Annotated in this window: 58 protein-coding genes and 2 pseudogenes (2 of these 60 running past the window's edge); 39 read left to right on the forward strand and 21 right to left on the reverse strand. The window is 71.8% G+C overall.

Going from position 1 to position 54829, the window contains the following annotated elements; genetic code table 11:
- Positions 1-351: the start of a L,D-transpeptidase family protein gene (locus QQZ14_RS15830; protein WP_284535318.1), read on the reverse strand. 366 nt of this gene lie to the left of the window's left edge; only the first 351 of its 717 coding nucleotides appear in the window; it begins with the start codon at positions 349-351; its stop codon lies beyond the left edge, outside the window.
- Between the two features lie 123 nt (positions 352-474).
- On the opposite strand from QQZ14_RS15830, the gene QQZ14_RS15835 reads away from it, so the two are divergent.
- The 3 genes and pseudogenes from QQZ14_RS15835 to QQZ14_RS25430 form a co-directional block, all read left to right on the forward strand.
- Positions 475-879 carry a hypothetical protein gene (locus tag QQZ14_RS15835; protein ID WP_284535319.1) on the forward strand — a complete coding sequence of 135 codons (405 nt, stop codon included), beginning with the start codon at positions 475-477 and terminating at the stop codon, positions 877-879.
- 215 nt (positions 880-1094) lie between these two features.
- Positions 1095-1352: pseudogene (locus QQZ14_RS25425) on the forward strand (histidine kinase dimerization/phospho-acceptor domain-containing protein); the annotation flags it as partial.
- Positions 1353-1626: 274 nt separating this feature from the next.
- Positions 1627-1755: pseudogene (locus QQZ14_RS25430) on the forward strand (hypothetical protein); the annotation flags it as partial.
- A 122-nt stretch (positions 1756-1877) separates the two neighbouring features.
- Here QQZ14_RS25430 and QQZ14_RS15840 read toward each other — a convergent pair.
- Positions 1878-3944 (reverse strand): 3-hydroxyacyl-CoA dehydrogenase NAD-binding domain-containing protein, encoded by a 2067-nt coding sequence (locus QQZ14_RS15840; protein ID WP_284535320.1) that lies wholly within the window; start codon positions 3942-3944, stop codon positions 1878-1880.
- Entirely contained in the window at positions 3944-5155 is a 1212-nt protein-coding gene (locus QQZ14_RS15845; RefSeq protein WP_284535321.1) for a thiolase family protein, read from the reverse strand. Before QQZ14_RS15845 ends, QQZ14_RS15840 begins: the two co-directional genes overlap by 1 nt.
- Positions 5156-5263: 108 nt before the next feature.
- Here QQZ14_RS15845 and QQZ14_RS15850 point away from each other — a divergent pair, with 108 nt between their 5' ends.
- The 3 genes from QQZ14_RS15850 to QQZ14_RS15860 are packed head-to-tail and all read left to right on the forward strand — an operon-like array spanning position 5264 to position 7958.
- On the forward strand, positions 5264-6202 hold the full coding sequence (locus QQZ14_RS15850; protein ID WP_284535323.1) for a proteasome assembly chaperone family protein: 939 nt from the start codon (positions 5264-5266) through the stop codon (positions 6200-6202).
- Between the two features lie 5 nt (positions 6203-6207).
- Complete coding sequence (locus QQZ14_RS15855; RefSeq protein WP_284535324.1) at positions 6208-7074, forward strand: acyl-CoA thioesterase; 867 nt, start codon at positions 6208-6210, stop codon at positions 7072-7074.
- On the forward strand, positions 7071-7958 hold the full coding sequence (locus tag QQZ14_RS15860) for an acyl-CoA thioesterase (RefSeq protein WP_284535325.1): 888 nt from the start codon (positions 7071-7073) through the stop codon (positions 7956-7958). The genes QQZ14_RS15855 and QQZ14_RS15860 overlap by 4 nt, the downstream gene beginning before the upstream one ends.
- 34 nt (positions 7959-7992) lie before the next feature.
- Here QQZ14_RS15860 and QQZ14_RS15865 read toward each other — a convergent pair whose 3' ends face one another.
- From QQZ14_RS15865 to QQZ14_RS15880, 4 genes are all read right to left on the reverse strand, one after another.
- Entirely contained in the window at positions 7993-9174 is a 1182-nt protein-coding gene (locus QQZ14_RS15865; RefSeq protein ID WP_284535326.1) for a serine hydrolase domain-containing protein, read from the reverse strand.
- A 124-nt stretch (positions 9175-9298) separates the two neighbouring features.
- Positions 9299-9655 carry a hypothetical protein gene (locus QQZ14_RS15870; RefSeq protein WP_284535327.1) on the reverse strand — a complete coding sequence of 119 codons (357 nt, stop codon included), beginning with the start codon at positions 9653-9655 and terminating at the stop codon, positions 9299-9301.
- 38 nt (positions 9656-9693) lie between these two features.
- On the reverse strand, positions 9694-10569 hold the full coding sequence (locus QQZ14_RS15875; protein WP_284535328.1) for a MaoC family dehydratase: 876 nt from the start codon (positions 10567-10569) through the stop codon (positions 9694-9696).
- A complete protein-coding gene (locus tag QQZ14_RS15880) occupies positions 10562-11926 on the reverse strand; it encodes a 3-oxoacyl-ACP reductase (RefSeq protein WP_284535329.1) in 1365 nt (454 codons plus the stop codon). Before QQZ14_RS15880 ends, QQZ14_RS15875 begins: the two co-directional genes overlap by 8 nt.
- Before the next feature lie 98 nt (positions 11927-12024).
- Here QQZ14_RS15880 and QQZ14_RS15885 point away from each other — a divergent pair, with 98 nt between their 5' ends.
- Positions 12025-13332, forward strand: coding sequence for an acetyl-CoA C-acetyltransferase (locus QQZ14_RS15885; RefSeq protein ID WP_284535330.1), 1308 nt, complete (start codon positions 12025-12027; stop codon positions 13330-13332).
- 25 nt (positions 13333-13357) lie between these two features.
- On the opposite strand, the gene QQZ14_RS15890 is transcribed toward QQZ14_RS15885, so the two are convergent.
- Positions 13358-14041 carry a TetR/AcrR family transcriptional regulator gene (locus QQZ14_RS15890; RefSeq protein ID WP_284535331.1) on the reverse strand — a complete coding sequence of 228 codons (684 nt, stop codon included), beginning with the start codon at positions 14039-14041 and terminating at the stop codon, positions 13358-13360.
- A gap of 55 nt (positions 14042-14096) precedes the next feature.
- Positions 14097-15608 (reverse strand): ATP-dependent DNA ligase, encoded by a 1512-nt coding sequence (locus QQZ14_RS15895; protein ID WP_284535332.1) that lies wholly within the window; start codon positions 15606-15608, stop codon positions 14097-14099.
- Between the two features lie 106 nt (positions 15609-15714).
- Between QQZ14_RS15895 and QQZ14_RS15900 the strand changes: the two genes are divergently transcribed.
- The 3 genes from QQZ14_RS15900 (at position 15715) to QQZ14_RS15910 (ending at position 18096) form a co-directional block, all read left to right on the forward strand.
- Complete coding sequence (locus tag QQZ14_RS15900; RefSeq protein ID WP_284535333.1) at positions 15715-16023, forward strand: hypothetical protein; 309 nt, start codon at positions 15715-15717, stop codon at positions 16021-16023.
- Positions 16024-16090: 67 nt separating this feature from the next.
- The gene (locus QQZ14_RS15905) at positions 16091-17098 is read left to right on the forward strand and encodes an App1 family protein (RefSeq protein ID WP_284535778.1); all 1008 of its coding nucleotides are present in this window, start codon (positions 16091-16093) and stop codon (positions 17096-17098) included.
- Positions 17095-18096 carry a 5'-3' exonuclease gene (locus QQZ14_RS15910; RefSeq protein WP_284535334.1) on the forward strand — a complete coding sequence of 334 codons (1002 nt, stop codon included), beginning with the start codon at positions 17095-17097 and terminating at the stop codon, positions 18094-18096. Before QQZ14_RS15905 ends, QQZ14_RS15910 begins: the two co-directional genes overlap by 4 nt.
- On the opposite strand, the gene QQZ14_RS15915 is transcribed toward QQZ14_RS15910, so the two are convergent.
- Entirely contained in the window at positions 18059-19027 is a 969-nt protein-coding gene (locus QQZ14_RS15915; protein WP_284535335.1) for a helix-turn-helix transcriptional regulator, read from the reverse strand. The genes QQZ14_RS15910 and QQZ14_RS15915 overlap by 38 nt on opposite strands.
- A gap of 53 nt (positions 19028-19080) precedes the next feature.
- Here QQZ14_RS15915 and QQZ14_RS15920 point away from each other — a divergent pair, with 53 nt between their 5' ends.
- Complete coding sequence (locus QQZ14_RS15920; RefSeq protein ID WP_284535336.1) at positions 19081-19632, forward strand: cysteine hydrolase family protein; 552 nt, start codon at positions 19081-19083, stop codon at positions 19630-19632.
- A 3-nt stretch (positions 19633-19635) separates the two neighbouring features.
- On the opposite strand, the gene QQZ14_RS15925 is transcribed toward QQZ14_RS15920, so the two are convergent.
- Positions 19636-20649 carry a saccharopine dehydrogenase NADP-binding domain-containing protein gene (locus QQZ14_RS15925; RefSeq protein WP_284535337.1) on the reverse strand — a complete coding sequence of 338 codons (1014 nt, stop codon included), beginning with the start codon at positions 20647-20649 and terminating at the stop codon, positions 19636-19638.
- A 70-nt stretch (positions 20650-20719) separates the two neighbouring features.
- Here QQZ14_RS15925 and QQZ14_RS15930 point away from each other — a divergent pair, with 70 nt between their 5' ends.
- A complete protein-coding gene (locus QQZ14_RS15930) occupies positions 20720-21676 on the forward strand; it encodes a GlxA family transcriptional regulator (protein ID WP_284535338.1) in 957 nt (318 codons plus the stop codon).
- A gap of 18 nt (positions 21677-21694) precedes the next feature.
- Here the strand turns inward: QQZ14_RS15930 and QQZ14_RS15935 are convergent, their stop codons facing one another.
- The gene (locus QQZ14_RS15935; protein WP_284535339.1) at positions 21695-22483 is read right to left on the reverse strand and encodes an enoyl-CoA hydratase/isomerase family protein; all 789 of its coding nucleotides are present in this window, start codon (positions 22481-22483) and stop codon (positions 21695-21697) included.
- A gap of 54 nt (positions 22484-22537) precedes the next feature.
- Here QQZ14_RS15935 and QQZ14_RS15940 point away from each other — a divergent pair, with 54 nt between their 5' ends.
- Together QQZ14_RS15940 and QQZ14_RS15945 are read left to right on the forward strand one after the other, a co-directional pair.
- Positions 22538-23470, forward strand: a complete 933-nt coding sequence (locus QQZ14_RS15940; RefSeq protein ID WP_284535340.1) for a DNA-3-methyladenine glycosylase family protein — start codon at positions 22538-22540, stop codon at positions 23468-23470.
- On the forward strand, positions 23470-24405 hold the full coding sequence (locus QQZ14_RS15945) for an SCP2 sterol-binding domain-containing protein (protein ID WP_284535341.1): 936 nt from the start codon (positions 23470-23472) through the stop codon (positions 24403-24405). The genes QQZ14_RS15940 and QQZ14_RS15945 overlap by 1 nt, the downstream gene beginning before the upstream one ends.
- Before the next feature lie 13 nt (positions 24406-24418).
- Here the strand turns inward: QQZ14_RS15945 and QQZ14_RS15950 are convergent, their stop codons facing one another.
- A complete protein-coding gene (locus QQZ14_RS15950; protein WP_284535779.1) occupies positions 24419-25666 on the reverse strand; it encodes a phospholipase D-like domain-containing protein in 1248 nt (415 codons plus the stop codon).
- 80 nt (positions 25667-25746) lie between these two features.
- On the opposite strand from QQZ14_RS15950, the gene uvrB reads away from it, so the two are divergent.
- The 3 genes from uvrB (at position 25747) to QQZ14_RS15965 (ending at position 29742) form a co-directional block, all read left to right on the forward strand.
- Complete coding sequence (uvrB, locus tag QQZ14_RS15955) at positions 25747-27867, forward strand: excinuclease ABC subunit UvrB (protein WP_284535342.1); 2121 nt, start codon at positions 25747-25749, stop codon at positions 27865-27867.
- Entirely contained in the window at positions 27864-28301 is a 438-nt protein-coding gene (locus QQZ14_RS15960; RefSeq protein WP_284535343.1) for a VOC family protein, read from the forward strand. Before uvrB ends, QQZ14_RS15960 begins: the two co-directional genes overlap by 4 nt.
- Before the next feature lie 154 nt (positions 28302-28455).
- The gene (locus QQZ14_RS15965; protein ID WP_284535344.1) at positions 28456-29742 is read left to right on the forward strand and encodes an MFS transporter; all 1287 of its coding nucleotides are present in this window, start codon (positions 28456-28458) and stop codon (positions 29740-29742) included.
- A 26-nt stretch (positions 29743-29768) separates the two neighbouring features.
- Here QQZ14_RS15965 and QQZ14_RS15970 read toward each other — a convergent pair whose 3' ends face one another.
- The 3 genes from QQZ14_RS15970 to QQZ14_RS15980 are packed head-to-tail and all read right to left on the reverse strand — an operon-like array spanning position 29769 to position 32528.
- Positions 29769-30227, reverse strand: coding sequence for an ATP-binding protein (locus tag QQZ14_RS15970; protein ID WP_284535345.1), 459 nt, complete (start codon positions 30225-30227; stop codon positions 29769-29771).
- Positions 30220-30555, reverse strand: coding sequence for an STAS domain-containing protein (locus QQZ14_RS15975; RefSeq protein WP_284535346.1), 336 nt, complete (start codon positions 30553-30555; stop codon positions 30220-30222). The genes QQZ14_RS15970 and QQZ14_RS15975 overlap by 8 nt, the downstream gene beginning before the upstream one ends.
- Positions 30552-32528 carry a glycosyltransferase family 2 protein gene (locus QQZ14_RS15980; protein ID WP_284535347.1) on the reverse strand — a complete coding sequence of 659 codons (1977 nt, stop codon included), beginning with the start codon at positions 32526-32528 and terminating at the stop codon, positions 30552-30554. The genes QQZ14_RS15975 and QQZ14_RS15980 overlap by 4 nt, the downstream gene beginning before the upstream one ends.
- An 85-nt stretch (positions 32529-32613) precedes the next feature.
- Between QQZ14_RS15980 and QQZ14_RS15985 the strand changes: the two genes are divergently transcribed.
- Together QQZ14_RS15985 and QQZ14_RS15990 are read left to right on the forward strand one after the other, a co-directional pair.
- A complete protein-coding gene (locus tag QQZ14_RS15985) occupies positions 32614-33168 on the forward strand; it encodes a hemerythrin domain-containing protein (RefSeq protein WP_284535349.1) in 555 nt (184 codons plus the stop codon).
- Positions 33155-33823, forward strand: a complete 669-nt coding sequence (locus tag QQZ14_RS15990) for a phosphatase PAP2 family protein (RefSeq protein ID WP_284535350.1) — start codon at positions 33155-33157, stop codon at positions 33821-33823. The genes QQZ14_RS15985 and QQZ14_RS15990 overlap by 14 nt, the downstream gene beginning before the upstream one ends.
- Here the strand turns inward: QQZ14_RS15990 and QQZ14_RS15995 are convergent.
- Positions 33783-34973: a PP2C family protein-serine/threonine phosphatase gene (locus QQZ14_RS15995; protein WP_284535351.1), complete on the reverse strand. Its 1191-nt coding sequence runs from the start codon at positions 34971-34973 to the stop codon at positions 33783-33785. The two genes, QQZ14_RS15990 and QQZ14_RS15995, sit on opposite strands and share 41 nt — an antisense overlap.
- Before the next feature lie 113 nt (positions 34974-35086).
- Here QQZ14_RS15995 and QQZ14_RS16000 point away from each other — a divergent pair, with 113 nt between their 5' ends.
- Entirely contained in the window at positions 35087-35791 is a 705-nt protein-coding gene (locus QQZ14_RS16000; RefSeq protein WP_284535352.1) for a response regulator transcription factor, read from the forward strand.
- A gap of 7 nt (positions 35792-35798) precedes the next feature.
- Here QQZ14_RS16000 and QQZ14_RS16005 read toward each other — a convergent pair whose 3' ends face one another.
- A complete protein-coding gene (locus tag QQZ14_RS16005) occupies positions 35799-36353 on the reverse strand; it encodes a DUF1707 SHOCT-like domain-containing protein (RefSeq protein WP_284535353.1) in 555 nt (184 codons plus the stop codon).
- 180 nt (positions 36354-36533) lie between these two features.
- Between QQZ14_RS16005 and QQZ14_RS16010 the strand changes: the two genes are divergently transcribed.
- From QQZ14_RS16010 to QQZ14_RS16080, 15 genes are all read left to right on the forward strand, one after another.
- Positions 36534-37307 carry an MlaE family ABC transporter permease gene (locus tag QQZ14_RS16010; RefSeq protein WP_284535354.1) on the forward strand — a complete coding sequence of 258 codons (774 nt, stop codon included), beginning with the start codon at positions 36534-36536 and terminating at the stop codon, positions 37305-37307.
- A 5-nt stretch (positions 37308-37312) separates the two neighbouring features.
- Positions 37313-38152 (forward strand): MlaE family ABC transporter permease, encoded by an 840-nt coding sequence (locus QQZ14_RS16015; protein WP_284535355.1) that lies wholly within the window; start codon positions 37313-37315, stop codon positions 38150-38152.
- An 8-nt stretch (positions 38153-38160) separates the two neighbouring features.
- Positions 38161-39474 (forward strand): MCE family protein, encoded by a 1314-nt coding sequence (locus QQZ14_RS16020; RefSeq protein WP_284535356.1) that lies wholly within the window; start codon positions 38161-38163, stop codon positions 39472-39474.
- Positions 39475-39523: 49 nt separating this feature from the next.
- Positions 39524-40612 carry an MCE family protein gene (locus tag QQZ14_RS16025; protein WP_284535357.1) on the forward strand — a complete coding sequence of 363 codons (1089 nt, stop codon included), beginning with the start codon at positions 39524-39526 and terminating at the stop codon, positions 40610-40612.
- Positions 40609-41604, forward strand: a complete 996-nt coding sequence (locus QQZ14_RS16030) for an MCE family protein (RefSeq protein WP_284535358.1) — start codon at positions 40609-40611, stop codon at positions 41602-41604. Before QQZ14_RS16025 ends, QQZ14_RS16030 begins: the two co-directional genes overlap by 4 nt.
- Positions 41604-42821 (forward strand): MCE family protein, encoded by a 1218-nt coding sequence (locus QQZ14_RS16035; protein ID WP_284535359.1) that lies wholly within the window; start codon positions 41604-41606, stop codon positions 42819-42821. Before QQZ14_RS16030 ends, QQZ14_RS16035 begins: the two co-directional genes overlap by 1 nt.
- Positions 42818-44131 (forward strand): MCE family protein, encoded by a 1314-nt coding sequence (locus QQZ14_RS16040; RefSeq protein WP_284535360.1) that lies wholly within the window; start codon positions 42818-42820, stop codon positions 44129-44131. Before QQZ14_RS16035 ends, QQZ14_RS16040 begins: the two co-directional genes overlap by 4 nt.
- Entirely contained in the window at positions 44131-45399 is a 1269-nt protein-coding gene (locus tag QQZ14_RS16045; RefSeq protein WP_284535361.1) for an MlaD family protein, read from the forward strand. The genes QQZ14_RS16040 and QQZ14_RS16045 overlap by 1 nt, the downstream gene beginning before the upstream one ends.
- Positions 45360-45929, forward strand: coding sequence for a hypothetical protein (locus QQZ14_RS16050; RefSeq protein ID WP_284535362.1), 570 nt, complete (start codon positions 45360-45362; stop codon positions 45927-45929). Before QQZ14_RS16045 ends, QQZ14_RS16050 begins: the two co-directional genes overlap by 40 nt.
- Entirely contained in the window at positions 45929-46621 is a 693-nt protein-coding gene (locus QQZ14_RS16055; protein WP_284535364.1) for a hypothetical protein, read from the forward strand. Before QQZ14_RS16050 ends, QQZ14_RS16055 begins: the two co-directional genes overlap by 1 nt.
- 63 nt (positions 46622-46684) lie before the next feature.
- Positions 46685-47671 carry an NAD(P)/FAD-dependent oxidoreductase gene (locus tag QQZ14_RS16060; RefSeq protein ID WP_284535366.1) on the forward strand — a complete coding sequence of 329 codons (987 nt, stop codon included), beginning with the start codon at positions 46685-46687 and terminating at the stop codon, positions 47669-47671.
- A gap of 9 nt (positions 47672-47680) precedes the next feature.
- Positions 47681-47872, forward strand: coding sequence for a ferredoxin (locus QQZ14_RS16065; RefSeq protein ID WP_284535367.1), 192 nt, complete (start codon positions 47681-47683; stop codon positions 47870-47872).
- Between the two features lie 4 nt (positions 47873-47876).
- On the forward strand, positions 47877-48776 hold the full coding sequence (locus QQZ14_RS16070; RefSeq protein ID WP_284535368.1) for a 3-oxoacyl-ACP reductase: 900 nt from the start codon (positions 47877-47879) through the stop codon (positions 48774-48776).
- 2 nt (positions 48777-48778) lie between these two features.
- On the forward strand, positions 48779-49531 hold the full coding sequence (locus tag QQZ14_RS16075) for a glucose 1-dehydrogenase (RefSeq protein WP_284535780.1): 753 nt from the start codon (positions 48779-48781) through the stop codon (positions 49529-49531).
- A 23-nt stretch (positions 49532-49554) separates the two neighbouring features.
- Positions 49555-50052 (forward strand): pyridoxamine 5'-phosphate oxidase family protein, encoded by a 498-nt coding sequence (locus QQZ14_RS16080; RefSeq protein WP_284535369.1) that lies wholly within the window; start codon positions 49555-49557, stop codon positions 50050-50052.
- A 6-nt stretch (positions 50053-50058) separates the two neighbouring features.
- Here the strand turns inward: QQZ14_RS16080 and QQZ14_RS16085 are convergent, their stop codons facing one another.
- Positions 50059-50541 (reverse strand): SRPBCC family protein, encoded by a 483-nt coding sequence (locus QQZ14_RS16085; protein WP_284535370.1) that lies wholly within the window; start codon positions 50539-50541, stop codon positions 50059-50061.
- Positions 50542-50667: 126 nt separating this feature from the next.
- On the opposite strand from QQZ14_RS16085, the gene QQZ14_RS16090 reads away from it, so the two are divergent.
- A complete protein-coding gene (locus QQZ14_RS16090) occupies positions 50668-51471 on the forward strand; it encodes a GNAT family N-acetyltransferase (protein WP_284535371.1) in 804 nt (267 codons plus the stop codon).
- Positions 51472-51651: 180 nt separating this feature from the next.
- On the opposite strand, the gene QQZ14_RS16095 is transcribed toward QQZ14_RS16090, so the two are convergent.
- Positions 51652-52701: a DUF4037 domain-containing protein gene (locus QQZ14_RS16095; RefSeq protein ID WP_284535372.1), complete on the reverse strand. Its 1050-nt coding sequence runs from the start codon at positions 52699-52701 to the stop codon at positions 51652-51654.
- Positions 52702-52835: 134 nt separating this feature from the next.
- On the opposite strand from QQZ14_RS16095, the gene QQZ14_RS16100 reads away from it, so the two are divergent.
- Positions 52836-53033 carry a hypothetical protein gene (locus QQZ14_RS16100; protein ID WP_284535373.1) on the forward strand — a complete coding sequence of 66 codons (198 nt, stop codon included), beginning with the start codon at positions 52836-52838 and terminating at the stop codon, positions 53031-53033.
- 90 nt (positions 53034-53123) lie between these two features.
- Positions 53124-53909, forward strand: a complete 786-nt coding sequence (locus tag QQZ14_RS16105; RefSeq protein WP_284535374.1) for a class I SAM-dependent methyltransferase — start codon at positions 53124-53126, stop codon at positions 53907-53909.
- A gap of 40 nt (positions 53910-53949) precedes the next feature.
- Here the strand turns inward: QQZ14_RS16105 and QQZ14_RS16110 are convergent, their stop codons facing one another.
- On the reverse strand, positions 53950-54693 hold the full coding sequence (locus QQZ14_RS16110; protein WP_284535376.1) for an SDR family oxidoreductase: 744 nt from the start codon (positions 54691-54693) through the stop codon (positions 53950-53952).
- A 68-nt stretch (positions 54694-54761) separates the two neighbouring features.
- Here QQZ14_RS16110 and QQZ14_RS16115 point away from each other — a divergent pair, with 68 nt between their 5' ends.
- Positions 54762-54829, forward strand: the 5' end (the start) of a protein-coding gene (locus tag QQZ14_RS16115) for a LysR family transcriptional regulator (RefSeq protein ID WP_284535378.1). It continues 778 nt past the right edge of the window; 68 of the gene's 846 nt are visible here — the first part of the coding sequence; the start codon lies at positions 54762-54764; its stop codon lies off the right edge, out of view.

A 54829-nucleotide genomic window follows, 5' to 3' on the forward strand; every position in this document is an offset into this window, starting at 1 on the left:
GTGCTGCGAGATCACGATCCGGCGGCCCCGCCCGGAGTGGCCGGGCACCGGACGCTGGTCGCAGCGGCCCGCCTCCCAGCGGCCCTCGGCGTACAGCTTGCGCCGGGTCCGCTCGTCCAGACGCCCGTTCTGGGCGAGACCCTGGCGCGACTGGAAGCGCAGCACCGCCGAGCGGGTGTGCGCATCCAGCCGGCCGTCCGCCGGGCCCGCCTGGCAGCCGAGGTCGTTGAGCCGCTGCTGCGCCTTCACGACCCGGTCCTGCCCGGGCGCGGCGACCGTCGGCGACGTCCCGAGCGCGAGTGCGAGGACGACGCAGACGGCACCGACGGCGGGCAGGAGCGGACGCTTCATCCGCCCATCCAACCCCGACGCCCCCCGGTGGCGAAAGGCCGGGACGGGACGGGCCTTTCTGCCCTACGCGGCACCCGGGCGCGGCGAGAACGTGGGAGACGGCCAGAAGGAAGGTGCACCACGATGCGACTTACCTGGAGGGACGGCGCGGCCGCCCTCGCCGTCGCAGCCGCAACGGCGGGGTACCTGCTGTGGTCGACCGGCACCGCGTTCCAGAGCACCTCGATCAGGGTGATCGCCCTGGGGGTGCTCGCGCTGGGCGTGGTCGGCTGCACAGCGACCGGGGACCGGATGACGGAGATGTACGGCGCGGGCGAACGCGACCACACCCCCGTCTGGTTCGTGGCCGTGACCTCCACGCTGGGCGCCAGTGCGCTCGTCGGGGGGCTGACCGCGATCATCGCGGCGAGCGAGATGATGTTGGGAGTGCTCGTCCTGTCGATGGTCGCCCTGTGGGTGCTGGCGACAGCGCGTCAGCTGGTGGCGGAACCCACGCACCACGTCCACCGTCTGCGGGCTCGTCACTGACCCGTCAGTAACGGCCACCGGGCCGACGGAGGACGTCCGGGCCGCCACGCACCCTCGGGTTCGCGGCGGCCCGGTGCCGTGCGCCCGCCGCGGTCTCGGGTTCCAGGAGCTCACGCACCCGGACGACCTGGACACCGACCTGGCGCTCTACGAGCGGGCGCTCCTGATCGGGCCGGACGAGCCTCGACGGCAAGCGGCGGATGACGCGGGAGGAGATGCCGTCGTACCGCGCCGTCCAGGGCGAGGAGTTCGACGACTACACCTACTGGGTCGGCAGCGATCCCGCGACCCGGCAGGCCTACTCCACGTTCGCGCGACAGGTGCGGGGGCCGTCGGGGGAGCCGCGGGGCGCGGCGCTCGCCTACCAGGAGATCACCGAGTTGGTCCGGGCGATCCAGGTCAAGGACGAGTTCGTGGCCGCGGTCTCGCACGAGCTGCGGACGCCGCTGACCGCGGTGCTGGGCTACCTCGAAGCTGCTGCTCGACCGCGACGACCTGGACGACGAGGCCGCGGCGCACATGCGCGTGGTGCAGCGGCACGCCCAGAGGCTGCAGGCCCTGTTGGCCGACCTGCTGCTCGTCAGCGAGGTCTCCGACGGCAGCCTGCGCCTGCAGCCCGCACCGGTGGACCTGGTCGAGGTCGTGGCGGAGGCGGTCGACGCGGCGGGGCCGTCGGCAGAGCGCAACAACATCGTGGTGCGCACGGAGATGCCAGACCGGCTGCCGGCGGTGGCGGACTGGCTGCGCATGCGGCAGGTGCTCGACAACCCGATCTCCAACGCGATCAAGTACACCGACGGCGGCGGCTCGGTCGTGGTGGCGCTGAGCCGCAGCGACGACGACCTCGGCGACGGCATCGTCATCGAGGTCGTCGACACCGGCATGGGCAAGCTCCATTCATCGAGGCCCACGGCGGGACCGTCGAGGTGGACAGCGAGCTCGGCCGGGGCACCACGTTACGCGTGGTGCTCCCCGGCCTCGCCCGCCGTCCCTGACGGTCAGTGGAAGGAGCCGAGCCCCTCGCGCTCGAGCAGCATCGTGAGCCCGCCGTTCCAGAACGAGAACCCGGCGCCGGTGATCATCGCCAGGTCGAGGTCCTCGGCGGCCACGACCACGCCCTCGTCGATCATCCGCCGGGCCTCGTCGGCCAGACCGGTCAGCACGCGGGTGCGGATCTCGGCGGGCTCGAGCACGACCGGGGAGGCCGGCTTCTCCAGCAGCGCCTCGACCTCCGGGTCGATCGCGCCGTCGGGGCCGTAGTACGACGCCTTCCGCGCCGCCACCACGCGCTCGAGGGCGGGGGAGACGTAGAAGCGGTCCGGGAACGCGCGGTGCAGCGTCTCGTTGTTGTGCAGCGCGATCGCGGGGCCAACCAGCGAGAGCAACATGAACGGCGGCATCGGGGCGACACCGGCGAACGCGCCGTCGACGACCGGCACCGGGGTGCCCTCGTCGACGATGCGGCCGACCTCGCCCATGAAGCGGCCGAGCAGCCGGTTGACGATGAACGACGGGCTGTCCTTGACCAGGATCGTGGTCTTCTTCAGCGCCTTGCCGGTCGCGAACGCGGTGGCCAGCGTGGCGTCGTCGGTGTTGTCGCCCTTGACGATCTCCAGCAGCGGCATCACCGCGACCGGGTTGAAGAAGTGGAAACCGACGACCCGCGCCGGGTGCTCGAGGTCGGCCGCCATCTCGGTGATCGACAGCGAGGAGGTGTTGGTCGCCAGCACGCACTCGGGCGAGACGACCTTCTCGACGTCGGCGAACACCGACTTCTTCACCGACATCTCCTCGAACACGGCCTCGATGACGAAGTCGGCGTCGGCGAAGTGCTCGGCCTTGTCGATGGCGCCCGTCACGAGCGCCTTGTGGCGGTTGGCCAAGTCCACGTTGATCCGGCCCTTGGCGAGCAGCTTGTCGATCTCGGCGTGCACGTAGCCCACACCCTTGTCGACGCGCTCCTGGTCGAGGTCGGTCAGCACCACCGGCACCTCGAGGCGGCGCACGAACAGCAGCGCCAGCTGGCTGGCCATCAGGCCCGCGCCGACGATGCCGACCTTGGTCACCGGCCGGGCGAGCGAACGGTCCGGGGCACCGGCGGGCCGCTTGGCCCGCTTCTGCACCAGGTCGAACGCGTACAGCGACGCGATCAGCTCGGGGGTCTTGGACATCGCCTCGAGGGCGTCGTCCTCGCGGGCGAAGCCGGCGTCGCGGTCGCCGTCGCGAGCGGCGTCGATCAGCTCGACCGCCGTACGCGCGGCGGGGCTGGCGCCCCCGGTCTTGGCCTCGACCAGCGCCCGGCCTCGGGCCACCGCCGCATCCCAGGCCTCACCGCGGTCGACGCCGCGACGCTCGACGACGGTCTCGCCGGCGAGCACGGAGTCGGCCCAGAGCAGCGACTGCTCCAGGAAGTCGGCGCCGGAGAAGACCGCGTCGGCCAGCCCGAGCTCGAAGGCGGCCTTGCCCGACAGCGTCTTGCCGTTGTTGAGCGGGTTCTCGAGGATCACGGTCACGGCCTTGTCGGCGCCGACCAGGTTGGGCACCAGGAACGCGCCGCCCCAGCCGGGCACCAGGCCGAGCATGACCTCGGGCAGGCCGAGGGCGGGGGCGCTGTCCATCACCGTGCGGTAGGTGCAGTGCAGGGCGACCTCGAGGCCGCCACCCAGCGCGAGGCCGTTGACGAAGCCGAACGACGGCTTGTGGCCGTCCTGCAGCTTGCGGAACACCGCGTGGCCGAGCTCGGCGACGACGCGCACGGCGTCCGGGCCACCCCCGGAGATCGAGGTGAGGTCGGCGCCGGCCGCGAGGATGAACGGCTTGCCGGTCACCCCGAGGGCGGCGATCTCGTCGTCGGCGAGCGCCGCGTCGATCGCCTCGTTCAGCGCGAGCAGCGAGCGCGGGCCGAACGTGTTGGGCTTGGTGTGGTCCTCGCCGTTGTCGAGCGTGATCAGCCCGAGCACGGGGCCGCCGGGCAGGCTCACCTTGCGCAGGTGGGCCTGGGTCACGCGCTCCGCGTCGGAGGAGATCTCCTGGGCGCGGGTCAGCAGGGTCGTCAGGTCGCTCATCAGGCTGCCTCTCCAGTCCAGTGCGGGTTCTCCCAGATCACGGTGCCGCCCATGCCGATGCCGATGCACATCGTGGTCAGGCCGTAGCGCACCTCGGGGCGCTCCTCGAACTGCCGGGCCAGCTGCGTCATCAGGCGCACGCCGGACGAGGCCAGCGGGTGGCCCATCGCGATCGCGCCGCCGTACGGGTTGACCCGCCCGTCGTCGTCGGCGATGCCGAAGTGCTCCAGGAAGGCGAGCACCTGGACGGCGAACGCCTCGTTGACCTCGAAGGCCTGGATGTCGTCGATGGTGAGGCCGGCCTGCTTGAGGGCCTTCTCGGTCGACGGGATCGGGCCGGCGCCCATCACCTCGGGCTCGACGCCCACGAACGAGTAGGCGACCAGCCGCATCTTCACCGGCAGGCCCAGCTCGCGGGCGGTCTCCTCGTCGGCGAGCAGCGCGGCGGTGGCGCCGTCGTTGATGCCGGCGGCGTTGCCCGCGGTGACCTTCCCGTGCGCACGGAACGGCGTCTTGAGCGTCGCGAGCGACTCCATCGTCGTGCCCGGGCGCATCGGCTCGTCGCTGGTGGCCAGGCCCCAGCCGAGGTCGGTGGACTTGGTGGCCACGGGGACCAGGTCCGGCTGGATCTTCCCGGCGTCGTACGCCGCGGCCGTCTTCTGCTGCGAGCGCACGGCGTAGGCGTCGACGCGCTCCTTGGTGATCGTCGGGTAGCGGTCGTGCAGGTTCTCGGCGGTCTTGCCCATCACGAGCGCGTCGGGGTTCACGATCCGCTCGGAGAGGATCCGCGGGTTGGGGTCGACGCCCTCGCCCATCGGGTGGCGTCCCATGTGCTCGACTCCGCCGGCGATCGCGACGTCGTAGGCGCCGAACGCGATGCCGGACGCGGTGGTCGTGACCGCGGTCATCGCGCCCGCGCACATCCGGTCGATCGCGAAGCCCGGCACGCTCTGCGGCAGCCCCGCGAGCAGAGCGGCGGTGCGGCCGATGGTCAGGCCCTGGTCACCGATCTGGGTGGTGGCCGCGACGGCCACCTCGTCGACGCGCTCCGGGGGCAACGAGGGGTTGCGCCGCAGGAGCTCGCGGATGCACTTGATCACGAGGTCGTCGGCGCGGGTCTCGGCGTACTGGCCGTTGGCCTTGCCGACGCCGAAGGGGGTGCGGACGCCGTCGACGAAGACGACCTCTCGCAGCTGTCGGGAACCGCTCATGTCCGGGGGGTCTCCTTGGGATCGGGAATGCCCCGAAGGTTACCCCGCGGTAACAACGCGGTCACCCGTGCCGCATGTGACCTCGGCCTCGCCACTACGCTGTGCCCCATGCCTGAGCGCCTGGTGCACATCGTCGACGAGGTCCCCGAGCTCGACGACGTGCAGTCATTGACGCTCGTGCTCGTGCTGGACGGCTTCCTCGACGCCGGCAACGCCGCGGGCCGGGCCGCCCAGCACCTCGTCGACCTCTCCGAGGGCCCGGTCGTCGCGACGTTCGACGTGGACGAGTTCCACGACTACCGCGCCCGCCGCCCCCCGATGTCGTTCGTCCGGGACCACTACGACGCCTACGACGCGCCGCGCCTGGTCGTGCGGCTGCTCAACGACACCGGCGGGACGCCGTACCTCCTGCTGCAGGGGCCCGAGCCCGACAACCGCTGGGAGGCGTTCTGCCGCGCGGTGCGCGAGGTCGTCGAGCGCTTCGGCGTCACCCGGGTCGTCGGGATGGGCGCGGTGCCGATGGCGGTGCCGCACACCCGTCCGATCGCGATCACGCACCACGCCAACAAGCCCGGGCTGATCACCGGCGAGAGCCCCTGGCGCGGTGAGCTGCGCATCCCCAGCAGCGCCCAGGCCCTGCTGGAGGTCCGGCTGGGGGAGTGGGGTCACGACGCGATGGGGTTCGTCGCGCACATCCCGCACTACCTCGCCCAGATGGACTACCCCCGCGCGTCCGCCGCGCTGCTCGAGCAGGTCGAGATCGCCGGCCGGCTGACCGTCGACCTCTCCGGGCTGCGCGCGGAGGCCGAGGACCGGGAGGCCGAGATCGCCCGCTACCTGGCCGCCAACGAGGAGGTCGCCGAGGTGGTCGCCGCGCTCGAGCGGCAGTACGACGCGTTCGAGCGTGCCGAGGAGAGCGGCTCCAGCCTGCTGGCCCAGGAGCAGCGGCTGCCCACCGGCGAGGAGATCGGCAAGGAGTTCGAACGGTTCCTGGCCGGGCTCGACCGGCCCGGCCCCGACACCGACGCCGACGAGACCCAGGACTGACGCGGGTGCCGAAGAACGCCGACGAGCTCGTCGAGCTGCTCGACCTCGAGCGCATCGACGACAACCTGTTCCGGGGGCGCCAGATGCCCTCGTCGCTGCCGCGCGTGTTCGGCGGCCAGGCGGCCGCGCAGGCGCTGGTGGCCGCGACCCGCACCGTGGACCCGGCGTACGTCGTGCACTCGCTGCACTCCTACTTCCTCCAGCCGGGGGACACCCAGGCGCCGACGATCTACGACGTCGAGACGCTCCGCGACGGCCGGTCGTTCGCGACCCGGCGGGTGCTGGCCCGCCAGCACGGCCGGCCGATCTATGCGCTGACCGCGAGCTTCCACCAGCCCGAGCCCGGCTACGAGCACCAGGACACGATGCCGTCGGTGGTCCCGCCCGAGGAGGCGATCGACGCGCGCGCCGCGGCCCGCGAGCTGGACCCGGGCCGCGACACCGAGGGCGACGCGGAGTGGGACGTGGTCGACTTCCGCTACGTCGGCTCCGACGGCGACGGGCTCCTCGAGCCCGACCCGGCGCACCCCGCCCGCCAGCGGTTCTGGCTGCGGGTGTCCTCGCCGCTGCCGGACGACCCGGCCCAGCATGTCGCGGCGTTCACCTATCTCTCGGACATGACGCTGATGGGTGCCGCGCTCGCGCCGCACGGGGTGCGGATCGGCGGGCCCGAGACGCAGGTGGCGTCGCTGGACCACGCGGTCTGGTTCCACCGGCCGTTCCGGGCCGACGAGTGGTGGCTCTACGACCAGGTCTCGCCGTCGGCGTCCGGCGGGCGCGGGCTGGTGCTGGCCCGGGTGTTCAGCCGCGACGGCACGCTGGTGGCCAGCGTGGCCCAGGAGGCGCTGATCCGGCCGCGGGGCGAGCGGTGACGGGGGAGGCGGTCCGGGCGGCCGAGGAGCTGGTCGCGCTGCTCGACCTCGAGCGGATCGACGCCGACCTGTTCCGCGGGAGCCAGCCGGACTCGGCGCGGGCCCGGGTGTACGGCGGCCAGGTGGCCGCGCAGGCGCTGATCGCGGGCATCCGCACCGCGGACCCGGCGTACGCCGTGCACTCGTTGCACTCCTACTTCCTGCGGGGCGGGGACTACTCGGTGCCGATCGTCTACGACGTCGAGCGCACCCGTGAGGGGCGCTCCTTCCAGACCCGGCGGGTGGTCGCCCGTCAGCACGGGCGACCGATCTACTACCAGTCGCTCGACCTGCAGCGGGCCGAGGACGGCTACGAGCACCAGGACGTGATGCCCGAGGTGCGGCCGCCCGAGGAGGGCATCGACCTCGTCGAGGTGATGCGCAGGGGCGGCAACGCCGACGCGGACGCGCTCGGCAAGGAGTGGGGCGCGCTCGACGTGCGCTGGCTCGGCAACTCGCGGCGCGGGATCGAGCCCGACCCGGCGCACCCCTCCCGGGCCCGGATGTGGGTGCGGCTCAAGGACGGTCTCGGCGACGACCCCGTCGTGCACCTGGCGGCGTTCACCTACGCCAGCGACGTGAGCCTGCTCGGCTCGACGCTCGCCGCGCACAAGGTGAACCCCTCGAGCATCCAGATGGCCTCGCTGGACCACACGATCTGGTTCCACCGGCCGTTCCGGGCCGACGAGTGGTGGCTCTACGACCAGGAGTCGCCGGTCGCGGGCGGTGCTCGGGGGCTGGCGTTCGGGCGGGTCTTCACCCAGGACGGCACGCTGGTCGCCACCGTCGCGCAGGAGGGCCTGATCCGACCCCGTAACGACGTCTCCGAGCGCCCCCCACGTTGACCCGCCCGAAAGTTTCGGGCGGGTCGACGTCGGTTCAGACCGCGCAGAGGATGCTCTCGACCGCGCCGTCCACGTCGGACACCATCTGGAGCGTCGACGGCAGGCCGGTGACGGTCACGACCGCCCAGCGCCCGTCGTCGGTCACGAGGTTGCGGGTCTCGAAGCCCTGGATGTCGCCGCCGTGGCCCCAGGCGACCGGCCCGCAGTCGAGCCGGGTGCGGGCGATGCCGAGGCCGTAGCGCCAGCCCGGGTCGGGATCGAAGTCCGGCGCGGCGACGGTGCGCGTCAGCTGCGCCTGCTGGGCGGGCTGCAGCAGCTCACCGCCGAGCAGGGCCTGCATGAACCGGCCGAGGTCGCCCGGCGTCGACACCAGCTGGCCGGCGGCCCAGCCCAGCGACGGGTCGAGGTCGGTGATGTCACGCCACCCGCCGTCCGGGCCGTCGGCGAGGTAGCCGTGCGGGTGGGTGCCCCGGATCACCTGCTCGCCGGCCTCCGGCCAGTAGGTGTCCTCCAGCCCGAGCGGCTCGATGATGTGCTGAGTGATCAGCTCGCCGATCGGACGGCCGGTGACCCGCTGGGTCAGCAGCCCGAGCAGGATGTAGTTGGTGTTGCTGTACTCCCACTCGGCGCCGGGCTTGAAGTGCCGCCGCTCGCCGAGCGCGGAGTCGACGAGCTGGCGCGGCTCGAAGTAGGTGTGCGCGATCGCGCGCAGGTCACCGCCGCCGTCGGTGACGATCGAGTCGTAGTCGGGGAGGCCGCTGGTCTGCTGCAGCAGGTTCCGCACGGTGATCTTCCGGCCGTCGTTCCCGTGCCCGCGCACGATGCCGGGCAGGTAGCGCTCGACCGGCGCGTCGAGCCGGACCCGGCTCTCGCCGACCAGCTGGAGGACCACGACCGCGGTGAACATCTTCGTGTTGCTGGCGATCCGCACCTGGGAGTCCGTCGGGACCGGAGCCCCGGTCCTCAGGTCGCCGGTGCCGGTCGTGTAGGTGCGGACCTCGCCCTGCGCGTCGCGCACCGTGGCGATCGCGCCCGGGAAGCCCGAGCTGCTGACGAGGCTGTCCAGCTGCTGCTGGACCCGGTCCGCGGCCGCGGGTGCCGGCAGCGGGCCGGGGTCGGGGGTCGATCCGGTCGCCGTGGGCGCGACGAGGCCGGCGAGCAGGGTCAGCGTGGTGGCCGCCGCGGCCGCCTGCCGGGTGCGTCGAAGGGGGAGCATGGAGAGTCCTTCCGAGAGGAGGCCGACCCGTGCGGTCGACGTCTCCGACGCTAGGAAGGTCCAGCGGCCCTCACGAGCATCCTGCGGACGAACCCCGCCGCTTGCATCCTTCGGGGGATGTCGGTCAGAACCCGGCGATGCCGACCAGCACGGTCAGCACCGCCACGAGCATCCCGACCCCGCCCACGACGACGGCCGCGCCGCCGAGGTGCCGGGCCGCGGGCTCGAGGCTGCGGAGCGCACGCCTGGCCAGGAGCAGCGCACCTCCGGCGACCGCCACCTGGACGAGCCCGGTCAGGACGACGCCGTCGCTGAACGAGCTCGAGCCGTTGCGGTTGAGCCAGCCCTGGACCGTCAGGGTCCAGGACGCGGAGGTCAGGAGACCGAGCGTGGCCAGGGTGAGGCCGGCGATCCCGGCCGCGATCGGCGTCAACCAGTCCAGGCCCTGACCGTGGCTGCCCGGAGTTCCGTGCTCGGCCATGTCTTCTCCCGATCGTCGACGTGATGGCGCTGCCGAGGCTAGCCCGCGGTGGCCGAGCCGGTGAGGTGCGGCGCGCGGGAGCGGGGGTCCGTCAACGAGAACGCGTAGCCCGGCCCACCCTCGCGCTCCGTGAGGTGCCGCGATCCGAAGGCGACCGTGCCGGGGAGCAGGATCGGCTTCTTGAACGCGACGTCCACGTGGACCTGGTCGGGCAGCCGGTTCTCCAGCGCTCCGACGCAGCGCGCCATCGACCACATGCCGTGCGCGATCTGGCGCGGGAAGCCGAACGCCCTCGCGGTCAGTCCGTAGAGGTGGATCGGGTTGTGGTCGCCGGACACCGACGCGTAGCGCCGACCGAGGTCGCCCGGCAGCCGCCAGGTGGTGCCGGTGGCCGGGGCGTCCGGGTACGAGGCGCCGCTCGGTGCGCCCTCGGTGCCGTGGCCGCGACGAAGGAACGTCGAGGTCTCCTCCCACACCAGCTCGGCGCGCGAGTGGACCCGGGTGACCATGTCGAAGACCTGGCCCTTGGCGTGCGGGCGGAGGTTGTCGGCGTAGGCCGTGACCTGGAGGTCCTCGGTGAGGGCGATCGGGCGGTGCTGGGTGATGGAGTTCTCCAGGTGCACGGTGCCGATCGCGGGGAACGGAAAGTCGCCCGCCGTCATGATCTCCATGTGCATCCCGAACGCGAGCAGGTGCGGGTAGGGGAGCGGCAGGGTGTCCTTGCGCGGGAAGCCGCAGATCTCGGCGTACCGCGCGACGTGGTCGCCGTCGAGCGGCACGTCGTGGCGGTCCAGGGTGCGCTCGGGCAGTGGCCCGCCGGTCTTGCGGACGCCGGGCACGAGGTTGAGTCCGGGGACGGCGGGGAGCGCCGCCTTCACCATGGTCGGCAGCCGGTCGGTCAGCACGTCAGGCACCCAGCATCATCTGGCCGCAGACGCGGACGACGTTGCCGTTGACGGCGGTGGAGCCGGGGCTGGCGTACCAGGCGATGGTCTCGGCGACGTCGACCGGCAGGCCGCCCTGCGCCATCGCATTGAGCCGCTGGCCGACCTCGCGGGTCGCGAACGGCACGGCCGCGGTCATCTGCGTGATGATGAACCCGGGTGCGACCGCGTTGATCGTGATGCCGCGGTCGAGCTCGTCGGCGAGCGAGTCCACGAGCCCGATCACGCCGGCCTTGGACGCGGCGTAGTTGGTCTGGCCCACGTTGCCGGCGATGCCCGCGATCGACGCGACGCCGATGACCCGGCCGTTGTCGTTGATCACGCCCTGGTCGAGGAGCTCGCGGGTGATCCGCTCCGGCGCGGTGAGGTTGACCGCGATCACCTGCTCGAAGCGGTCGCCTCCCCGAGATCCAGCAGAGTCCGAGGGCATCATGTTGGCGAGCTTGCGGTCGCGGGTGATGCCGGCGTTGTGCACGACGATGTCGACGCCGCCGTGCTTGGTCTTCAGGTGGTGCGCGAGGCGTTGCGGCGCGTCCTTAGCGGTGATGTCGAGCACGAGATGGTCGCCGTCGAGCTCCTTCATCACGCCCTGCAGCTCGCTGGCCGCCTGGGGCACGTCGACCCCGACCACCGTGGCGCCGTCGCGGTGGAGCACCCGGGCGATCTGCTCGCCGATGCCGCGGCTGGCGCCGGTCACCAGCGCGACCTTGCCCTCGAGCGGGCGCAGCCAGTCGGCCACCCGCTCGGCGTCCTTGGCGCCGTGGGCGCCGATGCGGACCACCTGGCCGGAGACGTAGGCGGACTTGGGGGAGAGCAGGAACGCCAGCGTGCTGTGCACCGCAGCCTCCGCGCCGGCCGCGACGTACACGAGCTGCACGGTGCCACCTCGGCCGATCTCCTTGCCGAGGCTGCGGGTGAAGCCCTCGAGCGCGCGCTGGGCCACCCGCTCGCCGCCGGCGACCTGTTCGGGCGGGGTGCCCAGGACGACCACCCGCGGACACGGGTCGAGGCTGCGCAGCAGCGGGGTGAAGAAGTCGCGGAGCGCGACGAGGTCCTCCGAGGACGTCAGCCCGGTCGCGTCGAAGACCAGACCCTTGTAGGTCGCACCGTCGCCCGCCGTGGGCTCGGCCGAGGCGACGCCGAGGGTCTCGAGGATGCCGGCCAGGGACTCCGCGAGCCGGCCCCGGCCGCCGATGCCGACGGTGCCGTCGACCAGCGGCGCGCCCTCGGCGTACCGCTCCAGCGTGGCGGGTGCGGGGAGGCCGAGCAGCTTGGTGAGCTGCTTGCCGATCGCGGACTGGGTGAACCCCTGGTAGAAGTCGTTCATGGCGGGTATGTAACTCCTTGTGTAACTCAGAGTCCAGATTTCGTGATCTGGCCCTCATGTCCTTCTCTCATTTCCCTCCCCGACGCAGGATGAACCCCATGGCAGCCAAGACTTCCGGCAACACCCGTCGCGTCGCCGTGCTCGGCGGCAACCGCATCCCGTTCGCCCGCTCCAACACCGTGTACGCCGAGGCGTCCAACCAGGACATGCTCACCGCCGCGATCGACGGCCTGGTGGACCGGTTCGGCCTGCACGGCGAGCGGCTCGGCGAGGTCGTCGCCGGCGCGGTGCTCAAGCACGCCCGTGACTTCAACCTGGCCCGCGAGTCGGTGCTCGGTTCCAAACTGGCGCCGGAGACGCCCGCGACCGACATCCAGCAGGCCTGCGGCACCGGCCTGCAGGCGGCGATCCAGGTCGCGAACAAGATCGCCCTCGGGCAGATCGACGCCGGCATCGCCGGCGGCACCGACACCACCTCCGACGCGCCCGTCGCGATCAGCGACCGGCTGCGCAAGAAGCTGATGAAGGTCAACGCCGCCCGCGACACCAAGGGCAAGGTGCTCGCCCTCGGTGCGATCCGGCCCGGCGACATCGGGCTCGAGATCCCGCAGAACGGGGAGCCGCGCACCCGCCTGTCGATGGGGGAGCACGCCGCGCTCACGGCGCTGGAGTGGCAGGTCGGCCGCGAGGAGCAGGACGAGCTCGCCGCCGCGTCGCACCAGCACCTGGCGGCGGCGTACGACGAGGGCTGGCTCGACGACCAGGTCACGCCGTTCCGCGGAATGGAGCGCGACAACAACCTCCGTGCCGACTCGACCGCCGAGAAGCTCGCGAAGCTCAAGCCGGTCTTCGGTCGCGGCGAGGCCGCCACGATGACCGCCGGCAACTCCACGCCGCTCACCGACGGCGCCTCGGCGGTGCTGCTCGCGAGCGAGGAGTGGGCCGAGGAGCACGGGCTGGAGCCGCTGGCCTACTTCGTGGACTCCGAGACCGCGGCCGTCGACTACGTGCACGGCGGCGAGGGCCTGCTGATGGCGCCGGCGTACGCCGTGCCGCGGATGCTCGCCCGCAACGGCCTGACGCTGCAGGACTTCGACTTCTACGAGATCCACGAGGCGTTCGCCTCGCAGGTGCTCTCGACGCTGAAGGCCTGGGAGGACCCGGTGTTCTGCAAGGAGCGCCTCGGCCTGGACGCGCCGCTCGGCTCCATCGACCGCACCAAGCTGAACGTCAAGGGCTCCTCGCTGGCCGCGGGCCACCCGTTCGCCGCCACCGGCGGCCGGATCATCAACGTCGCCGCCAAGCTCGTCGCCCAGCGGGCCGCCTCGAACGCGAAGAGCGGCCGGGCGCTGATCTCGATCTGCGCTGCCGGTGGCCAGGGGGTCGTGGCGATCCTGGAGCGCTGAGCCCGGCTGCCGCCCGGTCGCGTCGTCAGCGCGAGGCGAGCGCCAGCGCGGAGGCGACGAGGTAGTCGCGCACCTGCTCGGCGGAGATGCGGCCGACCGTCGGGACGCCGGGTGCGGCCTCCTTGACCAGGATGCCGACCCGCGCGAGCTGGAGCGCGCCGAGGCCGCTGGCGTAGAGGGTGTTGGCGAGCAGGGTCGGGTCCTCGACCCTGAACGCGCCGGCCTCGACTCCGTCCTCGAGCACCTGGCTGAGCGTGGCCAGGCACGAGGAGATGCTCCGGCCCAGGCGCAGCATCGCGCCCTCGGACATCTCGTCGAACAGCTCGGGTCCGGTACGTCGCATCAACGTCTGCGCGCAGTCGACGAACGCCGGGTGGGCCACGCCGTACTCCACGAACGCGCCCACCAGCGCGGTCAGCCGCTGGTGCGGGTCGGCCGAGGTCTCGGCCGCCGCGGCGAGGGCGTCGCGCAGCTCGTCGAGGTAGCCGACGAGCGTCAGCGCGAACAGCTCCTCCTTGCCGGTGAAGTGCCGGTAGACGATCGCGCGGTTGATGCCGACCGCCTTGGCGATGTCCTCGATCTGCGCGTCGCGGACGCCGCGCTGGTCGAAGAGCGCCCGGGTGGCGGCGATGATGTCCTTCTCGCGGGCCCGGCGTCGTGCCGCGGCCGCCGATCGGCGGCCGTCGGTGTCCGGGGTGGTGCTGGTCATGGACCCATCGTACGGCCGTGCAACTGCCAGTTGCACGGGTGTGACGAGCGCCGCGTCAGCCGAGGAAGCTCCGGACCGTCTCGATCGTGTCGATCTCGCTCACCGGCTTGTCGTCGCGGTAGCGCACCACCCGCGCGAACCGCAGTGCGACGCCGCCGGCGTAGCGCGTCGACCGCTGCACGCCGTCGAACGCGATCTCGACGACCTGCTCGGGTCGCACGTGCACGACGTACGACGACCGCGACGTCTCCAGCTCCTGGAACCGCTCGGTCTGCCAGGCGAGCATCTCGTCGGTCATGCCCTTGAACGTCTTGCCCAGCATCACGAAGCCGCCGGTCTCGGGGTCGCGGGCACCGAGGTGGATGTTGGAGAGCCAGCCCTGGCGCCGGCCGGAGCCCCACTCGACCGCGAGCACGACCAGGTCGAGCGTGTGCACCGGCTTGACCTTGACCCAGGACGCACCCCGCCGGCCCGCCTCGTAGGGCGCGGCGAGGCCCTTGACCACGACGCCCTCATGACCCGAGCGCAGCGCCTCGGCGAGGAACTCCTCGGCCACCGCCACGTCGGCGGTGACCACCCGCGGCACCCGGTGCTCGACCGGCACGAGCCGCGAGAGCGCGGCCGTCCGCTCCGCCGCGGGCGCGTCGAGCAGGTCGACACCGTCGAGGTGCAGCACGTCGAAGAAGTACGGCGTCACCGCAACGCCCTCTCCCATGGCCGTGCGGGACGCGGTCTCCTGGAACGGGCGCGGCCGGCCGCCCTCGGTGAGCGCCAGCGCCTCGCCGTCCAGCACGAACGAGGACGCGGGCAGCGCGAGCGCGACCTCGACGACCTCGGGCAGCCGGGCGGTGATGTCCTCCAGCGACCGGGTCGCGACGACCACCTCGGCGCCCGAGCGGTGCACCTGGATGCGGATGCCGTCGAGCTTGGTGTCGACGGCGACCTCGCCGCCCCCGGCCTTGACCAGCGCCGCCGCGAGGTCGGGCGCACTCGAGGCGAGCATCGGCAGCACCGGACGGCCGACGTGCAGGCCGACCGCACCCAGAGCCCCGGATCCCTCGAACGCCGCCGCCGCGACCGCCACGGTCGACCCGGCGAGCATCGCCGCCCGGCGCACCTCGGCGAGCGGCACCCCGGCTGCCGCGGCCACGCCCTCCTGCACCAGCGAGTCGAGCGCGCCCTGGCGCACCTCGCCGGTGACCACGCCGCGCAGCCACCGCTGCTCCTCGGCCGTCGCCCGCCCGAAGAGGTCGGCCACGGCGGCCGACCGGGCGGCCTGCGACCCCGCGCCGGCGAGCCCGGCGATCCGCTCGAACGCCTCGTGGACCTCGAGCACCGTCAGCGTCGACGTGTCCGCGGGCGGTGGCAGCTCGGTGAGCCCCCGCCACCCCAGGCCGGTGCGGCGCTGGCGCAGCGAGCCGGCGACGTACGCCGTCACGGTCTCGAGCTCGGCCGTGCCGGCCCGGGCGAGCAGGTCGGCGATCGCCACGACCTTGGCCTTGCGGGACCGGGTGGCGGCGACCGTGGCGGAGGTGGCGACGACGTCGGCGAGCAGCACGGAGCCCATTCAAGACGATCGCGCCGACAGCAGTCAGGACCCCCGCTAGGGGACCTTGGCCCCGTGTGCCCGCCCGTCCGGCGCACTAGCGTCGGAGGCGGAAGGAGGCTCGGCCATGACCGTGCGACCCCACGACATCACCGACCTGCTGCTCGCACCGACGCTGATCGACCTCGACGACGTCCTGGAGCAGCTCGGAGAGCTCAACCCCGGTGAGCTCGCCTTCGAGATCATCCTCGCCACCAACCAGGAGCCGCTCGATGCGGGGGAGCGCGCAGCGATGCTGCTGGAGTCGCTGCGCGTCCGGCTCGACCTGCACCGCTGGGACCTGGCGCTGACGGACCGTGGGCTCAGCGTCGAGCACGGCGGTCGCGCGGTGGTCCTCGGCCTGCCCTCGAACGTCCGGGACTACCTGGCCGGCTGACCGACACACTGACCGGCCGACCGGTCCGCCGGCGGGCGGCACCGCCTACGGTGTCCCCGTGGGACGGATGCGGCGCCTCGTGGTGGACCTCGAGCACGCCTGGGACTCCGCCCGCCTGCGCCGCACCGCGTCCGGGCCGCCGGCCGACTTCCGCATCGAGCCCTACCTCGGGCACGGCGGGTCCGAGGGCGTGGTCGTGCGCGGCCGCGTGCTCGACGACCCGCCGATCAGCGACGCCGTGGCGGGCGAGGGCGTCGGGGCCGCCGTACGCCGGAGCCTGCGGCAGTTCGTCACCGACGAGCTGCCCGGCGTGCCGCTGCGCGTCACCGTGGGCGACGTCTCCGCCGACACCCTCACCGACCGGGAGGGCTACTTCCGGGTCCGGCTCCACCCCGCCCACCCGGAGCACCCCTGGCAGGACGGCCTCGTCGAGCTGGCCGGGGACTATCGCGGACTGACCGAGCCGCACGCCACGGCGCTACGGGTCCGGGTGCCCGGCCCCGACGCGGCGTACGGCGTGATCTCCGACGTCGACGACACGATCATCGAGACCGGCGTGCAGCGGGTCGGGCTGATGCTGCGCCAGACCTTCACCGGCTCGGCGCTCACCCGGACGCCGTTCCCGGGAGCCGCCGAGCTGTACCGGGACCTGGAGGCCGGCGCAAACCCGTTCTTCTACATCTCCTCCAGCCCCTGGAACCTCCACGCGTTCCTGCTCGCGTTCCTCCGGCACCGCGACTTCCCGCTGGGCCCGCTGCTGCTGCGCGACCTGCTCGGCACCCGTGCGGGCCGCGACCGCAAGCACGAGCGGATCGAGGAGGTGCTCGCGCTCCACCCGCAGCTGGCGTTCGTGCTGATCGGCGACTCCGGCGAGCACGATCCCGAGATCTACGCCGACATCGTGCGCGCCCACCCGGGCCGGATCCGCGCGGTCTACATCCGCGAGGTGCGGCTCGATCCCGGCGACGGGCGCGTCGAGCGGGTCATCGACGGATGGGACCACGACGTGCCGTTCGTGGTCGCGGCCGACAGCGACGCCGTACGCCGGCACGCCGCCTCGATCGGGCTGCTGTGAGCGACGCGACCGAGGACCGCCTGCTGCTGGCCGTCGACGCCCCGTCGCTGCTGCACCGCAACCACCACGCCCGCCACGAGTCCGGGCTCCTCGACGCGGGCGGCCGTCCGGCGTGGGCGCTGCACGGGATGCTGCGCCAGATCCTGGAGGCGATCGACCAGTTCGCTCCCGACGCGGTGCTGTTCGGGCTCGACGACCGGCGCACGTCGGTGCGCGAGACCGCCTACCCGGCGTACAAGGCGGGCCGCGCCGAGAAGCACCCGGCGCTCGTCGACCAGCTCGAGCGCGCCGCCGCGCTGCTCGACGCCCTGGGCATGCTCACGGTGACGCCCGACGGGCTCGAGGCCGACGACGTCAACGCGTCGGCCGCCACCTGGGCCGAGCGGCACGGCTGGCGGTGCGTGCTGATCACCTCCGACCGCGACGCGTTCGCGCACATCAGCGAGCGCACCGAGGTGCTGCGCCTGATCACCGGCGGCATCGCGGGCTCGCCGCTGCTCAACCCGGCCCGGCTGTACGCGCTCTACGGCATCGCGGCCGAGCACTACCTGGAGTACGCCGCGCTCCGCGGCGACGCGAGCGACAACCTGCCGGGCGTCCCGGGCATCGGCGAGAAGACCGCCCCGGTGCTGCTGTCCCAGATGGGCTCGATGCGGGCGGTCTGGGCGGACATCGACCACTGCGCCGGCGCGACCCTGGTGGCCACGATCGACTCCTACTGCGAGGAGAACGGCCTGCGCCGCATCGGCTCGACCCTGCTCGCCCGGCTGACCGCACCGGGCGCCCGGGAGCGCTTCGAGTTCAACCTCTCGATGATGTCGGGCCGCACCGACCTCGACCTCGGCCTCACCCCCGACGTGCCCGGCAGCCCCGGGCTGCTCCCGCTCGACCCCGACCGGGTGTCGCGGGTGGTCGGGCACCTCGGCGTCCCCGAGACCACCCGGTTGGCCCTGCGGGTGCTCACCGAGCCGCCGGCGAGCGTCGGGCTGCCGCACTGAGCCGGTCGGCGAGCGCGGCGACCGCCGTCCGCACCTCCTCGCCCTCCTCGATGTGGAACGGGCCGGGCAGCATCGTCAGCTGCTCGGCGTACGACGTCGTGTTGCGGGTCGAGCCGACCAGCCGGGTCGTGGTGGCGTCCACCTCCTCCAGTCGGCCCATCGTGCGCGGGATGACCGCAGCCACCTGCGCGATCGGCGCGTCGACGAGCACGCGGACGTCGTGCTCCCAGCCCGCCCCGAGGTTGTCCTCCAGGACCGTGACCGGGTCGAGGTCCGGCGGCGGGTCGAACGTCTCGGCGAGGGTCTCCACGCCGGCCACCCGGTCGATGCGGTAGGTCCGGACCGCGTCGACGGCGACCGAGCGGCACAGCAGGTACCAGCGGCCGTAGCGCACCACCACCGCCCACGGCTCGGCCTCGAGGACCCGCTCGTTGCCGGCCTCGGTGCGGTAGTCGAGCCGCACCCGCCGGTGGGCCGCGCACGCCTCGACGAGCGCGACGGTGGCGGCGGGGTCCGGCCGGGCCGGCGAGCGTTGCGGGACCGGTGTGGCGGTACGCCGGACCGCGTCCGCCTGGGCTGCCACGGACCGCGGCAGCGCGCCGAGCAGCTTGCCCAGCGCCCGGCCGACCGGCCCCGCGGGGTCGGCGGCGTCGTGCTGCCCGTCGAGGGCGGCCATCACCAGTCCGAGCGCCTCGTCGGGGCCGAACCGCAGCGGCGGCGGCCGGACGCCCCGGCCGAGCCGGTAGCCGCCGTCCGGCCCGCGCAGCGACTCCACCGGGATGTCGGCCTCGCGGAGGATCTCGACGTACCGCCGGGCCGCGCGCGAGGTGACCCCGAGGCGCCGGCCGAGCCGCTCGGCGGTGATGCCGGGGGAGTCCTGCAGGGCCTCGAGCGCGAGCAGGGCGCGGGCGGTCGGGCTGGTCTCGGACATCGGTGCTCCTGATGAGGAAGTAGATCGTCCAGTTTGCCCCCTACGGTCGTCCCATGACCACTCTCTCGAACCGCCCGAACACCGCCCTGCTCGTCGTCGACGTCCAGAACGACGTCGTCGCCGAGGCCCACGAGCGCGACCGCGTCGTGGGCAACATCGCCACGCTCGTCGACAAGGCGCGCTCCGCCGGCACACCGGTGGTGTGGGTCCAGCACTCCAGCGAGCACCTCCCGATCGACACCGAGCCGTGGCGGCTCGTCCCCGAGCTGGTGCCCGCCGACGGCGAGCCCGTGGTCCACAAGAGGTACGGCGACTCCTTCGAGGACACCGACCTCGAGGACGTGCTCGCCCGGGTCGGGGCCGGCCGCCTCGTCGTCAGCGGTGCGCAGACCGACGCGTGCATCCGGTCCACGCTGCACGGCGCCCTGGTCCGCGGCTACGACACGGTGCTCGTGACCGACGCCCACACCACCGAGGACCTGAGCTCGTACGGCGCGCCGACGCCCGACCTGGTGATCGCCCACACCAACATGTACTGGAGCTATCAGACCGCGCCCGGCCGGGAGGCCGGCACCGTCACGACCGCGGAGGCCGATCTCGGCTGAGGGTCACCGGACCGTGATGGCACCGGCGGTCTCGAGCGCGGTGAGGACGTCGGCGGCGTCGAACGCCTCGCCGGGCGCCGCGGCTCCGGCCCCGCGGTGCCGCCCGTCCAAGAGGCGGGCGGCTCCCTCGACGACGATCGGCGCGGTGACGGCGTAGATGTCGCGCCCGGTCGCGCACCTGCGCCGGGCATCCGCACCCCGGCGTACGACGACGTCCACCACGAACCGCTGGGCGGACCTCCCGTCCTCGTCGGTCGCGGTCGGCGCCGGGGTGGTTGCGTCGTGGAGGTCGTCGAGCGGGGCGGTGTTGAGATGCGAGCGCAGCTCGCCCACCTCGAGGTGACGCGCGATCGTGACCACCTCGGAGAACGGCAGCTGCACGACCGGCTGGTTGCCCAGAGGCGGCGGGTAGTGCCAGGTGCCGGCGGGGGCGGGATCCTCCAGCGCGGCCAGCTCGCCGTCGCGGATCACCAGCCGGGTCGAGGTGTTGCGCGCCCCGGTGGCGCGGGTGCCGGCGGTCGGCCACCAGCGGTCCAGCCCGACTGCGACCTCGACCTCGTCGGCCTGCGAGCCACCCTCCAGCGCGGCGGTGACCAGCAGGTCGGCGAGCCCGCCGTAGAAGGCCATCGCGGGCACGACCGCGACGCCCGCGGTCCGCGCCAGCCCGTCGAGGTCGCGGTAGACCGCCTGCACGACCGGCTGCTCGGCGGTGACGTCGAGGTAGTGGGCGCCGGCCTCGACCGCGGCGCGGGCCAGGGGGAGCGCGGTGTCGAGGAACGGCCCGGCGCAGTTGATCACCGCCGCTGCCCCGGCGACCGCGCCCCGGAGCCGGCCGGGATCCTTGAGGCCGACGACCACCCGGTCCAGGGCCGCGTGCCGGGGCGGGACCGCGGCCAGGCGCTCGGCGCTGCGGCCGGCCAGCACCGGGACGAGGTCGCGGCGCAGCAGCTCGTCGACGACGAAGCGCCCCGTGTGACCGGTGGCGCCGTAGACGAGGACTCGATCGGTGGCGTTCACGAGACGATCGTGGAGGCCCGCGACGTGCCGGACGAGTGTCGCGAACGACATCGGTCGTACAGTTTGGGACATGCCCCGGATCGCGCTGGTCATGCCCGGCTCCGCGATGCTCTACGAGGTCGCGATCGCCGCGGAGGTCTTCGGCGTCGACCGCTCCGACCTGTCGGCGACCGGCGAGTGGTACGACGTGGTGGTCTGCACGCACGACGGCGCGCCGCACCCGTGGCTGAGCCACCTCCCGACCGCGTCGTACGCCGAGATCGCCCGGGCCGACTCGGTCCTCGTGCCCTCCTCCGACGACCTGGCGGCCGACCTGTCCGACGGCCCCGACCTCGAGCTCGTCGAGGCGCTGCGCGCGGCCGGGGCCCGCGGCACCCGCGTCGCGTCGCTGTGCACGGGCGCGTTCGTCCTGGCGGCGGCCGGCCTGCTCGACGGCCGGGTCGCGACGACCCACTGGATGCACGCCGAGGAGCTGGCCCGCCGCCACCCGCTGGTCGACGTCCGGCCCGACGTGCTCTACGTCGACGAGGGCGACGTGCTCACCTCGGCGGGCAAGACCGCGGCGCTCGACCTCTGCCTGCACCTGGTGCGTCGCGACCTCGGGGCCGCGGCCGCCAACGGGCTGGCCCGGCGGCTCGTCGTGCCGGCGCACCGCAGCGGCGGCCAGGCGCAGTTCATCGCGGCGCCCGTGGAGCCGCGCGCCGCGGACGGCCTCGCCCCGACCCTCGAGTGGGCACGGGCCAGGCTCGACCGGCCGCTGACGGTGCGCGACCTCGCCGGGCACGCCAACCTCAGCACCCGCCAGCTCGCCCGCCGGATGCGGGCCGAGCTCCGGACTGGGCCGCTCGAGTGGCTGCACCAGCAGCGGATCGCGCGTGCCCAGGAGCTCCTCGAGCGCACCGACGCCTCGATCGACCAGGTCGCGGCGGGGTGCGGCATGGGGACCGCCGCCACCCTGCGCCGGCACTTCCACCGCGCCCTCGGGGTCACCCCGTCGGCGTACCGGACCACGTTCCGCCTCGAGTGACGACCGTCGGCGCGAGGGTCAGAGGCGGGTGAAGTCGGGCTCGCGGCCCTCGGCGAACGCCGTCAGCGCCTCGAGGTTGGCCGGACCGCCCATCAGCTCGGCGAACGCGGCGTTCTCGCGTTCGCGGGCGGCGGCGATGCCGGCGCGCAGCGGCTCGGTCATCGTGCGCTTGACCGCGACCAGCGAGGAGATCGGCCGCGCGGCGAGCACCTCGGCGTGCCGGCGCGCCTCGGCCAGCAGGTCGACGGGCTCGCAGAGCCGCCAGACCAGACCCATCGCGAGGGCCTGCTGCGCGTCGACCCACTCCGCGGACAGCAGCACCCAGGCGGCCTCCTGCCGCCCGACGAGCCGGGGGAGGAGGTACGACGACGCCGCCTCCGGGGCGACCCCCAGGCTGGTGAACGGGCACTTCAGGCGGGCGGTGGTCGACATGAACGCCAGGTCGGCGAAGCCCAGGACCGTGGTGCCGATCCCGAGCCCGACACCGTTGACCGCGCAGACCAGCGGCTTCGGGAGGTCCGCGAGCGCGTCGACCAGCCCGACGAAGCCGTGCCGGCCCGGGACGAACGCCGGGTCGGTGGCCCGGGCGTGCATCTCGAGCAGGTCCGTGCCGGCGCTGAACGCGCGGCCCGCGCCGGTGAGCAGGACGACCGCGACCTCGGGGTCCTCGGCCGCGGCGCGCAGCGCGTCCGTGGTGGCGTCGTACAGCTCCTCGTTGAAGGCGTTGAGTGACTCGGGCCGGTTGAGGGTGAGCGTGCGGACCCGGTTGCGGTCCTCGATCTGCAGCGTCGTTGAGGGCAAGGTCATGGCCGAAGACTAGAACGTGTTCCACTGTCGGGTCGTCGGGGTAGCCTCGCGGGCGTGACGGGGCAGGTGCGGGAGTGGCGGCCGGCGTGGCCGTGTCCCGTGGGCTCGATCCTCGGCGTCCACCGCCGCGGCGCCGGCGACCCGACGTACCGCATCGAAGGCGACACCCACTGGCGCGGCATCCGCACGCCGGACGGGCCGGCCACGCTCGCGGTCCGGGCCCGCCCGTCCGACGGCGTCGTCCACGCGGAGGCGTGGGGACCCTGCGCCGACTGGGTCCTCGACCGGCTGCCCGCGCTGCTCGGCGCGGACGACGACGTGACCGGCTTCGACCCCACGCTCCACCCGGTCGTCGCGGAGGGCTGGCGCCGCTACTCCCACTGGCGGCTGGGTCGCACCGGCCTCGTGATGGAGTCGCTGGTGCCCGCGGTGATCGAGCAGCGGGTCACCGGGCAGGAGGCGTTCGCCGGGTTCCGGATGCTCGTGCACCGCTTCGGCGAGCGGGCCCCGGGCCCCGTCGACGAGCTGCGGCTGTGGGTGCAGCCGTCGGCCGAGACCATCCGCCAGGTCCCGTCGTGGGAGTGGCTGCGGATGCACGTCGACCCCGCACGGTCCCGGGCGCTCGTGACCGCGGCCCGGGTCGCCGGTGCGCTGGAGCGCACCGCCGGGCTGCCCGGCGAGGAGGTCGAGCGGCGGCTGACCACGCTGCCCGGCATCGGCGTCTGGACGGCGGCCGAGGTGCGTCAGCGCGCCCACGGCGACCCCGACGCGGTCTCGTTCGGCGACTACCACGTGGCCAAGGACGTCGGCTGGGCCGTGGCGGGGCGGGCGTTCGACGACGACGAGATGGCCGAGTTCCTCGAGCCGTGGCGACCGCACCGGGGGCGGGTGCCGGTGCTGCTGGCGCTCGTCGCGGGACGGCGCGAGCGGCACGGGCCCCGGATGGCGCCGCGCACCCATCTCCCTGCGACGGTGACGAGGACCTGATGCCACTCGACCTGGAAGCTCTGCACACCGCCGACGCCGACGACGCCGCGGCGTTCTTCGCCGAGGCCGACCCGGAGTCGCTGGTCGCGGCCGTCGCCGCGACCTCCGACGACGACCTGCTCGGACTGATCGGCCGCGACGAGATCCGGCCCGCCGCCATCCTCGGCATCCTCCGGCGGCTGCACGAGTACGCCGTCCCCGAGCGGCTCGGGACCCTGCACGGCACCGTGCGGATCGACCTGGAGCGACGCGGCCACCTGCTGGAACGGCACGCGCTGCGGTTCACCGGCGGCGAGATCGAGATCGTCGACGACCCCCACGGGCCGGTCGACGTGGTGCTCCGCACCAGCGTCCTGCGGTTCGTCCGGCTGGTCAGCGGCGAGCGCAACGCCGGCCTCGAGTACCTCTCCGGCAAGCTCGACATCGAGGGCGACGCCGACCTGGCGCTCGCGGTGGGCGGCATCTTCCGGGTGCCCGGCACCGACGGCGTGGCCGTCGACCCCACCGCGCTCGACCCGGTCGACGTCGCGACCGCGCTCAAGCACGCGCCCCGACAGCACCTCGAGAAGGTCATGTCCTCCGGATTCCGCCCGGTGGTGCTCGGCGAGATCTTCCGGCGGCTCCCGGAGTTCGTCGACCCCGATCGGGCCCGCGGCGTCGAGGTCGCGGTCGGGTTCCGGCTGCTCGGCAACCCCAGCGGCGAGGTCGAGCGCTACCTCGTGCGGGTGTCCGACGGGGTCGCGACGGTGACCCCCGGCGACGAGGGGGAGGACCGCGACGCGACGGTGACCTGCCACGCCCACGACTACCTCCGCCTCGCGACCGGCCACCTCAACCCGCTCGCCGGGGTGGTCAAGGGCCAGCTCAAGGTGAAGGGCGACCGGGCCAAGGCGCTCCAGCTCAGCTCGGTGATGAACATCCCGAGCCCGCGCTAGGACGGCCGGGCGCTCAGAGCAGCGGCCGCAGCGGCCCGAGCAGCGCCTCGGTGAACTTCCGGTGCAGGTCGCGGGCCTCCCACTCGGCGCGGGTGAGCTCGAGGGAGTTCGACTCGTCGGTGCGGTAGATCTCCTCCATCGTCTCAGCGAAGCCGGGGTCGATGATCTCGACGTTGATCTCGTAGTTGCCGGTGAGGCTGAGCCGGTCGATGTTCGCCGTACCGACCGTCGACCAGGTGCCGTCGATGGTGGCGGTCTTGGCGTGCACCATCGCGTCGCGGAACCGGAAGATCCGCACGCCGGACTCGATCAGCTGGGAGAAGTAGCCGCGCGAGAGCCAGTCGGCGACGATGTGGTTGGACTTGTGGGGGAGCAGCAGGCGCACGTCGACCCCGCGCTCGGCGGCGTCCTTCATCGCGTCGACGAAGTCCTGGTCGGGCAGGAAGTAGGCCTGGGTCATCCAGACGTTCGTCGAGGCCCGGTTGATCGCCTCGATGTACATCGCCCGGATCGGGAACATCCACAGCCGCGGCACGTTGCGGTGGATCCGGATCTGCGGCTCCCAGGTCGACGCGGTCTCGAGCAGCAGCGGCCGCTCGCTGGTGCCGAGCCGGCGCCGCCGGTTGAGGTTCCAGAAGTCCGCGAACGCCCGCTTGAGGTCCCACACGCCCGGGCCGGTGATCCGCACGTGCGTGTCGCGCCACTCGGTGGCGTACGCCGTACCGATGTTGTAGCCGCCGACGAACCCGACCGCGTCGTCGACGACGAGGATCTTGCGGTGGTCGCGGCCGTAGCGGCGCAGGTCGTAGAACCGCAGCCCGGCGGGGTACACGGGGTAGCGCAGCACCCGCATCGCCGCCGGGAACCGGAGGAACCGCGGGGAGACCACGAGGTTCGCGAAGCCGTCGTAGATGCAGTAGACCTCGACGCCGCGCGCGGCGGCCGCGGCCAGCGCGGCCTTGAACCGCTCGCCGACCTCGTCGCCCTTCCAGATGTAGGTCTCGAAGAGGATCTGCCGCTGCGCCCCGTCGATCGCCTCGATCATCGCGTCGAAGAGGTCCTGGCCGTAGGTGTACGTCGTGAGCGCCCCGTCGCCCACGGGCACCTCGCGCGGCGTCGTGACCGGGAACGGCTTGGGCTTCTTGCCGCGCCGGCGGTAGGAGTCGACCAGTGACATGCCGATCGCGATCGCCAGCTGGATGCCGACGACCGTCAGCAGCGTGCGCCGCAAGACCCGGAGCACCCGCTCGGCGATCGACATGCGGCTGCTCACGAGGCCAATCTAGCGGTCGCCCGTCGACGCCCGCGCCACTGTCGGCGGGCCCGTCTACGCTCGACTCCATGCGACCTGTCACCGATCTCGAACGCCGGGTGGCGCCGTTCAAGGTGGTCTCCGACTACCAGCCGTCCGGCGACCAGCCCGCGGCGATCAAGGAGATCACCCAGCGGCTCCAGGCGGGGGTCCAGGACGTCGTGCTGCTCGGTGCGACCGGCACCGGCAAGACCGCCACGGTGGCGTGGGTCGCCGAGCAGGTGCAGCGGCCGATGCTGGTGATGCAGCCCAACAAGACGCTGGCCGCGCAGTTCGCCAACGAGCTGCGCCACCTGTTCCCCGACAACGCGGTCGAGTACTTCGTCTCCTACTACGACTACTACCAGCCCGAGGCCTACGTCCCCCAGACCGACACCTATATCGAGAAGGACTCCTCGATCAACGAGGAGGTCGAGCGGCTGCGCCACTCCGCGACCAACAGCCTGCTCACCCGGCGCGACGTGATCGTGGTCAGCACGGTCTCCTGCATCTACGGCCTCGGCACGCCGCAGGAGTACGTCGACCGGATGATCCGGCTCAAGGTCGGTGAGGAGCACGACCGCGACTCGATCCTGCGCCGCCTGGTCGAGATCCAGTACACCCGCAACGACATGTCCTTCACCCGCGGCACGTTCCGGGTCCGCGGCGACACCCTCGAGGTGTTCCCGGTCTACGAGGAGCTCGCGGTCCGCATCGAGTTCTTCGGCGACGAGATCGAGCGGATGATGACCTTGCACCCGGTGACCGGCGAGGTCGTCACCGAGGACGAGGAGCTCTACATCTTCCCGGCGACCCACTACGTCGCCGGCCCGGAGCGGATGGAGCGGGCGATCCGCGGCATCGAGCTCGAGCTGGAGGACCAGCTCGCCAAGTTCGAGCGCGAGGGCAAGCTGCTGGAGGCGCAGCGGCTGCGGATGCGCACGACGTACGACGTCGAGATGATGCGCCAGGTCGGCTCCTGCTCGGGCATCGAGAACTACTCCATGCACATCGACGGCCGCACCCGCGGCTCGGCGCCCAACTGCCTGCTCGACTACTTCCCCGAGGACTTCCTGCTGGTCGTCGACGAGTCCCACGTCGCGGTGCCGCAGATCGGCGGCATGTACGAAGGCGACATGTCCCGCAAGCGCAACCTGGTCGACCACGGGTTCCGGCTGCCGAGCGCGATGGACAACCGGCCGCTGCGGTGGGAGGAGTTCCTCGACCGCATCGGGCAGACCATCTACCTCTCCGCGACGCCGGGCAACTACGAGCTCGACAAGGTCGGGGGATCATGCGTCGAGCAGATCATCCGCCCCACCGGCCTGATCGACCCCGAGGTCGTGGTCAAGCCGACCAAGGGCCAGATCGACGACCTGATCCACGAGATCAACCTGCGGGTGGAGAAGAACGAGCGGGTGCTGGTCACCACGCTCACCAAGAAGATGTCCGAGGACCTCACCGACTACCTCCTCGACGCCGGCATCCGCACCCGCTACCTGCACTCCGAGGTCGACACGCTCAAGCGCATCGAGCTGCTCCGCGACCTGCGTCTGGGCCAGTACGACGTGCTCGTCGGCATCAACCTGCTGCGCGAGGGCCTCGACCTGCCCGAGGTGTCGCTGGTCGCGATCCTCGACGCCGACAAGGAGGGCTTCCTCCGCTCCGACAAGTCGCTGATCCAGACGATCGGCCGCGCGGCCCGCAACGTCTCCGGCCAGGTGCACATGTACGCCGACCGGATCACCCCGTCGATGGAGTCGGCCATCGACGAGACCAACCGGCGCCGGGCCAGGCAGGTTGCCTACAACACCGCCCACGGCATCGACCCGACGCCGCTGCGCAAGAAGATCGCCGACATCACCGACATGCTGGCCCGCGAGGAGGAGAGCACCCAGGAGCTGCTCGAGACCTGGCAGAGCCAGGACCCCAAGAAGCGCAAGGCGCCGGTGCCCGGGCTCTCCCGGATGGCCGGCGGCGAGGCGGGCCAGCACACGACCGACCTGGCCGGCCTGCCGAGCGCCGAGCTCGCCCAGCTCATCCAGGAGCTCACCGACCAGATGAAGGGCGCGGCCGCCGAGCTGCACTTCGAGGTGGCCGCCCGGCTGCGTGACGAGATCAACGACCTCAAGAAGGAGCTGAGGCAGATGATGGAGGCGGGTGCGAAGTGACGACCGTCAAGCAGGTCCAGGTGACCTTCGACTGTGCCGACCCCCGCGCGCTGTCCCTGTTCTGGAACGAGGTGCTCGGCTACCAGCTGCCACCGCCCCCACCGGGCTTCGACTCGTGGGACGCGTTCTCCGAGACGCTGCCGGCCGAGCTGCGCAACAGCGCCTCGGCCTCCGAGGACCCCGCGGGCGCCGGGCCACGGCTGTTCTTCCAGCGCGTTCCCGAGGGCAAGGCGGTCAAGAACCGCGTCCACCTCGACGTCCGGGCCACTCCCGGCCTCCAGGGCGAGGAGCGGATGGCCGCCCTCGAGACCGAGTGCGACCGGCTGGTCGCGCTGGGCGCCACGCGGGTCGAGCGCCACGAGCCGAGCCCACCGATGGGCGCCGGCCACATCGTCATGCAGGACCCCGAGGGCAACGAGTTCTGCCTCGACTGAGGTGGTTTCGAGGCTCGCTTCGCTCGCACCTCAACCACCGTCAGGCGGCCGTGACCACCGTCCCGGTGGTTGAGGTGCGAAGGCCGCCAGGCCTGAGCCTCGAAACCACCTCGCAGATTCGGGCATCCGCAGACGTCGAACCTAGAATCCCCCGGTGACGCCGAGCCTCCGCAGCCCCTATGCGGTCTGGGTGGTCGGCCTCCTGGTCTACCTGGTCGCGGTGTTCCACCGCTCGTCGCTGGCGGTCGCGGGCCTCGCGGCGACCGATCGGTTCGACATCTCCGCCGCGCAGCTGGCGACGTTCACGATGCTGCAACTGCTGGTGTACGCCGGGCTCCAGATCCCCGTGGGGCTGCTGGTCGACCGGTTCGGTCCACGCAGCGTGCTGCTGACCGGCACGCTGATCCTCGTCGTTGCGCAGGCCGGTTTCGCGCTGTCGTCGACGTACGGCCTGGCGCTGCTCGCCCGCGTGTTCGTCGGCATGGGCGACGCGATGACCTTCATCTGCGTCCTCCGGCTGGTCGCCTCGTGGTTCCCCGGCCGGCGGATCCCACTGATCACCCAGCTCACCGGCACCTTCGGCCAGATGGGGGCGATCGGCGCGGCCGTGCCGATGACCTGGGCGCTGCGCGAGCTGGGCTGGACCACCGCCTACCTCGTCGCCGCGTCGCTCGGCGTCTTCCTCGCCGTCGCGCTGCTCGCGGTCGTGCGGGACACACCGCAGGTGACGCACCTACGCGGTCCGGCGCTCTCACTCTCCGCGGTGCGCACCAGCCTCGCGGCGTCGTGGGCCCATCCCGGCACCCGGCTGGGCTTCTGGATGCACTTCGTGACCCAGTTCAGCGCCACCGCGCTCAGCCTGCTGTGGGGCTACCCGTACTTCGTCCGCGGCGAGGGCCTGAGCCCGTCGGCGGCGGGCGTGCTGCTGACGATCATGGTGGTCGCGGTGATGTGCGCCGGTCCGGTGCTCGGCTGGCTGGTCGGCGCCCATCCGTGGCACCGCTCGACGACCGTGCTGACGATCGTCGCGTCGATCGTCACCGTCTGGACGGTCGTCCTCGCCTGGCCTGGCAACGCGCCCATGTGGCTGCTGGTCCTGCTCGTGACGGTGGTCGGCGTCGGGGGCCCGGCGTCGATGATCGGCTTCGACGTCGGGCGTACGTCCAACCCGGACGAGCGGCTGGCCAGCGCGAGCGGCATCATCAACCAGGGCGGCTTCCTCGCCAGCCTGCTGCTGGTGATCTCGATCGGCCTGATCCTCGACTGGCGGACGCCCGGCACCGGCGCGTCGTACGGGCCCGCGGCGTTCCGGTGGGCGATGAGCGCCCAGTACGTGCTCTGGGCGGTCGGCCTCACCCAGGTCTACCGCTACCGGGTGCTGGCCCGACGGGTCGTCGACCGCGACGAGCTCGAGGGCGTCGACACCACGCCGGCGGGCTAGGCCTCGACCCCACCGGCGCAGGCCGATCAGCCTCGCTGCCGCACGCACGTCAGACGCCAGTGGTTGCGGCCCGCGGACCGGTCGTAGGAGATCTCGTCGACCGCGGCCATCGCGAGCGCGAGGCCACGACCGGACTCGGCCTCCTCATCGGGCATCACGACGTCGCTGAGGTCGATGGACGCCGGCATGCCGTCGTCACCGAAGGACGCGATCAGTGCGTCGTCGGTGGCGGTGAGCCGGACGTCGAAGCGGCGCTCGGAGCCGCCGGACTCGATCCGGTAGGCGTGCTCGACGATGTTGCCGAGGACCTCGATGACGGCGGTCTCGAACCGGATCCGGTCGACCATCGCGACGTCCTCGTGGTTGGCCCAGAGCTGCTCGAGGACTGCGTGGACCATCTGCATCATCTCGGGGGTCGCGGGGGCGGAGAGCTCGATCCGGCGCTCGTCGTCGGCGTCGGGACCTGGGATCGTCGGCTCAGGCATCGAAGGCCCCCTCGACGGTGTCGCGGGGCCTCAGCACCCGATCGAGGTTGGTCAGCTTGAACACCGTCGTGACGGCCTCGGTCGGCCGTGCGACCCGCAGGTCGCCACCGGCCTGGCGGGCCGACTTGAGGCCGGCGATCAGGGCGCCGAGGCCCGAGGAGTCGAGGAACGTCGTCTCCGCGAGGTCGACGACGATGCGCGACGTCCCGCCGGCCACCAGGCCGTCCAGGACCTCCTTGAGCCCTCGGGCCGACGCCATGTTGAGACGCCCCTTCGGGGTCACGACGCCGACTCCCTCGGCGGTGGTGTCGACAGCGAACTCGATCATGCTGCTCCTCTGCGGGCTGTGGGGGGTGCCGTGGCGGCCGGGTCGAACCCGCGGTAGCGGGCGGCTTTGATGATCACCGAGAAGATCGCGAGGTCGAACCCGATCCACGCGATGTTGAACGCCGTGCCTGCGGCGCCCGCGTGGCCGGTGCCGACGCGCACCACGCCGATGATCGCAGCCACCACGAGGGCGGCCATCGCGAGCAGCTGTGGCCGGACCAGGTGCCAGGGCGGCCGGTCCACCTCCTGGCGGGTCTTCGGGGTCACCGCGAAGTCCAGCGAGCGGCCCAGGAACACGTTGCCGAACGCCGACGTGAAGGACTTGATCCAGACGGGGAAGAGTGCCAGCGAGTACTGCTGGCCGCGCCAGGTCGGCCGGCCGGCCGCGACCACTAGGAACAGCAACTGGTTGACCACGAGGAACGGCACCAGGCGGATGAAGAACTCGGTGCTGAGCGCCCGCACCGGCAGCACCCCGACCGTCAGGTAGATGATCGGCGCGGCGAGGTAGACCAGGGCCGCGAAGCCGGAGAGGTAGCTCCACATGGTCGCGAAGTACATCAGTCGCTGGCCCCAGGTGAGCCGACGCTGCAGGAGCGGGTTCTCCCGGAACATCACCTGCACCGTGCCCTGCGCCCACCGCAACCGCTGGGTGAGCATGGTCGGGAGGTCCTCGGGCGCGAGGCCGTGGGCGAGCACCTCGTGGTGGTACGCCGTCCGCCAGCCCAGCCCGTGCAGCCGCATGCACGTGGCCATGTCCTCGGTGACCGAGATCGTCGCCATCGGCATGATCGGCTGCGCCTCCGAGCCGAGGTCGACGTCGACGGCATCGACCAGAGCCTGCACGGTCTCGACGGCACCCAGTGGGGACCAGTCGCGGGCGGAGAGCTGGTCGAGGGCGCCGAGGTCGATGCCGGCCAGTCCGTCGTCGGCCTCGCCTGCGCTGCGCTCCAGCTCCGCGATCGCCGCGAGGTCGCTCTGCAGTGCGGTCAGGTCGGCCGCCACCAGCTCACGGCGCACCGAGGCCACCCGCTGCTGGAACCGGTAGGTCACGTCCATCAGCGCCTCGCCCCGGGCCAGTTCGCGACGGGCGCGGGAGATGTCGTACTCGATCGAGTCGAGCGCCCGGCGTACGGCGTCGTCGTCGGGGCCGAGCCCGCGGCGCGCCTGTCGCAGCACCGACCGAGCCGTCCGCAGCGCGCGCTGCACGCCCGCCTCGACCGCGTCGGCGTAGCGGGAGACGCCCAACTGCATGAGCGCCTCGCGCCGGATGATCGCGTTGGACCCGCAGAAGAACGCGGCGTTCCAGCCGTCCTTGCCCTGCTGGATCGGTCCGTAGAACAGTGGTGCCTGGCTGCCGAGCGGGTCGTCGTCGGGGACGTTGGCGAACCACTGGGGCGTCTGCACGAGCGCCATCTGCGGGTCCTCGAAGTACCCGAGGGTGCGGTCGAGGATCGCGGGGAGCGGCACCTGGTCGGCGTCGAGGATCAGCAGGAACTCGCCCTCGGTCACCAGCAGCGCGTTGTTGAGGTTGCCTGCCTTGGCGTGCCGGGGCATCCCGGCCCACTCGGCCGACCTGGTGATCCAGCCGATGCCCTCGGCCTCGGCGGCCTCCCGCATCTCGGGACGGTTGCCGTCGTCGAGGACCCAGGTGCGGTGCGGGTAGTCGATCGCCAGCGCCGCCCGCGCGGTGCGCATCACCAGGTCGATGGGCTCGTTGTACGTCGCGATCAGGACGTCGACGGTGAGCCCGGGAGCGGCGGGGGGCGGTTCACCGCGCTCCTTGAGTCGCCACATCGCCAGGCCGAAGAGCAGGGAGTCGACCAGGCTGAAGGTCTCGGCCAGCACGAGGGGGACCGCGATCCACCACGCGTCCCAGTTGACCGAGAACACCCACCGCCACGCGACGTAGTTGACCCCCAGGAGGGCGGTCAGAAGCACCACGAGCCGGATGACGAGCAGTCGGCGGGGCACGTGCTGACCGTAACCTGCGGTGGCCGGTTCCATGCCGGGCGTGAGGCGCGGTTTGCGCGGGACGCTCCGCGGATACGGTCCGCCCATGACGAACATCGATCTGGGCCGGCCCGTGCAGGGCGACGTCGTGGAATTGATCCTCGACGACCACCGCCGTTTCGAGGCGCTCCTGCGCGACCTGCGGGACAGCAGCACGGACCGCGACGCGGTGCGCCGCGCGTTCGCCACCCTGCACGTGGCGCACGCCGAGGCCGAGGAGAAGCACGTCTATCCCAAGCTCAAGCGCAAGAACGCGGTCGACGACGAGGAGGCCGACCACGGGATCGAGGAGCACGCGGAGGGCAACGAGGCATTGCTCGCCGTGCTCGACCTCAAGGGCACCGACACCCAGGCGTTCGACGACGCGGTCGAGGAGCTGGCCCGCCTGGTCAACCACCACCTCACCGAGGAGGAGCTGACGATCCTCAACCCAGCCCGGGAGGAGGTCGGGCCGCAGGTGCGCGCCGAGCTCGGCCGGCTCTTCGTCGAGGAGCGCAACGCCCAGATCGACGCCGACTGCGGCGCGATCGAGAACGTCCGTCGGATCGTCGCCGAGGCGCGCCGTGCGGGGCTGCTCGACGCCGACGATGACGACGACTGACTGGTGGCGGGCGGCCGCGACGGTGGTGGCCGCCTGGGCGGTGATCCTCGGTGCGGTCGTCGCCGTCGGCTGGCTGATCACCAGCCCGCTGCAGTCTTCGGTCGACCCCTGGGACAACGACGCCGTGCGCTGGTTCGCAGGGGAGCGCACCGCGGACCTGAACACGGTCGCGGACGTGGGCACGTTCCTCGGCGAGACCGTGGTCGGCGCGGCGGTCGCGACGGTCGTCGCCGCCGCCCTCTCGCTGTGGCGGCGCTCGATCCGCCCGGCCGCGTTCTTCGCGCTCGTGCTGGCCGGGATCGGCGGCTTCTACGCCGTGACCACTCTGGTGATCACTCGCGTGCGGCCGCCGGTGCGGATCCTCGACCCCGGGCTGGTCCCGGACGCCAGCTTCCCCTCAGGGCACGTCGCGACCGCGAGCGCCGTGTACGGCGGCACCGCGCTGGTGGTGTCCCTGCTCATACCGCGCTCCCGCCCGTGGATCTGGCTGCTCCTGCTGGTGCCGCTCGGCGTTGCGCTGGCCCGGCTCTATCAGGGCGCCCACCACCCCACCGACGAGCTGGCCAGCCTGCTCTACACGACCGCGTGGCTGGGTGTCGTCGGCACCGTGCTGCTCAGGCCGGCGCGGGACGGCGGTAGACCGCGACGGCGGTGACGTCGTCGAGCTGGCTCCGCTCGACGGCCAGCCGCACGATCGCGGACAGCAGGTTGGTGGTGTCGTCGTGCTCCGCCACCAGCGCGCCGATCGGCTGCCACCAGTGCTCGGGGTCGTCGATCAGGTCCAGCAGGCCGTCGCTGAAGAGCAGCAGCCGGTCGCCCGGCGCGAGCGTCGTGCTCTGCTCGCTCCAGTGGTCGTCGGGGAGCACGCCGAGCGGTAGGTCGTCGCTGCTGAGCCGGTCGACGGTCCCGTCCGCGCGCACCACCAGGCACAGGCCCATGCCGGCGTCGACGTAGCGCACGAAGCCATCGTCGAGGTCGACCGCCGCCTCGAACAGCGTCACGAACGACTCGGCACGCATCAGGTCGGGTGTCATGCTGCGGGCCACCTGCGTGACGGTGATGCCGAGGTCCACACCGTTGACGACCGCGTCATGGGTGCCACGCAGCGCGGTCCGGACACCGGCCCCGAGCAGGGCAGCGCCGGTGCCCTTGCCCATGACATCACCGAGCCCGACGTGCGCGACGCCGTTGCCGACCGCGTAGTCGAACATGTCCCCGCCGACGGCGAGGGCCGGCACACAGGTCCCGTTGAGCTCCCACTCGCCGACCCGGATCGGCTTCGCCGGCAGCATCGAGGCCTGGACCTGGCCGGCACGCTGCATCTCGCCGGAGGACACGAGCTCCTGCTGCGCCCATGCGGCGAGGTCCTCCAGCGTCTGGACCTCCTCCTCGTCCAACGATCGGACGGCTCGGTCGTAGATGCAGAACACCGCGACGATATTGCCCGCCGGGTCGCGCAGCGGTACGCCGGCGTACGACCGGACCCCCATCTCGGAGACGGCCGGGAGATCGGAGAAGCGCGGATCCTGGGTTGCGTCCGGCACCACGACGAGGTCACCGACGGACGTGGTGCGGTCGCAGAAGGTCTCGTCGCGTGGGACCGGCCGGCCCGGGAACCCGCCGGCGCCCGGGAACCACGCCTGGTCGTGATCCAGCACCGTGATCGAGGCCCACTCGACGTCGAGGACCTTGCGGGCGAGCCGGGCGATCCGGTCGAAGCGCTCCTCGCGACGTCCGGTGAGCCCGAGGCTCTCGACTGCTCGCTGGCGTCGCCTTTCGGTGGTCTCCAGCGCGTCGTGTCCCATGCCCGATGGTTACCCATCCGGTGGCTCGACGATGCCCACGAGCCCGGCGGTGTGTGGGACCGGCGCCGGCGGGGTATGAACTGGGCAGCGGGGACAGCTCGGGAAGGAGTCGGATGCCGGGTCGCCGAGCAGTGGTGGTGGAGGACGACGAGGACCTGCGCGACCTGGTGGAGCACGTGCTGCGCGGCGCCGGGCTCGACCCGGCGGGCGCCGAGAACGGCGAGGACGGCGTACGCCTGGTCCGGGAGCTCGACCCCGACCTGGTGACCCTCGACGTGCAGCTGCCCGGGCTGCTCGGCACGGAGGTGTGCCGCCAGGTGCGCGAGTTCAGTGACGCCTACATCATGATGATCACCAGCCGCACCGACGAGGTCGACCGCCTGCTGGCGCTCGACCTCGGCGCCGACGACTACCTGGCCAAGCCTTTCTCGCCCAAGGAGCTCTCCGCCCGGGTCTCGGCCCTGCTGCGCCGCCCGCGGATGGCGGGCGACCCCGTCGCGAGCGCGGACGAGGTGAGGCTCGAGGCGGGTGGTGGGCTGGTGCTGGTCCCGGTCCGGCACGTGGCGTTGCTGGACGGCATTCCGGTGCCGCTGACGCCGACGGAGGTCGACCTGCTGGCCGCGCTCGCGCGGGTGCCCGGCGAGCCGCAGGCGCGCTCGACGCTGGTCCGCTCCGTGTGGGGTGGCGACTTCATCGAGTCCGACTTCCTCATCGACGTCCACGTCGCGAGCCTGCGCCGCAAACTGCGCAAGGCCGGCACCGGCGCCGACTGGATCCGCACCGTGGCCGGGACGGCCTACGCCTTGACCCCGCAGTAACCGCCGGTCACCGTTCCTCGTCGGGCTTCCAGGGCTGGCCGAGCGCCTTGCGCTGCTTCTTCTCCAGTCGCCGGCGCTCGCGGGAGACGATGTCGTCGCGCGATGCCGCGGTGCGTACGGCGTTGATGCCGGTGCCGAGCATCACGAACAGCGGCCACGGGAAGCCGCCGAACATCACCGCCGCCCAGATCGTCCAGGTGAGCACCGAGGCGAACACGAACCCCATGAGCGCGGAGCGGCGCTCCTCGCGCCACTTCGCGACCGACCGCTCCTCGATCTGCACGGGGGTCAGCAGCCCCTCGCCTGGCCCGCCGAACGGCACCAGGGTGCCGGTGGTGGCCGCGACCAGGCCCTCGAGGAGGGCGGGCAGGTCGCCGAGCGTGCGCGCGTTGCCGACCGCGGTGCTCCGGGCGTCGAACTCCTCGCGGTCCAGCCGGCCGTCGGCGTACGCCTCGGTCAGCACCTGGTGGACCACGTCGCGATCGGCGTCGGACGCACGCAGCGAGGCGTTCTCGGAGTGCCGCGGGTCGTGCGAGAACGACGACCAGACCTCCTGCTCCACGCGGCCATCGTAGGGCGGCCGCGCCCCCGGCCCGGTCCAGCCCACCGTTTCGCCGGCGTTACGTGCGGGGAGATGCGTCGTTGACCGGGATGGGAGACAGGGGAGCGCTGAGCGTTGCCCTAAATGAGAACACGTTCTATTCTGTGGCGGCCGTCTAGACAGCTCCGGGGAGGTGGGCACGTGGCGTTCTCTGCCGTGTCTGTGATCCGGGGTCCGGGCGAGATCGCGGTGATGACCACCGACGTGGTGAAGCGAGCCTTCACGACCAGGTTCCAGCTGCGCGAGTTCATCGAGCAGGCGTGGTTCATCACCAGCGTGACGCTGATGCCGACGATCCTGGTGTCGATCCCGTTCGGCGCCGTGATCTCGCTCCAGGTCGGCAACCTCACCGGCCAGCTCGGCGCCCAGTCGTTCGCCGGCGCCACCGCCGTGCTGGCGGTGGTGCGTGAGGCCGCACCCATCGCGGCGGCCCTGATCATCGCCGGGGCCGCGGGCTCGGCGATCTGCTCCGACCTCGGGGCACGCAAGATCCGCGAGGAGATCGACGCGATGGAGGTCCTCGGCGTCGACCCGATCGCCCGCCTCGTGGTCCCGCGCGTGCTGGCCACGATGTTCGTCGCGTTCATGATCATCGGCATCGTGATCGGCGCCGGCATCGGCGGCGGCTACTTCTTCACGGTGATCGTCCAGGGCGGCTCCGCCGGCGCGTTCCTCTCGTCGTTCACCGCCCTCGCGAGCCTGCCCGACCTCTACATCGCGATCGTCAAGGCGGTGATCTTCGGCGGCATGGCCGCGATCGTCGGCGCCTACAAGGGCCTGAACGCCGGCGGCGGTCCCAGCGGCGTCGGCCGGGCCGTCAACGAGTCGGTGATCATCGCGTTCATGCTGCTGTTCTTCATCAACGCCGTCATCACCGCCATCTACTTCCAAGTCGTCCCGCCCCCGGGCCTGTGAGCGCCATGTCGAGCATCAGCGCGCTGGGCGGCGCCTTCTACCGTGGCCGCCGCGACTCCCTCGAGCAGTACGGCGACCAGCTGCTGTTCTACGTCAAGGCGCTCGCGTGGACGCCGCGGGCGATCAAGCGCTATCCCCGCGAGATCCTCAACACCCTCGCCGAGGTCACCTTCGGCGCCGGCGGGCTCACGCTCATCGCGGGCTCGGCCGGCGTCATCGCGTTCCTCTCGTTCTTCGCCGGCACCGAGGTCGGCATCCAGGGCTACGCCTCGCTCAGCCAGATCGGCGTCGCGAAGTTCAGCGCGTTCATCTCGGCCTACTTCAACACGCGCGAGGTCGCGCCGCTGATCTCCTCGATCGCGCTGGCGGCCACCGTCGGCTGCGGCTACACCGCGCGGCTCGGTGCGATGCGGATCTCCGAGGAGATCGACGCGCTCGAGGTGATGGGCATCCCGTCGCTGCCGTTCCTGGTCACCACGCGCATGGTCGCCGCGTTCGTCGCGGTGATCCCGCTGTACGTCGTGGCCCTGAGCGCGTCGTACCTCTCGCCACGGCTGATCACCACGATGGTCTACGGCCAGTCGCCGGGCACCTACGACCACTACTTCCTGCAGTTCCTGCCGCCGATCGACATGCTCTGGTCGTTCTTCAAGCTGCTGTTCCTGGCGGCCGCGGTGATCCTCATCCACTGCTACTACGGTTACACCGCGTCGGGTGGCCCGGCCGGCGTCGGCATGGCCGTGGGCCGCGCGATCCGCACCAGCATCGTCACGATCGTGGTCGCGGACTTCTTCCTCAGCTTCGCGATCTGGGGCTCCACGACGACCGTCCGGATCACGGGGTAGCGGCCGCGATGTTGGTGAACATCTACCACGACAGCCCGCGGGAGCACCGCCGGCTGCTGGTCGCGGGCGTCGCGTTCCTGGTGGTGATCGCGCTGCTGATCTCGCTGTCGATCGCGGTCTACCAGAAGCTCTTCGAGCCGGTCACCACCGTGCAGATCCACGCCGACCGGGCCGGGCTGCAGCTGGCGAAGTTCGGCGACGTGCGCCTCAACGGCGCGCTGGTCGGCCAGGTCCGCAAGGTCGCCCAGGACGGGCACGAGGCGGTGATCACCGTCGCGCTCCAGCCCGACGAGGCGAAGCGGATCCCCGACAACGTCTCGGTGCAGATCCTGCCCACCACGCTGTTCGGCCAGAAGTTCGTCTCGTTCGTGAGCCCGGACAAGCCGTCCGGCCACCCGCTGTCCGACGGCGACGTGATCCCGGCCGACCGCGTCGAGACCAACGTCGAGCTGAGCCGGATCCTCGCGAACCTGTTCCCGCTGCTGCGCTCGGTGCAGCCGGCCGACCTCAACGCCACGCTCAACGCCCTGGCCACCGCGCTCGGCGGCCGCGGCGAGCAGCTGGGCGAGACCATGGACCAGCTCGACGACTACCTCGGCGAGATCGACGACCACCTGCCGACGCTGCGCGAGGACCTGGTCAAGCTCGCCGACGTCGCCGACACCTACGACCTCGCCGCCCCCGACCTGCTGGCGGTGCTGCGCGACGTCACGGTCACCGGCCAGACCGTCATTGACAACAAGGAGCAGCTCGGCACGTTCTTCGCCGACGTGCAGGGGCTCGCCGACACCTCGACCCGGGTGCTGCGCGACAACTCGGCCAACCTGATCCGGGTCGGCCAGGTCACCGAGCCGGTGCTGCGGCTGCTCGCGGTCTACTCGCCCGAGCTGCCCTGCCTGCTCCAGGGCGCGGCCCGCTACGCGCCCCGCCTGGCCCGCACGTTCGAGGGCAACCAGGTCAAGCAGTACATCGAGTTCGGCACCGCGCAGTACCGCGCCTACAACGCCAGCGACCGGCCGACGTACGGCGAGGTCGGCCACGGACCGTGGTGTCTCGGCCTGCCGCACCCGAAGGTGCCGGCACCGCCGATCGCGCTCGACCAGGGCAGCGACATGGACGAGCACCCGCCCACCAGCCCGCTGCCGGGGATGCCCGGCCTGGGCCGGGTCGGGGCCGACTACTCCGGCACCGCGGGGGAGAAGACGATCGTCAACGCCCTCATCGCGGGGCTCACCGGGCGCTCCGCCGACACGTACGGGTCCCTGGGCTCCCTGCTCTACGGCCCCGTCGTCGGCTCGCCCGCGCGAGGTGGACGCTCATGACCACCCCACGAAGCCGCTCGCTGCGCTCACGCCTCCGCGGGGGCCCCGCATGATGTCCCGCAACTCCACGACGATCGCCGCCGGCATCAAGCTCGGCATCTTCACCGTGGTCTCGGTCCTGGTGACCGGGCTGCTCGCGGCGATCATGGGCAACATCGGGTTCGGCGCGGGCACGACGTACCGCGCGGTGTTCAGCACCGCCTCGATGCTCCAGAAGGGCGACGACGTACGTGTCGCGGGTGTCAGCGTCGGGGAGGTCAAGAAGGTCGAGCACTACGACCGCAGCCAGGCGCTGGTGACGTTCCGGGTGCAGTCGGACCTGCCGCTCACCACCGCGTCCCACGCCGAGATCCGGTTCCTCAACCTGGTCGGCGACCGCTACCTCGCGCTCGAGGAGGGCGCCGACGCCGACGCCGAGCCGCTGGAGTCCGGAGGCACGATCCCGATCAGCCAGACCAAGCCGGCGCTCGACCTCACCACGCTCTTCAACGGGTTCCAGCCGCTGTTCCAGGCGCTCAATCCGCAGCAGGTCAACGACCTCAGCATGAACCTCGTGCAGGTGCTGCAGGGCGAGGGCGGCACGGTCCAGGGCCTGCTGCAGAAGACCGCCTCGCTCACCAACACCCTCGCGGACCGCGACGAGCTGATCGGCCGGGTGGTCGACAACCTCGGCGAGACGCTGAGCACCGTCGACGGCCGCCACCAGCAGCTCAGCGAGCTCGTGGTCGGGCTGAAGAACTGGATGGCCGACCTGGCCCGCGACCGCGGCACGATCGGCGCCTCGCTGTCGAACATCTCCGACCTCACCGTGGTGGTCGCCGACCTGCTGCGGCAGGGCCGGCCGCTGGTGAAGTCCGACGTCGCCAAGCTGCGTCGGCTCGCCGGGCTGCTCACCGAGAAGAAGAACGCCGACCAGCTCACCGAGCTGCTCGACCGGCTGCCGGAGTCGATGACCGACCAGACCCGGACCGGCACCTACGGCTCCTGGTACAGCTACTACATCTGCGGGTTCAGCGGGCGGATCACGCTGCCCGCCGGCCTCGGGAACATCCCGGGCATCAAGCAGCTGATGGCCCAGCTCAACAACCTGAACTTCCACTCGACCGCACCGCGGTGCAACGGGGCGACGGCGCCATGACCACCAGCCGCTACAGCGACGCGCGGATCCTGCGCATGGGCGCCATCACGGTGGTCGTGATGCTGCTCGTGATGGCCGCCGCCTTCAACCTGTCCCAGTTCCCCGGCTTCAAGGGCGGCACCTACCGGGCCGAGTTCTCCGACGCCAGCGGGCTGCACAAGGGCAACATGGTGCAGGTCGGCGGCATCCGCGTGGGGCGGGTCCAGGACGTCGCCCTCGAGGACAGCAACACCGTGCTGGTGACCTTCGAGGTCGACAACGGCGTCGAGTTCGGTTCCGACAGCCGCGCCTCCATCGAGGTGCTCAACCTGCTCGGCGAGAAGTACCTCGACCTGCAGCCCGCGGGCTCCGGGCAGCTCGGTGAGGACGACGTGATCCCGGTCGAGCGGACGCAGTCGGCGTACGACATCGTCGGGGTCTTCGGCGACCTGACGACCACCACCGAGCGGATCGACACCGACCAGCTCAAGCAGGCGCTGAACGTCGTCGCCGACACCACCGACCAGGCCGCGCCCGAGATCGAGTCCAGCTTCCGCGGCATCGCCCGGCTCTCGGAGAGCGTCGCCTCGCGCGACGAGCAGATCCAGGCGCTGCTGAAGAGCTCGCAGAGCGTCAGCAAGGTGCTGGCCGAGCGCAGCGGGGACCTCGTCGACCTGATGAAGCACAGCGACCTGGTGTTCCAGGAGGTCCGGCGGCGCAAGCAGGCCGTGCACCTGCTGCTGGTCAACGCCCGCAGCCTCGCCCAGCAGCTGCGCGGGGTGGCCGAGGACAACCAGGCCCAGATCGGCCCCGCGCTGCAGGAGGTCGACGACCTGCTCGCGCTGCTCAACGGCAAGGAGAAGGAGCTGAAGGCGACGCTGGCGGCGCTCGGACCCTACGTCTCGATCCTCGGCAACATCATCGGCACCGGCCCGTGGTTCGACGCCTACGCCTCCAACCTGGCCGCGATCCCGACCGGCGAGTTCCTGCCCGGCACCCTGGGGGACGAGTGATGGCCGACATGTGGAGCCGCGTCAACGGCCGCGCGCTCGCCGTCGCGGCCGCGGTGGTGCTGCTGACCGCGACGTACTTCATCGTGATCCGCGACGACACCCGGACCAAGACCGTCGCCGCCCACTTCCCTCGCGCGGTGAGCATCTACCAGGGCAGCGACGTGCGCATCCTGGGCGTCAACGTCGGGCGCGTCACCGCGGTGACCCCCGAGGGCAACTCCGTGCGGGTCGACATGGAGTACGACGCGAAGTACCAGGTGCCGGCCGATGCCAAGGCGGTGATCGTCACGCCCACGCTCGTCGCGGACCGGTTCGTGCAGCTGACCCCGGCGTACGCCGAGGGCGACAAGGTGATGGCCGACGGCGCCGACATCGCGCTGCCCGACACCGGCGTGCCGGTCGAGCTCGACCGCATCTACGCCAGCCTCCGCGACCTCTCCGAGGCGCTCGGGCCCAACGGCGTCAACAGGGACGGCACGCTCGACCACGTGCTCGAGGCCGGCGCGCACGCCTTGAACGGCAAGGGTCAGCTCGGCAACCAGATGCTCAACCAGATGGCCGCCGCGGCGCAGACGTTCGGCGAGGGCGCGGGGCCGCTGTTCGAGACGGTCAGCCAGCTCGCCGAGTTCACCACCACGCTGGCCCAGAACGACAAGGTCGTCCGCGCGTTCATCAAGGACCTGGCCGGCGTCTCCTCGCAGCTCGCCGACGAGCGCACCGAGATCCAGGGCGCGCTCGCCGCGGTCGCCGACGCCGTCGGCACGGTCAAGACGTTCGTCCACGACAACCGCAAGGCGCTCGTCGCCGACGTCGAGCGGTTGACCCGGGTGATGAAGACGATCGCGTCGGAGAAGGACAGCATCGACGACGCGCTGCGGATCGCGCCGGTGGCGATCGGCAACCTGAGCCTCGCCTACAACAGCAAGTCCGGGACCATCGGTTCGCGGATCGGCATCAGCGGGAACGTCTGGGACGCCGACGGCTTCCTGTGCGCCGTCGTCCAGCAGTCGAGCCTGCCGCAGGCCAGCAAGGACCTCGCGTGCACGCTGTTCAAGCAGCTGCTCGAGCCCGTCGAGGGACAGCTGCCCACGATCCCGCCCGGCCCGAGCGGCCGCCAACAGGCGCCCACGGCCGCCGACGACGCCGCGCGCGTGCAGCGGCTGTACGCCGCCACCGGCAGCGGCTCGCTCGACGAGCTCATGGGAGGTGGCTCGTGACGCGACTGCTCCGCCACGGCGTCCTCCTCGTGGTGCTCGCCCTGCTCGCCGGGGCGTGCAAGTTCGACGGCGCCTACGACCTGCCGCTCCCGGGCTCGCCGGTCGACGCCGACCACTCCTACGAGGTCACCGCCGAGTTCGCCGACATCCTCAACGTGGTGCCGCGCTCGCCGGTGATGGTCGACGACGTGACGGTCGGCGAGGTAACCGACGTGGAGCGGGTCGGCTGGCACGCCCAGGTCACGCTGCGGATCCGCGACGACGTCAAGCTCCCCGACAACGCGATCGCCGACATCCGCCAGGTCAGCCTGCTGGGGGAGAAGTACGTCGCGCTCGAGGCGCCGGCCGAGGGCGCCTCGGACGACCTGCTCGCCGACGGGGACGCGATCCCGCTGGCCGACACCGGCCGCAACCCGGAGGTCGAGGAGGTGCTGGGTGCGCTCTCCTTCCTGCTCAGCGGCGGCGGCGTCGGCCAGCTCGGGACGATCACCCACGAGCTCAACCAGGTCATGGACGGGCGCACCGACCGGCTGCGCCACCTGCTCGGCTCGCTGGAGAACGTCGTCGGCACCCTCGACGACCAGAAGGCCGACATCGTCCACGCGATGGAGTCCCTCGACCACCTCACCGGCACCCTGAACGCCGAGAAGAAGACCATCACCGGCGCGCTCGACGTCGCGGGACCGGCCGTCGAGGTGCTCGCCGCGCAGCACGACGAGCTGATGGCGATGCTCACCTCGCTCAACCGGCTCGGGGAGGTCGGCACCCGCGTGATCGGCCAGAGCAAGCAGGACATCCTGGACTCCCTTGACCATCTCCAGCCGATCCTGCAGCGCCTCTACGAGGCCGGCGACGACCTGGCCCCGGGCCTCAACCTGCTGGTGAGCTTCCCGTTCCCCAAGGAGGCCTCCGAGATCGTCAAGGGCGACTACGCCAACACCTCGATCCGCGCCGACATCAGCCTCGAGAACCTCCTGCCTGGTGCGCCCGGCGGCGGCATCCCCGGCATCCCCGACCCCGGCGAGCTGCTCACCGCGGTCGAGAAGTGCCTGCGCAGCGGCGACCTCACCACCAAGCCCTGCCAGAAGGTGCTCGCCTCGGCCGACCTGCTGGGCAACCTGATCAAGGACTGCAAGAAGAAGAAGTACGACGGCAACCCGGTGTGCACGATCATCGAGGCGCTGCCGGGCGGTGGCGGCGGGCTCCCGGGCCTGCCCGACCTGCCCGGGACACTCGGCGGCGTCCTGGGCGGTCTGCTCGGCGCCGAGCGGGCGCCCACCTCCGCCGGCCTCTACGGAGGTGCCGGATGATGAGCCGGGGAGTGAAGGTCCGGATCGCGGCGTTCCTCGTGCTGAGCGCGGTGGGCATCGTGTACGTCGCCGGCTCCTACCTCGGCTTCGTCGACCGGGTCCTCGGCCGCGGCATCACCGTGCACGCGACGCTGCCGACCTCGGGTGGCCTCTTCGAGGGCAGCGAGGTCACCTACCGCGGCGTCAAGATCGGCAAGGTCTCGGCGATGACCGCCAGCGCCGACCACGTCACGCTCGACCTGGCGCTGCAGGACGGCACCGAGCTGCCGGCCGACTCCCCGATGTTCGTGCACAACCTCTCGGCGGTGGGGGAGCAGTACCTCGACTTCGAGCCCCCCGACGACGACGGCCCGTACGTCGAGAGCGGCGACACGCTGCACGGCACCGCCGAGTCGCTGCCCGTCGACGAGGGCGACCTGCTCGTCGAGCTCGACAAGTTCGTCGACTCCGTCGACAAGGAGAACCTCCAGGTCGTCGTCCACGAGCTCGGCACGATGTTCACCGACACCGGCGTCCCGCTGCAGCGGCTGCTCGACAACGGCAGCGCGTTCGTCCGCGAGGCCGCCGCGCACACCGCCGACACGATCCGGCTGCTCGATCGCGGCAAGCGCGTGCTCAGCACCCAGCAGGGGCAGAAGGAGAACATCCGCGCGCTCGCCGGCGACCTGCGCAGCCTCACCGACGCGCTCGCCGACAGCGACGACGATCTCGAGCACGTCCTGACCGGCACGCCCGGCACGGTGCGCGAGGTCGACGGGCTGCTGCGTGACCTCGAGCCCACCCTGCCGGTGCTGCTCGCCAACGCCGTCAGCGTCAACCAGGTGATGGTCTCGCACCTCGCCGGGGTGGAGCAGCTGCTCGTCACCTACCCACGGACGATCTCCGCGGGCTTCACCGGCACCCCCGGTGACGGCTACGGGCACGTCAACCTGCAGCTCGACAGCTCGGTCCCGCCGTGCACGGAGGGCTACAAGCCCCGCAACGAGTGGCGCCCGCCGAGCGACCTCACCGACAGCCCGATCTACCCGGCGCAGTGCACGAGCGGGCCGCCGTACGTCATGCGGGGCCCGAAGTACTCGCCCGGCGGCCAGGGCAACCCCTCGCCCGGCCGGCTCTACCGCTCGTCGTACGACCCGGTCACGGGTTTCGTCTCAGGTGCCGTCGATGCGAGCGGCAACCCCGTACGCTTCGTCGATCAGGGCAACCTGTCCATCCTGGGAGGGGACGCGTGGAAGTGGCTGCTGGTGGGGCCGGTGACCGGCCGGTGACCTCCCAGGAGACCGACGCCGGGCCGGACACTCGGGTCCGCCTGAACATCGGTCTGTACGTGCTGGCACTGCTGCTGGCGTGCGCGGTCGTCTTCGGCGGTGTGCTCGCCGCGCAGGAGCACCGCGACCGTGGCCGAGCGGCAGGGGAGCAGGAGCGGTACGGCGCCGTGCTGGCCGCGGCCCGCGCCGAGGTGGAGGCCTTCATCAACATCGACTATCGCGACGCGCGCAAGAGCATCGACGGGGTGGCCGCCGGTGCGACGGGCAAGTTCGCCAAGCAGTACGACAGCGCGACCAGCGGTGTCCTCGAGACCCTCAAGCGCAACCGGTCCGTGATGGACGGCGAGGTCTTGTGGGCCGGCGTGGTGACCGTCGACCCCGACAGTGCCACGGTCATCGCGGCCACCCAGGGCACCGTCGCCAACGTCTCGACCGACGACAAGCCGATCGCCCGGTACTTCCGGCTCAAGCTCGATCTCCAGAAGGTCGACGGCGACTGGTTGACCGCCGACCTGGAGTTCGTGGCCTGATGACCGACAGCTCAGGGAAGCCTCGCAACCCGCGCCGCCCGGTCGTCGGGTCCCGCAACCCCACGGGCCGCCCGCGCAAGGTCCCCACGCAGACCCACCCCGAGCCCGCGGTCGAGCCGTCCCCCCCGGTGGTCGAGCCTGTCGAGACCACGACCCCACCGCGCCGGACGCCCGGCGTCGGCGGCCGGCGTACGACGATCGCGCTGGTGGTCGCCGTGGTCGTGCTGCTCCTGGTCGGGGCGGCGGAGATCTTCTACCTCGTCCGCGACGACACGCCGACGGTGTCGGCGAGCCGGCCGGTGGTCACCGGCGAGCTCACCCACCGCGCGGCGGTCGAGGCGGCGGCCCGGTCGACCGAGGAGATCCTCTCCACCAGCTACGAGAACTACGACGAGCAGGTCGACCAGGCCGCCGCGAAGATGACCGACGCGTTCGCGGCGGAGTACCGCAAGACCTCCGACGGCATCCGCGACCAGTTCGTGGCGAGCAAGACCAAGCTGCAGGTCAAGGCGGTCGCCCAGGGTGTCGTCCAGGCGTCGCCTGCCCAGGTGCAGGCGCTCCTGTTCCTCGACCAGTACGTCGAGAAGACCGAGGACGGCCAGCCGCGCACCGACTACCGGCAGTACCGGGCGCTGGTGACGGTGGTGCACACCGACCAGGGCTGGCTGGTGTCGAACATCGAGACGCAGTAGGGTTTTGCAAAACTAGAACAGGTTATAGTTGAGCCGGGGCCCCGAGAGGAGAAGGATCGCCGCGTGTCCACTGACAACGCTGCCGACGTCGACCTCCTCGTGATCGGTGCCGGCCCGACCGGCCTCTTCGCGACCTACTACGCCGGGTTCCGCGGCTTCCGGGTCGGCGTCGTCGACTCGTTGCCCGAGCTCGGCGGCCAGATCACCGCGATGTACCCCGAGAAGCAGATCCTCGACGTGGCCGGGTTCCCCTCGGTCAAGGGACGGGACCTGGTCGAGGGCCTGGTCGCCCAGGCCTCGACCGCGCACCCGACGTACTTCCTCGATCGCACGGCGATGACGCTCCACGAGGACCCTGAGGACGGCTATGTGACCGTCGGTCTCGACGACGGCACCGAGGTGCGCGCCAAGGCCGTGCTGGTGACCGCGGGCATCGGCAAGTTCAGCCCGCGCCCGCTGCCTGCCGGCGAGGGCTGGCTGGGCCGCGGCCTGGAGTTCTTCGTGCCGAGCTTCGCGCCGTACGTCGGCAAGGACGTCGTGATCGTCGGCGGCGGTGACAGCGCGTTCGACTGGGCGCTGCACCTCGAGCCGGTCGCCCGGTCGGTCACGCTGGTCCACCGGCGCGACGCGTTCCGCGCCCACCAGCGCACGGTCGACGCCGTCCAGGCCTCCTCGGTCGAGATCGTGACCCGCGCCGAGGTCTCCGCGATCCGCGGCAACGGCGTGGTGGAGTCCATCGAGATCACCGTCGACGGCGAGACCACCGAGCGCCCGGCGCAGGCGATCGTGGCCGCGCTCGGGTTCGTCGCGGACCTGGGCCCGCTGCAGAAGTGGGGCCTGGACGTGGAGAAGCGGCACCTGGTCGTCGACTCCTCGATGCGCACCAACCTGCCGCGGGTGTTCGCGGCCGGCGACATCACCGAGTACCCCGGCAAGGTCCGCCTGATCGCCGTCGGGTTCGGCGAGGCGGCCACCGCCGTCAACAACGCGGCGGTCGTGATCGACCCGACCGCCCACGTGTTCCCCGGTCACTCCAGTGAAGGAAGCTGAGGCAGCCAGATGAAGATCAAGGTCGACTTCGACCTGTGTGAGTCCAACGCGCTCTGCGAGGCGCTGGCCCCCGACGTGTTCGAGCTGGACGACGACGACTTCCTCCAGCTCAAGACCGAGGAGACCACGCCCGAGAACATCGAGGCGGTGAAGCGCGCCGTCGCCGCGTGCCCGCGCACCGCGATCTCCCTGGAGGACTGAGCCGGTGGCGCAGACATCACTGGACGGCAAGGTCGCGATCGTCACCGGCGCCGGAGCGGGGCTCGGCCGCGCCGAGGCGCTCGCGCTGGCCGACGCCGGCGCGCGGGTCGTGCTCAACGACCTGCCGGCCGGTGCCGACGAGGCCGCCGAGGAGATCCGGTCGCGCGGCGGCGAGGCGACCGTCGTCGCCGGCGACGTGGGGGAGCGGTCCACCGCCGACGCCATGCTCGCCGCGGCGCTCGACACGTTCGGCGGCCTGGACATCGTGGTCAACAACGCAGGCGTCACCCGCGACCGGATGCTGTTCAACATGTCCGACGAGGAGTGGGACCAGGTGATCCGCATCCACCTGCGCGGCCACTTCCTGCTCTCGCGCAACGCCGCGGCCCACTGGCGGGCCAAGGCCAAGGAGACCGGTGCGCCGGTCGGCGCCAGCGTGGTCAACACGGCCTCCGAGGCGTTCCTGTCCGGGCCGCCGGGCCAGGCCAACTACGGCGCTGCGAAGGCCGGCATCGCCGCGCTCACGGTCTCGACGGCCCGGGCGATGGCGAGCAGCGGCGTACGCGCCAACGCGATCTGCCCCCGGGCCCGCACCGCGATGACCGCACAGGTCTTCGGCGAGGACCAGTCGGGCCTCGAGGTCGACCCCTACTCGCCCGAGCACGTCGCGCCCGTGGTGGCCTACCTCGCCTCGCCGGCCGCGGCCAACATCACCGGCCAGGTGTTCGTCGTCTACGGCGGCATGGTGGCCCTGGTCGCCGCGCCCGTGGTCGAGCAGCGCTTCGACAAGTCCGGCACGCTCTGGACCCTCGACGACCTCGACAAGCAGGTCGGCGGCTACTTCGAGGACCGGGACCCCGCCGTCGGCTTCGCGGCCGACTCGATCCTGAAGCTGACGGTGTGACGATGAGACTGGACGGCAAGATCGCGATCGTCACCGGCGGCGCGATGGGGCAGGGCGCCGGCATCAGCCGGGCGTTCGTCGCCGAGGGTGCGCGCGTGGTGATCGCCGACGTCGCGAAGGACGCCGGCCAGGAGCTGGCGGACTCGTTGGGGGAGGCCGCGCACTTCGCCCACCACGACGTGAGCGACCAGGCCTCGTGGACGGCACTCGTCGAGGACACCAACGCCCGCTTCGGGCCGGTCAACGTGCTCGCCAACAACGCCGGCATCCTGCGGTTCGGCGAGATCGAGAACATGCCGGTCGACGAGGTCGAGCTGCTGTGGCGGGTCAACCAGCTCGGCTGCTTCCTCGGCATGAACGCCGTGACCTACACGATGCGCAAGAACGGCGGCGGCTCGATCATCAACGCCTCCTCGGTCGAGGGCCTGGCCGGCATGCCCGGCTGCACGGCCTACGCCGCGACGAAGTGGGCGATCCGCGGCATGACCAAGTGTGCTGCGATGGAGCTGGGCCCCAAGGGCATCCGGGTCAACTCCGTGCACCCCGGCATGATCGACACCCCGATGACGCGGGTGCACGGCGGCGACGCCGCGATGGAGTACGGCGCCTCCAAGGTGCCGCTGCGCCGGGTCGGGACGCCTGCGGACGTCGCGCCGCTGTACGTGTTCCTCGCCAGCGACGAGTCGTCGTACATCAACGGCGCCGAGATCGCGATCGACGGAGGCGTGACCGCCACCCACGCCTTCGGCGGCTAGGTCCCGGGGCTAGGGTCCCGTGCATGGCCAACCAGCGCGACCAGGTCGTGATGACCCACGACGAGCAGGTCGAGTTCCTCCACCAGCAGCGCTCGTGCACGCTCGGCACGTTCGGTCCGCAGGGCCAGATCCACCTCGTCGGCATGTGGTACGCCGTGCAGGACGACCACATCTGGTTCGAGACCAAGCGCAAGGCGCAGAAGACGGTGAACCTGCGCCGCGACCCGCGCTGCAGCTTCCTCGTCGAGGCCGGCCACACCTACGACCAGCTGCGCGGTGTGGCCATCGAGGGCACCGCCGAGGTGATCGAGGACGAGTCGGTCGTCTGGGGCGTGTGCGTGAACATCTTCGAGCGCTACAACGGCCCGTACTCCGAGGAGATGAAGCCGTTCGTGGAGTTCATGGCCCACAACCGGGTCGTCGTACGCCTCGACCCGCAGCGGGTCCGCTCCTGGGACCACCGCAAGCTCGGGCTGCCGGCCATGGAGCTCGGCGGCACCACGGCCGCGTTCCTGGAGTAGCCCCGCTCACGAGTCCGCGGCGACGAGGCGCTCGAGGTTGTCCAGCTCGTTGGCCCGTCCGGCCACGAGCCGCTCGGTCCAGACCTCATCGTGGAGCGGCTCGCACTCCATGACGACATCGGTCCCCGTGGCCGTGGGCTCCAGCGTGACCACCGTCAGGTGGTCGTAGGGCTCGACACCCGGGACGAAGTCGGTCCGCGACAGATAGGCCAGCCGGGTCGGCTCGGCCACCTCGGTGAACTCCTTGTGCGATCGGGTCGACAGCGGCATCCCCGCCTGCTCCATGAACGCGATCTGGTCCGCGCCGACGGCGGTCATCGTGTAGTCGAGGGCCCCGCCCGGCCGTAGGTCGAGGACATCGACCGTGGTCCGGAACCCGTCGGGCGCCCACCAGGCCCCGATGCCGGCGGGCGTGGTCCACAGCTCCCAGACCCGCTCGGGCGGGACCGGCAGGCTGCGGCGAAGGACGGTGGCGTCGTGGTGGTTCATCCTGGTCTCCTGATCGTCGGTTCGAAGGGTTCTCACGCCAGGGACGGAGCTCGTGATCGGTTCTCGACATCGTCCCGACATCGAAATCGGGTCGCCGCGCCGGTGACGCCCGGCTAGCCTCCGGCCGTGACTCCCACGACCGACCTGCTCGCGGCCTACGACTCCCAGCTGCGGTTGGAGTCGGAGATGGTCGGTGCCCGCACCTGGCACCACCACGGCCCGCTCGTGCGGGGCGTGTTCACCGAGAGCGGCTTCGTCTCCTACCGCGACCTGGGAGGCCTCGGGGGTGACGAGGTCGACCGGCTCATCGCCGACACCGTGGCGTGGTTCCGCGACGAGACCGACGTGGCGACGTTCGAGTGGAAGACCCGCGGGCACGACCTGCCCGCCGACCTACCCGAGCGCCTGGTCGCCCACGGGTTCGTGCCCGATCTGCCGGAGACCGTCATGATCGGCCGGGCCGAGGCGCTCGACCGGCCGGCCGACCTGCCGGCCGGCATCGCCGTACGCCGTGCGGGCGTCGGTGGCGATCTCGTGGACGACGTGGGCAGGGTGACGCGGATGCAGGCCGACGTCTTCGGCCGCAGTGCCGGACCGGACGACGGCGACCTCGCGCGCCGGCTCGCAGCCGCGCCCCACCTGGCCGGTCTGTGGTTGGCCGAGGACGCCGACGGCACCGTGGTCTGCGCGGGCCGGCTGGAGGTGGTGCCGGGCACGGAGTTCGCCGGGCTCTGGGGTGGCGCCACGCTGGCGCCCTGGCGGGGCCGCGGCATCTACCGTGCGCTGGTCGCCGCCCGGGCGCGTGCGGCCTTGGCCATGGGGGTCGCCTACCTGCACAGCGACTGCACGGACATGTCGCGCCCGATCCTCGAGCGCAGCGGGATGGTCGCGGTGACCACCACGACGCCGTACAACTGGACGCGCGACTGAGTGCGCCTCGGGCCGGGTGTCTACGCCCCAGTACTCGTAGGGCAGCGCCGGCGCCTTCACGTCCCTGTCGTCATCGCCCCACCCCATGGTCCACCTGCCCATCGGCGCACTGTGCCGAACGCTCGCTGTCATCGGCACGTGCGGACGCTCGAGTCGCGGCAGATCGGGCGCTGCCTGGGATTACCGGTTTGCGCCGAGGGTCCCTGCTGTCAGCCGTCGCCGACGATCGGGCCGCACGAGGATGTCGACATTGTCGGTCTGCTGCTCGGCGCTACCGACGCCGACCGGAAGTGCACGAACCTCTGGGCTCTCGATGCATTCGAGAACCGCTGGCACCAGGTCACGGCAGAGGTGAAGGTGCGGGCGATCCCAGAAGGGCTCGACCGCTGCCCTCGGCGCCGGCAGCCCGCACTGCCCCTGCATGCGGGCCAGGCCGTTGAGGGCATTGCTGAGCGCTGTTTGACGGTCCTCCCAACTACGGGCCGCGAGGACCAGCCCGAGGTCTGTGGCGATGCTCGAGCACCCCCTCAGGTGGCCGAAGGCCGACCCTCGCCACTTGGCGTACGGCGGCCAGGACCTGGAAAGCATGAAAGCCAGATGGACGGCGATGTCGACGAGTCGCGCGGCGATGACACGCGACCCGAGCTCGTCGCCGCGACCTCCCGCCCGTCCCACGAGGGGCAGCTCCTGGTCCAGGCGCTGCCAGTCGCACGCCACGACGTAGCGCCAAATGTCGTCCGGGTACCAGGTCAACGCCTCACGCAGCCGGGTCAGCTCGCCGGTCTGGTCCTCGAACACAGCGCCAGCGGTGACCTCGAGAGCCGCCTGACCGCTCAGACTCAGCCAGTCGACGACCGATCCGCCTCCGCGTGGGTCGAACCCGAGCTGCTTCTCGACGAACGCGTCAACGCTCATCACGTCGATGCGCAAGCGCTGCGCAGCGTCGCCCGACAAGCCGAATCGAACGGGGCACCCTCGGAACTCGTCGGGCAGTTGGATGTCGAGAACGGACTCGACCTGGCCCCTGCTCGCTTCTGACACGAACAGTTGGAGCCGCAGACCCCAGTCGTGGTCGCGCGATGTCGCATCGTCCAGGCCCAAGACCTCTGACCCCGCTCCGACGCGCGCGGCTGCATACCGCACCTCTGGGGCGGACTCCCGCAGCAGCGGAGCGACCAGTTCCGTGAAGTACGCGCGCGACAGGGCGACGCCCTCGCCGGTCTGAACCACGGAACGATGCTCGCACGAGCCCGCGATCCGGCGGCATCGTCTTCGGGTTGGATCTCGGCATGTCCGCTCGCTCGGACAGCGGCTGATCCGCGAACCTCGTGGGAGTGACGTCGGCACCGTGCGACAGTCCTGACATGACACCGGCAGGCATCGTCGTGCTCATGCTCGTGGTCGCAGTCGTCGTGGCACTCGCGACGCTAACTGCGATCGGTGAGCGGCGAGGAGGAGCACGGTCCGCCGTCGTGGTGCTCGCGGCCCACTTCTTCCCCTTGGCCTGGAGGATCGGTTGGTACACGCACGACGAGGTGCAGAGCCCCAAGGCTTCGTCCTGAGGCCGCGCCGACAGCGGCAGCGGCAGCGGGGGTGACCCACGGGAAAGCGCTGGTGACTGCCGTGGTCCGCTGATGTACTGGTGCGCCACCGTGGGTCTGCCGTTGACGGAGGTAGTCGTTGTGACGGGCTATGAGGCGCTTGCCGAGGTCTACGAGTGGCTCATCTCGGACCCGAAGCTGACGCCGGCCGGCTTCGCCGCGGCGTTCGACGACGTCACTCGTCTCCTCCCGTCAGACGCCCGCGTCCTCGACTGCTCATGTGGGACCGGGCAGCTGGCGGTCGGTCTCGCCGGACTCGGCCTGCAGGTTGTCGCTACCGACGCCAGCGCGGCGATGGTTGGTCGGACCGAGCAGCTGGCTGAGGAGTACGGCGCATCCGTGCGGACGGTCCGATCTGACTGGCATGAGCTGACCGACCAACTCGACGTCGCCAGCTTCGACATGGTGTTCTGCGTGGGCAACTCGCTGCATCATGCCGAGGGGGCGAGAGCCCGGTTCGTCGCGCTGGAGTCGATGTCGCGGCTGCTGCGCCCCGGGGGACGCCTGGTGCTCACCTCCCGTACGTGGGAACTGGTGCGCGCTGGCGGCTCCCGGTTGGACATCGGTCACCATCTGGTCCGGCGGAATGGCCGCGATGCTCTCGTCATCTATCGCTGGGAGATCGCGCCGCACTGGGAGCAGGAGCACCACATCGAGATCGCTGTCGCGGAGGTCGCGGCGGACGGGTCGGTCGATGTCCGCTCCGAGGTGCTGTCGTGCTGGCCGTACCGATACGACGAGCTCGAGTCTGACCTGCACCGTCTCGGCCTCCGGGTCGAGAAGAGCACGTTCGACCCGGAGGCCGAGGGCTACCTGGTGGTGGCGACCAGGCAGTAGGGCGCCGGCATGCGTCCTCAGCCAGCCCAGGTAGCCACCGTCACCAGGGGACGACCCCGGCGTCCTCGAAGAACCCGCCGGTGGGCCCGCCGTCCGGCAGCGTCGCGAGCCGGATGGGCGTGGCCGCGCCCTGCTCGACCGTCCGGACGCCGCGGAAGCCGTTGAGGTCGGTGGCGACGTAGCCGGGGCAGGCCGCGTTGATCAGGATGTGGGTGTCGGCGAGCTCGCGGACGTACTGGAGCATCACGGCGTTGAGGAAGGTCTTCGAGGCCGAGTACGCCGCCGAGATCGGGCCGACGGTGTCCTCGTCCGCGGCTGCGGCCTGCCGGGTCAGCGAGCCGACGCCGCTGGAGACGTTCACGATCCGCGGGGCGGGGGAGCGGCGCAGCATCGGGAGCATGGCGTTGGTGACGCGCATGACGCCGAAGACGTTGGTCTCGAGGACGGTGCGGATGTTGTCGAGGTCGACCCGGGTGGGCTCCTGCGGCAGCACGCCGGTGATGGCCGCGTTGTTGACCAGGACGTCCAGCCCGCCGGCGTACTCCTCGATCACGGCGGCGGCCCTGCGCACGCTCTCGTCGTCGGTGACGTCGAGCGGTACGCCGAACGCGTCGACCCCCGCGGCCATGAGCTTGCCCACGGCGTCCTCCCGTCGCAGGTCGTCGCGGGCGCCGACGCCCACCCGGAGGCCCTGGGCGCCCAGGCCCTCGGCGATCGCGAAGCCGATGCCCTTGTTGGCGCCGGTGATGAGCGCGGTCCTCTTCTGGTCAGTGGTCTCAGTCATGCCTCGATCGTGGCTGCGGGCGAGGTCGGCTCCAACACCACTTGGGTGGGCGGCGATACCCTGGCGGTATGGAAACCCGGGAGCTGCGGTACTTCGTGGCGGTCGCGGAGGAGCTGCACTTCGGCCGTGCCGCCGA

This window comes from Nocardioides sp. T2.26MG-1 (genome assembly GCF_950101795.1).
Taxonomy (GTDB): domain Bacteria; phylum Actinomycetota; class Actinomycetes; order Propionibacteriales; family Nocardioidaceae; genus Nocardioides.

What these genes read in the sequence shown, in the direction of transcription:
- QQZ14_RS15835 (WP_284535319.1), top strand. Translation starts at nt 475, where the DNA reads ATGCGACTTACCTGGAGGGACGGCGCGGCCGCCCTCGCCGTCGCAGCC.
- QQZ14_RS15840 (WP_284535320.1), bottom strand. Translation starts at nt 3,944, where the DNA reads ATGAGCGACCTGACGACCCTGCTGACCCGCGCCCAGGAGATCTCCTCC.
- QQZ14_RS15845 (WP_284535321.1), bottom strand. Translation starts at nt 5,155, where the DNA reads ATGAGCGGTTCCCGACAGCTGCGAGAGGTCGTCTTCGTCGACGGCGTC.
- QQZ14_RS15850 (WP_284535323.1), top strand. Translation starts at nt 5,264, where the DNA reads ATGCCTGAGCGCCTGGTGCACATCGTCGACGAGGTCCCCGAGCTCGAC.
- QQZ14_RS15865 (WP_284535326.1), bottom strand. Translation starts at nt 9,174, where the DNA reads ATGCTCCCCCTTCGACGCACCCGGCAGGCGGCCGCGGCGGCCACCACG.
- QQZ14_RS15870 (WP_284535327.1), bottom strand. Translation starts at nt 9,655, where the DNA reads ATGGCCGAGCACGGAACTCCGGGCAGCCACGGTCAGGGCCTGGACTGG.
- QQZ14_RS15880 (WP_284535329.1), bottom strand. Translation starts at nt 11,926, where the DNA reads ATGAACGACTTCTACCAGGGGTTCACCCAGTCCGCGATCGGCAAGCAG.
- QQZ14_RS15885 (WP_284535330.1), top strand. Translation starts at nt 12,025, where the DNA reads ATGGCAGCCAAGACTTCCGGCAACACCCGTCGCGTCGCCGTGCTCGGC.
- QQZ14_RS15890 (WP_284535331.1), bottom strand. Translation starts at nt 14,041, where the DNA reads ATGACCAGCACCACCCCGGACACCGACGGCCGCCGATCGGCGGCCGCG.
- QQZ14_RS15895 (WP_284535332.1), bottom strand. Translation starts at nt 15,608, where the DNA reads ATGGGCTCCGTGCTGCTCGCCGACGTCGTCGCCACCTCCGCCACGGTC.
- QQZ14_RS15900 (WP_284535333.1), top strand. Translation starts at nt 15,715, where the DNA reads ATGACCGTGCGACCCCACGACATCACCGACCTGCTGCTCGCACCGACG.
- QQZ14_RS15905 (WP_284535778.1), top strand. Translation starts at nt 16,091, where the DNA reads ATGCGGCGCCTCGTGGTGGACCTCGAGCACGCCTGGGACTCCGCCCGC.
- QQZ14_RS15915 (WP_284535335.1), bottom strand. Translation starts at nt 19,027, where the DNA reads ATGTCCGAGACCAGCCCGACCGCCCGCGCCCTGCTCGCGCTCGAGGCC.
- QQZ14_RS15920 (WP_284535336.1), top strand. Translation starts at nt 19,081, where the DNA reads ATGACCACTCTCTCGAACCGCCCGAACACCGCCCTGCTCGTCGTCGAC.
- QQZ14_RS15930 (WP_284535338.1), top strand. Translation starts at nt 20,720, where the DNA reads ATGCCCCGGATCGCGCTGGTCATGCCCGGCTCCGCGATGCTCTACGAG.
- QQZ14_RS15935 (WP_284535339.1), bottom strand. Translation starts at nt 22,483, where the DNA reads ATGACCTTGCCCTCAACGACGCTGCAGATCGAGGACCGCAACCGGGTC.
- QQZ14_RS15945 (WP_284535341.1), top strand. Translation starts at nt 23,470, where the DNA reads ATGCCACTCGACCTGGAAGCTCTGCACACCGCCGACGCCGACGACGCC.
- QQZ14_RS15950 (WP_284535779.1), bottom strand. Translation starts at nt 25,666, where the DNA reads ATGTCGATCGCCGAGCGGGTGCTCCGGGTCTTGCGGCGCACGCTGCTG.
- uvrB (WP_284535342.1), top strand. Translation starts at nt 25,747, where the DNA reads ATGCGACCTGTCACCGATCTCGAACGCCGGGTGGCGCCGTTCAAGGTG.
- QQZ14_RS15970 (WP_284535345.1), bottom strand. Translation starts at nt 30,227, where the DNA reads ATGCCTGAGCCGACGATCCCAGGTCCCGACGCCGACGACGAGCGCCGG.
- QQZ14_RS15975 (WP_284535346.1), bottom strand. Translation starts at nt 30,555, where the DNA reads ATGATCGAGTTCGCTGTCGACACCACCGCCGAGGGAGTCGGCGTCGTG.
- QQZ14_RS15985 (WP_284535349.1), top strand. Translation starts at nt 32,614, where the DNA reads ATGACGAACATCGATCTGGGCCGGCCCGTGCAGGGCGACGTCGTGGAA.
- QQZ14_RS15990 (WP_284535350.1), top strand. Translation starts at nt 33,155, where the DNA reads ATGACGACGACTGACTGGTGGCGGGCGGCCGCGACGGTGGTGGCCGCC.
- QQZ14_RS15995 (WP_284535351.1), bottom strand. Translation starts at nt 34,973, where the DNA reads ATGGGACACGACGCGCTGGAGACCACCGAAAGGCGACGCCAGCGAGCA.
- QQZ14_RS16000 (WP_284535352.1), top strand. Translation starts at nt 35,087, where the DNA reads ATGCCGGGTCGCCGAGCAGTGGTGGTGGAGGACGACGAGGACCTGCGC.
- QQZ14_RS16015 (WP_284535355.1), top strand. Translation starts at nt 37,313, where the DNA reads ATGTCGAGCATCAGCGCGCTGGGCGGCGCCTTCTACCGTGGCCGCCGC.
- QQZ14_RS16020 (WP_284535356.1), top strand. Translation starts at nt 38,161, where the DNA reads ATGTTGGTGAACATCTACCACGACAGCCCGCGGGAGCACCGCCGGCTG.
- QQZ14_RS16025 (WP_284535357.1), top strand. Translation starts at nt 39,524, where the DNA reads ATGATGTCCCGCAACTCCACGACGATCGCCGCCGGCATCAAGCTCGGC.
- QQZ14_RS16030 (WP_284535358.1), top strand. Translation starts at nt 40,609, where the DNA reads ATGACCACCAGCCGCTACAGCGACGCGCGGATCCTGCGCATGGGCGCC.
- QQZ14_RS16035 (WP_284535359.1), top strand. Translation starts at nt 41,604, where the DNA reads ATGGCCGACATGTGGAGCCGCGTCAACGGCCGCGCGCTCGCCGTCGCG.
- QQZ14_RS16045 (WP_284535361.1), top strand. Translation starts at nt 44,131, where the DNA reads ATGAGCCGGGGAGTGAAGGTCCGGATCGCGGCGTTCCTCGTGCTGAGC.
- QQZ14_RS16055 (WP_284535364.1), top strand. Translation starts at nt 45,929, where the DNA reads ATGACCGACAGCTCAGGGAAGCCTCGCAACCCGCGCCGCCCGGTCGTC.
- QQZ14_RS16065 (WP_284535367.1), top strand. Translation starts at nt 47,681, where the DNA reads ATGAAGATCAAGGTCGACTTCGACCTGTGTGAGTCCAACGCGCTCTGC.
- QQZ14_RS16075 (WP_284535780.1), top strand. Translation starts at nt 48,779, where the DNA reads ATGAGACTGGACGGCAAGATCGCGATCGTCACCGGCGGCGCGATGGGG.
- QQZ14_RS16080 (WP_284535369.1), top strand. Translation starts at nt 49,555, where the DNA reads ATGGCCAACCAGCGCGACCAGGTCGTGATGACCCACGACGAGCAGGTC.
- QQZ14_RS16085 (WP_284535370.1), bottom strand. Translation starts at nt 50,541, where the DNA reads ATGAACCACCACGACGCCACCGTCCTTCGCCGCAGCCTGCCGGTCCCG.
- QQZ14_RS16100 (WP_284535373.1), top strand. Translation starts at nt 52,836, where the DNA reads ATGACACCGGCAGGCATCGTCGTGCTCATGCTCGTGGTCGCAGTCGTC.
- QQZ14_RS16110 (WP_284535376.1), bottom strand. Translation starts at nt 54,693, where the DNA reads ATGACTGAGACCACTGACCAGAAGAGGACCGCGCTCATCACCGGCGCC.